The organism is Fenollaria sp. C0166D3 (assembly GCF_056590255.1).
Map to the genome: position 1 here is coordinate 57,672 of NZ_JBWPVU010000004.1, position 54,203 is coordinate 111,874.

General features: G+C 37.8%; 70 protein-coding genes and 1 pseudogene (1 of these 71 only partly in view). 8 read left to right on the forward strand and 63 right to left on the reverse strand.

The window, feature by feature from the left end; all coding sequences use genetic code 11:
- The 4 genes in view from AC1EJ0_RS03765 to AC1EJ0_RS03780 are tightly spaced (at most 1 nt apart) and all read right to left on the reverse strand, a layout consistent with a single transcriptional unit that may run on beyond the window.
- Positions 1-776, reverse strand: partial view of an ATP-binding protein gene (locus tag AC1EJ0_RS03765; RefSeq protein ID WP_480023352.1) — the start only. The gene continues 1,063 nt to the left of window position 1, outside the view; only the first 776 of its 1,839 coding nucleotides appear in the window; it begins with the start codon at positions 774-776; the stop codon falls past the left edge of the window.
- Positions 773-1,711 carry a DNA double-strand break repair nuclease NurA gene (locus AC1EJ0_RS03770; protein WP_480023351.1) on the reverse strand — a complete coding sequence of 313 codons (939 nt, stop codon included), beginning with the start codon at positions 1,709-1,711 and terminating at the stop codon, positions 773-775. The genes AC1EJ0_RS03765 and AC1EJ0_RS03770 overlap by 4 nt, the downstream gene beginning before the upstream one ends.
- Position 1,712: 1 nt before the next feature.
- The gene (gene rsmI / locus AC1EJ0_RS03775) at positions 1,713-2,549 is read right to left on the reverse strand and encodes a 16S rRNA (cytidine(1402)-2'-O)-methyltransferase (protein WP_480023350.1); all 837 of its coding nucleotides are present in this window, start codon (positions 2,547-2,549) and stop codon (positions 1,713-1,715) included.
- Positions 2,536-3,231 (reverse strand): tRNA1(Val) (adenine(37)-N6)-methyltransferase, encoded by a 696-nt coding sequence (locus AC1EJ0_RS03780; RefSeq protein WP_480023349.1) that lies wholly within the window; start codon positions 3,229-3,231, stop codon positions 2,536-2,538. The genes rsmI and AC1EJ0_RS03780 overlap by 14 nt, the downstream gene beginning before the upstream one ends.
- Before the next feature lie 79 nt (positions 3,232-3,310).
- Here AC1EJ0_RS03780 and AC1EJ0_RS03785 point away from each other — a divergent pair, with 79 nt between their 5' ends.
- Entirely contained in the window at positions 3,311-3,571 is a 261-nt protein-coding gene (locus AC1EJ0_RS03785) for a DUF1294 domain-containing protein (RefSeq protein WP_480023348.1), read from the forward strand.
- 63 nt (positions 3,572-3,634) lie between these two features.
- Positions 3,635-3,802 carry a 4Fe-4S binding protein gene (locus AC1EJ0_RS03790; protein ID WP_294794203.1) on the forward strand — a complete coding sequence of 56 codons (168 nt, stop codon included), beginning with the start codon at positions 3,635-3,637 and terminating at the stop codon, positions 3,800-3,802.
- 137 nt (positions 3,803-3,939) lie between these two features.
- On the opposite strand, the gene AC1EJ0_RS03795 is transcribed toward AC1EJ0_RS03790, so the two are convergent.
- From AC1EJ0_RS03795 to rpsJ, 38 genes are all read right to left on the reverse strand, one after another.
- Complete coding sequence (locus tag AC1EJ0_RS03795; protein ID WP_304016623.1) at positions 3,940-4,197, reverse strand: hypothetical protein; 258 nt, start codon at positions 4,195-4,197, stop codon at positions 3,940-3,942.
- Positions 4,198-4,314: 117 nt separating this feature from the next.
- On the reverse strand, positions 4,315-5,121 hold the full coding sequence (locus AC1EJ0_RS03800; RefSeq protein WP_480023347.1) for a hypothetical protein: 807 nt from the start codon (positions 5,119-5,121) through the stop codon (positions 4,315-4,317).
- A gap of 1 nt (position 5,122) precedes the next feature.
- Positions 5,123-6,457 (reverse strand): hypothetical protein, encoded by a 1,335-nt coding sequence (locus AC1EJ0_RS03805; RefSeq protein ID WP_480023346.1) that lies wholly within the window; start codon positions 6,455-6,457, stop codon positions 5,123-5,125.
- Positions 6,438-7,661, reverse strand: coding sequence for a glutamate-cysteine ligase family protein (locus tag AC1EJ0_RS03810; protein ID WP_480023345.1), 1,224 nt, complete (start codon positions 7,659-7,661; stop codon positions 6,438-6,440). Before AC1EJ0_RS03810 ends, AC1EJ0_RS03805 begins: the two co-directional genes overlap by 20 nt.
- The gene (locus AC1EJ0_RS03815) at positions 7,662-8,846 is read right to left on the reverse strand and encodes a cation diffusion facilitator family transporter (protein WP_480023344.1); all 1,185 of its coding nucleotides are present in this window, start codon (positions 8,844-8,846) and stop codon (positions 7,662-7,664) included.
- A 4-nt stretch (positions 8,847-8,850) separates the two neighbouring features.
- Positions 8,851-9,969: a class I SAM-dependent methyltransferase gene (locus AC1EJ0_RS03820; protein WP_480023343.1), complete on the reverse strand. Its 1,119-nt coding sequence runs from the start codon at positions 9,967-9,969 to the stop codon at positions 8,851-8,853.
- 334 nt (positions 9,970-10,303) lie between these two features.
- Positions 10,304-11,266 carry a hypothetical protein gene (locus AC1EJ0_RS03825; RefSeq protein WP_480023342.1) on the reverse strand — a complete coding sequence of 321 codons (963 nt, stop codon included), beginning with the start codon at positions 11,264-11,266 and terminating at the stop codon, positions 10,304-10,306.
- A gap of 9 nt (positions 11,267-11,275) precedes the next feature.
- Positions 11,276-11,791: a HutD family protein gene (locus AC1EJ0_RS03830; protein ID WP_480023341.1), complete on the reverse strand. Its 516-nt coding sequence runs from the start codon at positions 11,789-11,791 to the stop codon at positions 11,276-11,278.
- Positions 11,792-11,852: 61 nt separating this feature from the next.
- A complete protein-coding gene (gene rplQ / locus AC1EJ0_RS03835) occupies positions 11,853-12,194 on the reverse strand; it encodes a 50S ribosomal protein L17 (protein ID WP_058259868.1) in 342 nt (113 codons plus the stop codon).
- 10 nt (positions 12,195-12,204) lie between these two features.
- On the reverse strand, positions 12,205-13,158 hold the full coding sequence (locus AC1EJ0_RS03840) for a DNA-directed RNA polymerase subunit alpha (RefSeq protein ID WP_058259867.1): 954 nt from the start codon (positions 13,156-13,158) through the stop codon (positions 12,205-12,207).
- 38 nt (positions 13,159-13,196) lie between these two features.
- Positions 13,197-13,595, reverse strand: coding sequence for a 30S ribosomal protein S11 (gene rpsK / locus AC1EJ0_RS03845; protein ID WP_058259866.1), 399 nt, complete (start codon positions 13,593-13,595; stop codon positions 13,197-13,199).
- A gap of 14 nt (positions 13,596-13,609) precedes the next feature.
- Entirely contained in the window at positions 13,610-13,963 is a 354-nt protein-coding gene (gene rpsM / locus AC1EJ0_RS03850; protein WP_058259865.1) for a 30S ribosomal protein S13, read from the reverse strand.
- A gap of 16 nt (positions 13,964-13,979) precedes the next feature.
- Positions 13,980-14,093 (reverse strand): 50S ribosomal protein L36, encoded by a 114-nt coding sequence (gene rpmJ / locus AC1EJ0_RS03855; RefSeq protein ID WP_019214309.1) that lies wholly within the window; start codon positions 14,091-14,093, stop codon positions 13,980-13,982.
- Between the two features lie 11 nt (positions 14,094-14,104).
- The gene (gene infA, locus AC1EJ0_RS03860; protein WP_019214308.1) at positions 14,105-14,323 is read right to left on the reverse strand and encodes a translation initiation factor IF-1; all 219 of its coding nucleotides are present in this window, start codon (positions 14,321-14,323) and stop codon (positions 14,105-14,107) included.
- 9 nt (positions 14,324-14,332) lie between these two features.
- Positions 14,333-14,617, reverse strand: a complete 285-nt coding sequence (locus AC1EJ0_RS03865) for an RNA-binding protein (protein ID WP_480023340.1) — start codon at positions 14,615-14,617, stop codon at positions 14,333-14,335.
- Between the two features lie 8 nt (positions 14,618-14,625).
- Positions 14,626-15,273, reverse strand: a complete 648-nt coding sequence (locus tag AC1EJ0_RS03870) for an adenylate kinase (protein WP_058259863.1) — start codon at positions 15,271-15,273, stop codon at positions 14,626-14,628.
- A 10-nt stretch (positions 15,274-15,283) separates the two neighbouring features.
- A complete protein-coding gene (gene secY, locus AC1EJ0_RS03875; RefSeq protein WP_480023339.1) occupies positions 15,284-16,543 on the reverse strand; it encodes a preprotein translocase subunit SecY in 1,260 nt (419 codons plus the stop codon).
- Position 16,544: 1 nt separating this feature from the next.
- Positions 16,545-17,000 (reverse strand): 50S ribosomal protein L15, encoded by a 456-nt coding sequence (gene rplO / locus AC1EJ0_RS03880; protein WP_058259861.1) that lies wholly within the window; start codon positions 16,998-17,000, stop codon positions 16,545-16,547.
- Positions 17,001-17,016: 16 nt separating this feature from the next.
- Positions 17,017-17,193: a 50S ribosomal protein L30 gene (rpmD, locus tag AC1EJ0_RS03885; protein WP_019214303.1), complete on the reverse strand. Its 177-nt coding sequence runs from the start codon at positions 17,191-17,193 to the stop codon at positions 17,017-17,019.
- 11 nt (positions 17,194-17,204) lie between these two features.
- Complete coding sequence (gene rpsE, locus AC1EJ0_RS03890; protein ID WP_058259860.1) at positions 17,205-17,711, reverse strand: 30S ribosomal protein S5; 507 nt, start codon at positions 17,709-17,711, stop codon at positions 17,205-17,207.
- Between the two features lie 16 nt (positions 17,712-17,727).
- Positions 17,728-18,090: a 50S ribosomal protein L18 gene (rplR, locus tag AC1EJ0_RS03895; protein ID WP_058259859.1), complete on the reverse strand. Its 363-nt coding sequence runs from the start codon at positions 18,088-18,090 to the stop codon at positions 17,728-17,730.
- Between the two features lie 12 nt (positions 18,091-18,102).
- A complete protein-coding gene (rplF, locus tag AC1EJ0_RS03900) occupies positions 18,103-18,639 on the reverse strand; it encodes a 50S ribosomal protein L6 (protein ID WP_058259858.1) in 537 nt (178 codons plus the stop codon).
- A 21-nt stretch (positions 18,640-18,660) separates the two neighbouring features.
- Entirely contained in the window at positions 18,661-19,053 is a 393-nt protein-coding gene (gene rpsH, locus AC1EJ0_RS03905; protein WP_278315531.1) for a 30S ribosomal protein S8, read from the reverse strand.
- Positions 19,054-19,074: 21 nt separating this feature from the next.
- Positions 19,075-19,260 (reverse strand): type Z 30S ribosomal protein S14, encoded by a 186-nt coding sequence (locus AC1EJ0_RS03910; RefSeq protein WP_058259856.1) that lies wholly within the window; start codon positions 19,258-19,260, stop codon positions 19,075-19,077.
- Positions 19,261-19,273: 13 nt separating this feature from the next.
- Positions 19,274-19,816 carry a 50S ribosomal protein L5 gene (rplE, locus tag AC1EJ0_RS03915; RefSeq protein ID WP_480023338.1) on the reverse strand — a complete coding sequence of 181 codons (543 nt, stop codon included), beginning with the start codon at positions 19,814-19,816 and terminating at the stop codon, positions 19,274-19,276.
- Positions 19,817-19,830: 14 nt separating this feature from the next.
- On the reverse strand, positions 19,831-20,145 hold the full coding sequence (gene rplX, locus AC1EJ0_RS03920) for a 50S ribosomal protein L24 (protein WP_058259854.1): 315 nt from the start codon (positions 20,143-20,145) through the stop codon (positions 19,831-19,833).
- 17 nt (positions 20,146-20,162) lie between these two features.
- On the reverse strand, positions 20,163-20,531 hold the full coding sequence (gene rplN / locus AC1EJ0_RS03925; RefSeq protein WP_304016662.1) for a 50S ribosomal protein L14: 369 nt from the start codon (positions 20,529-20,531) through the stop codon (positions 20,163-20,165).
- Positions 20,532-20,559: 28 nt separating this feature from the next.
- Positions 20,560-20,814 (reverse strand): 30S ribosomal protein S17, encoded by a 255-nt coding sequence (gene rpsQ / locus AC1EJ0_RS03930; RefSeq protein ID WP_019214294.1) that lies wholly within the window; start codon positions 20,812-20,814, stop codon positions 20,560-20,562.
- 4 nt (positions 20,815-20,818) lie between these two features.
- The gene (gene rpmC / locus AC1EJ0_RS03935; protein WP_058259852.1) at positions 20,819-21,025 is read right to left on the reverse strand and encodes a 50S ribosomal protein L29; all 207 of its coding nucleotides are present in this window, start codon (positions 21,023-21,025) and stop codon (positions 20,819-20,821) included.
- Positions 21,015-21,446 carry a 50S ribosomal protein L16 gene (gene rplP / locus AC1EJ0_RS03940; protein WP_058259851.1) on the reverse strand — a complete coding sequence of 144 codons (432 nt, stop codon included), beginning with the start codon at positions 21,444-21,446 and terminating at the stop codon, positions 21,015-21,017. Before rplP ends, rpmC begins: the two co-directional genes overlap by 11 nt.
- A gap of 18 nt (positions 21,447-21,464) precedes the next feature.
- Positions 21,465-22,268: a 30S ribosomal protein S3 gene (gene rpsC, locus AC1EJ0_RS03945; RefSeq protein ID WP_480023337.1), complete on the reverse strand. Its 804-nt coding sequence runs from the start codon at positions 22,266-22,268 to the stop codon at positions 21,465-21,467.
- Positions 22,269-22,279: 11 nt separating this feature from the next.
- The gene (gene rplV / locus AC1EJ0_RS03950) at positions 22,280-22,615 is read right to left on the reverse strand and encodes a 50S ribosomal protein L22 (RefSeq protein ID WP_058259849.1); all 336 of its coding nucleotides are present in this window, start codon (positions 22,613-22,615) and stop codon (positions 22,280-22,282) included.
- 16 nt (positions 22,616-22,631) lie between these two features.
- A complete protein-coding gene (rpsS, locus tag AC1EJ0_RS03955) occupies positions 22,632-22,916 on the reverse strand; it encodes a 30S ribosomal protein S19 (RefSeq protein ID WP_304016671.1) in 285 nt (94 codons plus the stop codon).
- Positions 22,917-22,926: 10 nt separating this feature from the next.
- The gene (gene rplB, locus AC1EJ0_RS03960; protein WP_058259847.1) at positions 22,927-23,760 is read right to left on the reverse strand and encodes a 50S ribosomal protein L2; all 834 of its coding nucleotides are present in this window, start codon (positions 23,758-23,760) and stop codon (positions 22,927-22,929) included.
- Between the two features lie 18 nt (positions 23,761-23,778).
- A complete protein-coding gene (gene rplW / locus AC1EJ0_RS03965) occupies positions 23,779-24,075 on the reverse strand; it encodes a 50S ribosomal protein L23 (protein WP_058259846.1) in 297 nt (98 codons plus the stop codon).
- Positions 24,075-24,695, reverse strand: coding sequence for a 50S ribosomal protein L4 (rplD, locus tag AC1EJ0_RS03970; RefSeq protein ID WP_480023336.1), 621 nt, complete (start codon positions 24,693-24,695; stop codon positions 24,075-24,077). The genes rplW and rplD overlap by 1 nt, the downstream gene beginning before the upstream one ends.
- Before the next feature lie 18 nt (positions 24,696-24,713).
- A complete protein-coding gene (gene rplC / locus AC1EJ0_RS03975) occupies positions 24,714-25,340 on the reverse strand; it encodes a 50S ribosomal protein L3 (RefSeq protein WP_058259844.1) in 627 nt (208 codons plus the stop codon).
- Between the two features lie 49 nt (positions 25,341-25,389).
- On the reverse strand, positions 25,390-25,704 hold the full coding sequence (gene rpsJ / locus AC1EJ0_RS03980) for a 30S ribosomal protein S10 (RefSeq protein WP_019214284.1): 315 nt from the start codon (positions 25,702-25,704) through the stop codon (positions 25,390-25,392).
- 552 nt (positions 25,705-26,256) lie between these two features.
- Between rpsJ and AC1EJ0_RS03985 the strand changes: the two are divergent.
- The 3 genes and pseudogenes from AC1EJ0_RS03985 to AC1EJ0_RS03995 all read left to right on the forward strand — a co-directional run bounded on the left by AC1EJ0_RS03985 (position 26,257) and on the right by AC1EJ0_RS03995 (position 30,905).
- Positions 26,257-28,320 (forward strand): annotated as a pseudogene (locus AC1EJ0_RS03985) (NAD(P)H-dependent oxidoreductase subunit E).
- Between the two features lie 9 nt (positions 28,321-28,329).
- The gene (locus AC1EJ0_RS03990; protein ID WP_480023335.1) at positions 28,330-30,075 is read left to right on the forward strand and encodes an NADH-dependent [FeFe] hydrogenase, group A6; all 1,746 of its coding nucleotides are present in this window, start codon (positions 28,330-28,332) and stop codon (positions 30,073-30,075) included.
- 137 nt (positions 30,076-30,212) lie between these two features.
- Positions 30,213-30,905, forward strand: coding sequence for a hypothetical protein (locus AC1EJ0_RS03995; protein WP_480023334.1), 693 nt, complete (start codon positions 30,213-30,215; stop codon positions 30,903-30,905).
- Positions 30,906-30,999: 94 nt separating this feature from the next.
- On the opposite strand, the gene AC1EJ0_RS04000 is transcribed toward AC1EJ0_RS03995, so the two are convergent.
- From AC1EJ0_RS04000 to AC1EJ0_RS04060, 13 genes are all read right to left on the reverse strand, one after another.
- Entirely contained in the window at positions 31,000-31,368 is a 369-nt protein-coding gene (locus AC1EJ0_RS04000; protein ID WP_480023333.1) for a hypothetical protein, read from the reverse strand.
- A gap of 114 nt (positions 31,369-31,482) precedes the next feature.
- The gene (locus AC1EJ0_RS04005; protein WP_480023332.1) at positions 31,483-32,370 is read right to left on the reverse strand and encodes a stalk domain-containing protein; all 888 of its coding nucleotides are present in this window, start codon (positions 32,368-32,370) and stop codon (positions 31,483-31,485) included.
- 433 nt (positions 32,371-32,803) lie between these two features.
- On the reverse strand, positions 32,804-33,337 hold the full coding sequence (locus AC1EJ0_RS04010) for a DUF7010 family protein (protein WP_480023331.1): 534 nt from the start codon (positions 33,335-33,337) through the stop codon (positions 32,804-32,806).
- A 485-nt stretch (positions 33,338-33,822) separates the two neighbouring features.
- On the reverse strand, positions 33,823-34,047 hold the full coding sequence (rpsR, locus tag AC1EJ0_RS04015; RefSeq protein ID WP_480023330.1) for a 30S ribosomal protein S18: 225 nt from the start codon (positions 34,045-34,047) through the stop codon (positions 33,823-33,825).
- A 17-nt stretch (positions 34,048-34,064) separates the two neighbouring features.
- Positions 34,065-34,520 (reverse strand): single-stranded DNA-binding protein, encoded by a 456-nt coding sequence (locus AC1EJ0_RS04020; RefSeq protein WP_058259837.1) that lies wholly within the window; start codon positions 34,518-34,520, stop codon positions 34,065-34,067.
- Between the two features lie 11 nt (positions 34,521-34,531).
- Complete coding sequence (gene rpsF, locus AC1EJ0_RS04025) at positions 34,532-34,822, reverse strand: 30S ribosomal protein S6 (RefSeq protein ID WP_058259836.1); 291 nt, start codon at positions 34,820-34,822, stop codon at positions 34,532-34,534.
- 183 nt (positions 34,823-35,005) lie between these two features.
- Positions 35,006-35,515, reverse strand: a complete 510-nt coding sequence (gene nrdG / locus AC1EJ0_RS04030) for an anaerobic ribonucleoside-triphosphate reductase activating protein (RefSeq protein WP_480023329.1) — start codon at positions 35,513-35,515, stop codon at positions 35,006-35,008.
- Positions 35,515-37,635, reverse strand: a complete 2,121-nt coding sequence (gene nrdD, locus AC1EJ0_RS04035; RefSeq protein ID WP_480023328.1) for an anaerobic ribonucleoside-triphosphate reductase — start codon at positions 37,633-37,635, stop codon at positions 35,515-35,517. The genes nrdG and nrdD overlap by 1 nt, the downstream gene beginning before the upstream one ends.
- A 632-nt stretch (positions 37,636-38,267) precedes the next feature.
- On the reverse strand, positions 38,268-39,275 hold the full coding sequence (locus AC1EJ0_RS04040) for an LCP family protein (protein WP_480023327.1): 1,008 nt from the start codon (positions 39,273-39,275) through the stop codon (positions 38,268-38,270).
- Between the two features lie 173 nt (positions 39,276-39,448).
- Entirely contained in the window at positions 39,449-41,296 is a 1,848-nt protein-coding gene (locus tag AC1EJ0_RS04045) for an LTA synthase family protein (RefSeq protein WP_480023326.1), read from the reverse strand.
- A 117-nt stretch (positions 41,297-41,413) separates the two neighbouring features.
- Complete coding sequence (locus tag AC1EJ0_RS04050) at positions 41,414-41,938, reverse strand: NADPH-dependent FMN reductase (RefSeq protein ID WP_480023325.1); 525 nt, start codon at positions 41,936-41,938, stop codon at positions 41,414-41,416.
- Positions 41,939-41,974: 36 nt separating this feature from the next.
- Entirely contained in the window at positions 41,975-43,264 is a 1,290-nt protein-coding gene (locus tag AC1EJ0_RS04055) for a bifunctional folylpolyglutamate synthase/dihydrofolate synthase (RefSeq protein ID WP_480023324.1), read from the reverse strand.
- Entirely contained in the window at positions 43,261-43,932 is a 672-nt protein-coding gene (locus AC1EJ0_RS04060) for a response regulator transcription factor (protein WP_294983982.1), read from the reverse strand. The genes AC1EJ0_RS04055 and AC1EJ0_RS04060 overlap by 4 nt, the downstream gene beginning before the upstream one ends.
- 280 nt (positions 43,933-44,212) lie before the next feature.
- Here AC1EJ0_RS04060 and AC1EJ0_RS04065 point away from each other — a divergent pair, with 280 nt between their 5' ends.
- From AC1EJ0_RS04065 to AC1EJ0_RS04075, 3 genes are read left to right on the forward strand one after another with little or no spacing between them, the layout of a single operon-like run.
- Positions 44,213-45,412 carry a helical backbone metal receptor gene (locus AC1EJ0_RS04065; protein WP_480023323.1) on the forward strand — a complete coding sequence of 400 codons (1,200 nt, stop codon included), beginning with the start codon at positions 44,213-44,215 and terminating at the stop codon, positions 45,410-45,412.
- Positions 45,412-46,434 carry a FecCD family ABC transporter permease gene (locus AC1EJ0_RS04070; protein ID WP_480023322.1) on the forward strand — a complete coding sequence of 341 codons (1,023 nt, stop codon included), beginning with the start codon at positions 45,412-45,414 and terminating at the stop codon, positions 46,432-46,434. Before AC1EJ0_RS04065 ends, AC1EJ0_RS04070 begins: the two co-directional genes overlap by 1 nt.
- Positions 46,431-47,198, forward strand: a complete 768-nt coding sequence (locus AC1EJ0_RS04075; protein WP_480023321.1) for an ABC transporter ATP-binding protein — start codon at positions 46,431-46,433, stop codon at positions 47,196-47,198. Before AC1EJ0_RS04070 ends, AC1EJ0_RS04075 begins: the two co-directional genes overlap by 4 nt.
- A gap of 88 nt (positions 47,199-47,286) precedes the next feature.
- On the opposite strand, the gene AC1EJ0_RS04080 is transcribed toward AC1EJ0_RS04075, so the two are convergent.
- The 8 genes from AC1EJ0_RS04080 to AC1EJ0_RS04115 all read right to left on the reverse strand — a co-directional run bounded on the left by AC1EJ0_RS04080 (position 47,287) and on the right by AC1EJ0_RS04115 (position 54,021).
- Positions 47,287-47,889: a DUF3793 family protein gene (locus AC1EJ0_RS04080; protein WP_480023320.1), complete on the reverse strand. Its 603-nt coding sequence runs from the start codon at positions 47,887-47,889 to the stop codon at positions 47,287-47,289.
- An 88-nt stretch (positions 47,890-47,977) separates the two neighbouring features.
- On the reverse strand, positions 47,978-49,234 hold the full coding sequence (locus AC1EJ0_RS04085; protein ID WP_480023319.1) for an MFS transporter: 1,257 nt from the start codon (positions 49,232-49,234) through the stop codon (positions 47,978-47,980).
- 131 nt (positions 49,235-49,365) lie between these two features.
- Positions 49,366-49,836: a glutathione peroxidase gene (locus tag AC1EJ0_RS04090; RefSeq protein WP_480023318.1), complete on the reverse strand. Its 471-nt coding sequence runs from the start codon at positions 49,834-49,836 to the stop codon at positions 49,366-49,368.
- Between the two features lie 97 nt (positions 49,837-49,933).
- A complete protein-coding gene (locus AC1EJ0_RS04095; RefSeq protein ID WP_058259517.1) occupies positions 49,934-50,266 on the reverse strand; it encodes a carboxymuconolactone decarboxylase family protein in 333 nt (110 codons plus the stop codon).
- Positions 50,267-50,417: 151 nt separating this feature from the next.
- Positions 50,418-50,906 (reverse strand): OsmC family protein, encoded by a 489-nt coding sequence (locus tag AC1EJ0_RS04100; protein WP_480023317.1) that lies wholly within the window; start codon positions 50,904-50,906, stop codon positions 50,418-50,420.
- A complete protein-coding gene (locus AC1EJ0_RS04105; RefSeq protein ID WP_480023316.1) occupies positions 50,899-52,071 on the reverse strand; it encodes a hypothetical protein in 1,173 nt (390 codons plus the stop codon). Before AC1EJ0_RS04105 ends, AC1EJ0_RS04100 begins: the two co-directional genes overlap by 8 nt.
- Positions 52,064-52,888, reverse strand: a complete 825-nt coding sequence (locus AC1EJ0_RS04110; RefSeq protein ID WP_294983956.1) for a phosphate/phosphite/phosphonate ABC transporter substrate-binding protein — start codon at positions 52,886-52,888, stop codon at positions 52,064-52,066. The genes AC1EJ0_RS04105 and AC1EJ0_RS04110 overlap by 8 nt, the downstream gene beginning before the upstream one ends.
- Before the next feature lie 8 nt (positions 52,889-52,896).
- Entirely contained in the window at positions 52,897-54,021 is a 1,125-nt protein-coding gene (locus AC1EJ0_RS04115; protein ID WP_058259521.1) for an acyl-CoA dehydrogenase family protein, read from the reverse strand.
- Between the last annotated feature and the right edge of the window lie 182 nt (positions 54,022-54,203).

Here is a 54,203-nt window from a genome sequence, read left to right on the forward strand (position 1 = left end):
GTCATTGCGCCCGCTGCGTTTAATAAATTTTTTAATTCGCCTACGTTTAGGTCCTTAAAATCAACTCCGACATCCTTACCAAGCAAAAAGCTTTGATATAGACTGCTGTAATCAGCTGCTTCGTCATAAGTCTTTAGCTTAAAATCCATCTCGTAGTGAGGGTCTAAGACTATAGTCGGTATCCTCTTTTTCATTAGCTCTTCGATAATGACTCTTAGGGCAAAGGATTTACCCGAGCCAGAGCCGCCGAAGACACCTATGTGTGGGTACTGACTGAACTCGCTCACATTGAAGATGTAAGGAAGGTCCTTTTGATTTTTTCTCTCTCCATTTTCAAAAGTGTAGACGATGTTCTTCAGCTCTTCGTCCGCATTTTTGTAAAGGTCGTCTGTGTTCTTGATAACGCCAAGCACCAAGCCATCTTTAGGTGACGACTTGATGATGAGGCTCTTGATCTCATCAAACTCGGGCACTCTAACAGCCGAGCCCGCCATGATTGGGTACATCGCTTCCTCTAAAAGCCTTAGCTTAGCTAAGTAGACGACTTCGTTATTCACGTCGTAACCCAAGGCCAATAAAGAATCAATCACGCTTTGATCAACAAAATCATTTTCCTTTTCAAAAGGCATAAAGCGATTGAAGGTGTTCGCTTCAACAACTTCGCCAATATAATTTTTTACTTTATCTTCAATGAGCAAAAACTCATTTATTCTAAAATTTCTCTCATTCGAGGCCAAATAAACCTCGCTAGTGCCTGTTAAACCTAAGACCTTCATCTAAAATTCCTCACTTCGTTAAAATATCTATCGTAAACGTCCTTGTCAAGCTCCTTGACTAGAACCCTCTGTTTAAGTTCGTCCGTAATCTTGACCTTCTTGTCAACTATATCCAAGATTATGGGTATGCCTCTCGAATCCTTTGGTGTCAATTTGATTATGGTTTTGAGCACATCCTTCATAAAATCTTTTTGCTCAGTCGATATATCTACGCCGATGGCATAGGGCTTGGTCGATGTGCGTGCAAAGGCACTTGTTATGCCCTCTTCAGCCTTGTTGTTAATCTCGTCATTAATAAGCATCGCCTCTTTATAATCAAGCAGCGAGAAGAGTATCTCTCTATCGTAAGCCTTTAGACCTAGCTCTTTACCGAGTATTGATGTCTTTATTTCCTCTATGACCCCAGCTAAAATTATTCCGCGCTCGATGCAGATCTTTCTTAGCTCTTCAAAATCTTCCTTACAGCTGATGATGTAGCGGATAAAGCCGCCGTCCATAAATATCATCTTAGGCGTTTCTTTCTCTAAAGCCTCGATAACGACGCGTACCTCAAGCCTCGCCATCTCTTTTTTTACGTACATTTCTGACTCGAAAGAAAATTCGTCCTCCTCTTGCACTTGCCCTTGCATTGGCGAGTAAAGAGAGCTCTTTCTGTGCTCAAAGCCGCCCTTTGTCGATATCACAAGTGCATCTATCACGCTTATGTAGTGCGGATAAAGGTTTCCTATCCTATTTAGCGAGCCGTCCACAGCCCAGAGACCGCCTTCATCAGCGAGTTTTTCTAGGTCAATATCGTCATCTATCATGTACTGCTCTGCAAGGCCAGAATAAATCTCTTTCTTAAGACCCTCTCTGCCTCTCTTATCTATATCCATGGACTTTTCTTTTATTAAATTGTTGAGGTCCCTCATCTTTATGATTAAATCTTCGTACATCTTAGTCTTCCTTTATCTCAAGCAGCGCCTTATAGGCGTCATTCTTCTTAAAGCCAAGCTCCTTTAATTTATTAGTGGCGTCCTTCATGCTTAGGCCTTCGTCAATAAGTGCTCTTGCCGCTTCATTTATGTCAATGGCCTCGCCACCATCATCATCTTCAAGACCCGTAATAGTTATGACAAACTCGCCACGCGGCTCATTCTCAGTAAAGTGGGCTATAGCCTCGCTTATGTGCATATATAAATTCTCTTCAAAAACTTTTGTTAGCTCGCGGCTAATGAAAATCATTCTATCGCCATAAACCTCAAGCGCCGTATTTAAAAAAGCGATGAGCCTATGAGGCGCTTCGTAGTAAATAAGCGGCATGGAATATGATTTATAGCTTTGCATAAACTTTTTGCGCTTCGCATCCTTTTGTGGCGCAAAGCCAATGAAGGCGAAGTGACTAAGGTCAAGGCCGCTCGCCATAAGCGATGTGACAAAGGCTGTCGCTCCCGGTATGGCTGTAACAGTGTAGCCAGCATCTCTCGCAGCACGCGCCGCAATCACGCCCGGGTCAGAGATGCCAGGCGAGCCCGCATCCGAGACTATGGCAATGCTCTTGCCTTCACTCAAAAGTTCGAGTATGTATGATGACTTATCCGTCTCGTTAAATTTGTGATAAGCAAAGAGCGGCTTTTTTATCTCATAGTGCTTAAGTAAAACGCCTGTGTGCCTTGTGTCCTCGCAAGCAATGTAGTCAACAGACTTTAAGACGTTTAGCGCACGCAAAGTGATGTCCTCGTAGTTACCTATGGGTGTCGCGACTATATATAAAGTGCCTTTATTCATTTCCATAGTAAATCTCCTTTACTTCCTCTGTATAAGTGCCATCCGCTTTGTAAACGACTAGCTCATTCATATAATCAAAGCCCACTTTTTCAGACTTTTCTAGCTCTAAAAGTATCATATTAGCCTTTTTCTCTGCAAATGGTTTTACTGCTCTTAATCTTCTTAAGTTAATGCCATGATTTTTGAAGTTCAAAATGATGTCAACGAGCCTAGCTGGTCTATGAACCATGTAAATTTTGCTATATGGCTTAAGTAAATAGCTCGCGGCCCTTGCTATATCGTCTAAGTTTAGTAAGAGCTCCTGCCTTTTGTAATCGCCCGAAGCTATATTGTCCTTGGGATTTAAATAAGGCGGATTAACTGAAAGGCTATCAAAAGCATTTTTCTTGAAGTGCTTTTCTACTTCTCTTATATCCATCTCCATAGCTGTGACTCTTTCATCAAGCTTATTTATGCTTATGGACTTATTAAAAAGTTCTACCGCCTTATGATCAATATCGGCTCCGACAATACTCGCATCTTTATATAAATAGGCTAGCCTTAAAGCGACTATGCCATTGCCAGTGCAAAGGTCTATGTGATTCTTCTTAGCCTTTGTAAAGTCAGATAAAAGGACTGCGTCTATCCCAAATGAAAAATCGTCCTTGTCCTGATATATGTAAAAATTTGTGCCTGATACTTGATCCATATAAGCCTCCTTATAAGTATTATATCATTTATTCTGAGTAAAAACAAACAATTTTGGGTATATAATTAGCGGTGATAATATGCTTAAATATTTATTCTACGGCATAAACGTAATTTGCTTTTTGGCCTTTGCCATCGACAAGTTCAAGGCGGCCAGTGGCAATTACAAGCACAGAACGCCTGAGAAAGTGCTCTTGGGTCTCGCAGCAATTGGCGGCGCGCCACTAGGTGTGGTCTCTATGCTAATCTTCAGACATAAGACGCAAAAAATTAAGTTTCTGACTATGATGCCGACGCTAGCTGTGATTTGGCTATATCTTTACAAAAGCTATATAATGTGATACTAATCACTTGACAAATTAATATTTATAAATTATAATGAAAATACAAGGGAGGGATAATGAATGGCATACAAAATTTCAGCAGAATGTATAGCATGCGGACAATGTTTACCAGAATGTCCAGTTGACGCTATATCAGAAGGCGATATCTACATAATTGACGAAGACAAATGCATCGACTGCGGTCAATGCAACAGCGTTTGTCCAGTAGATGCTCCACAACCAAACTAGACATAAGAGCATTGGACTAAGGCTTCACACGTGTGAGGCCTTTTTATTTTGCCAAAATCGATTCATGTGTAAAACAAATCACGCTTCTATATAAAGTAAAAAGGCAAAACATCTAAGTTTTGCCTTGTAATTTATTATTATCTTCTATTTTCAATTTTAAAGGTATATGTCTTACCCTCTTCGACCTTAAGTACTCTAAGTTGTCTTTCTTTAAGTGGTATTACATATATATCCTTCGGGAATTTAATCATACTTGCTTCTACTTTTTTATCGTCAACTGATAAATATATCTTGGCCTTTATTGCCTTAGTAAAGTCAATAACCCCTTGACCAAGCTCTATGTATAAGCCGTTTGATGATTCCGACCTCATAACTTTTAATTCTAATTCTTTCATCTTGCACTTCCTTTCCAGTTTGTCTTCATTTAATATTATAACCTAAACTCGCTAAAAATACAAGCTTTTAAAAAAAATTTTTAGCCCTGTCAATGGGCAAGGCTAAAATATTTATTTCTACTTAGTAAAATCGTCTATAATGCTTTTTACAGCAATCTTAGTATCTTTGTGATATAAAAGACCATTGACGTGCGGCCAATTATCATTTGCTTCGTTCTTCTTTGCCTTTTCGTATTCTTCCTTATTTACTATGGCAATGGTGTTCTTTGGCTCATTAGGAACGTCTTCTAAAAATAGTGACTCATCCTTTGGATAGCCGGGTGCATTATCAAGGTCTAGTTCGAAGTCCTTTAAGCCTTCCTCTTCAGCTTTTTTGTATAAGTCCTTCATGATGTAGTCGTACCTTTCATTAATGCCAGGACCAGCAACTTTTTGAGCCAACTCTTTGTCTCCGTCAGCCATCTTGACAAGCGAATCAAAGTAGCCTTCGCCATCTTCTGCATTCATCCTTTCTTTAAGCTCGTAGTCATCGCCGTTCTTTTCATATATAAGCTTAAGCGGCATTAGCATACCAGCAGTATTTTCAAAAACCTGATCTTTGTAGATATATCCAAGCTCTGCGTAACTTACTAGTAGTGATAGCTTGTCCCCATCTTCTACTGCCTTGTATATGCTTACGTCTTGAACAATTAAGTCCCCTTCTATAAGACCCGATACGCCCTTAGTCCTCTTAACAAGTTCAGCATATTCAGCGTTTTTCTTATCTTCTTCGCTCATTTCTTCTTCGCCATTGTCACGGCTCTCAGTCTTTTCTTCTTGAGCAGCCTTTTCTTTTGGCTCTTCTGTTTTATTTTTATTGCATCCTGTAAGTAGCATGGCCACCGCCATTAGCATAGTCATTAGCAAAATTAATTTCTTTTTCATCTTAAGACTCCTTTGCCTTGATATTTACACCAAGATAATATTGGTGCAAGCTCGATATGATATTTCCAGTGCCATAGCGTGTGTAAAGGCCCTTGAATTTTTTATTGTATATAAATAGGCCGACTATGGACTTAAGCTTCTTCACAACTGGCTTACCGTCCTCGTCAAATAAAACGACGTCCCTCTTGTACGGCTCGATGTACTCTTGGTAGATGTAACCCGTATCAGCGTACTTCTTAAGTATGGCTGCGAAGTCCTTCTTCGAGTGGTCCTTGCCGACGAAAACGCCCTTCGATGCGTTATTATCAACCGGTTTAATGATGTACTTGTTCTTGTTATTTAGCACTTCGTCCGCAGTTTTTTTAGTCAGCATCGCTGTATATGGAATGTGTTTTTCAATAAATTCAAGCTCGTCCTTTGACAAGAAACGCTTTACGCGGTCCTCGAATAGCTTGATGAATATCCTCTTGTCATGCATAACTTGACTCTTGAATGAGCCTATCATCACGAATTCATCGTTTAAGTAGCCGTCGATAAAGTCTTGTATCTCGTCCCAATGCTCCACCGCTTCAAAAGTAACTAGCCTTCTATAGACAGCGTCTATCCTGAAGTCACCTGCATATACGTGGCCGTCCTTGCGCTTGATATCTCTCGCGTCGCAGATAATTGTCTTGATACCCTTTTTCTCGAAAGCTCTCTTAAAGCGCTCGAACTCTTCATGCGAAGCGCTCTCCATAATGTCGACGATGGCAAGGTTAAAATCTTCTTCACCAGTCGTTTGTGTATAAAGCTCCTTGAACTCATCTACCCACGAGTCAAATAATTCGTAGTATGAAAATTCATAGCCGTAGCGCTTTTCCATCTCCTTCATCGCTTCAAGCTCAAGCATGAATGGAGCGACCTCATTATCTTCGTTCATGGCAGAGGAGCCATCGGTATTTAGCTCACAGAATTTGAATTCATCGCGCGATTTATAAAATATGTCGTAGCGGCAAATTGGCACAAATGTCGACAGAAGCGGCTTGTGTATCAAGAGCCTCTTCATCTTGTCATCAAAATCAAAAGTATTTCTAAAAGATGATATGGCAACGTAAGCCTTAGTCACCTTGTCAGAGATCCTCATCATCATCTCAGAGATGTATTCAAAAGTCTCTTCGTCCTCTTCCGATACGAAGAATGGCTGGTAAATGGCAGGAACCGGCTCGCCTTTGTACTTTGCCGTCGAATTCGCCACCTTATCTAATAGTTTTTTATAATCTTCATAATATTTCTCAGGGTCTTCTTTTACTATGTCAATGTATCTTTTGCCAATGGTATTATAATCCATATTTTTCAAAATTTACCTCCCTTATCGATTTACCTGAATCTATCACTTCTTCTAGCGCGTTTAAGTAATGCGCTTCATCACCCAAAGATGCTTTTGCAAGTGAAATCAAATCTTTTGCTATATCTAAAAAGCTTCTGTCCTTTAATTTGCCTCTTATACCGCTCTCCTTAAATGAGTCAAGCGCCTTAAGAGCGTCGTCATAAGTGACATCCTTTATCATCTCATAGACCTTGTCCAAATTTTGGTAGCTTGTCGCCTTGATTAGAGCGACTAAGCCAAGTAAGTAGTCTATTTGAACTGAGTCCATCATCCTTATCTCGATATATTTCTTCGCACGCGTGTCCGGGAAGAACATGCTTAAAACGTGTTCAACGATGGTCTTGTCTGCCTCGTCTATTCCTTCTATGTCCTTAATCTTGGTACGTCCTGTGTAAATGTCCTCGCCGTCCTTATGAATGAAGATACAAGGCCTATTTACAATGTAGTCAGCATATGATGCGTAAGAAAAATCATCGTCAAAGGCCTCTTTGATTATGCTGCAGCGCTCCTTATCAGTATTCTTCCAGATAGTCATCCTTAAGCCGTTTTCCTTATATGCTTCGCCCTCAAAAATGTTTGCATTTTCGAAAATCGCGTAGAAAACTGGGCTGAGTGCATTATATACTCTCATCTTTCGTCTAAAATCCTCTTCGTCCTTGTAGTCAATCGAGGATTGAGAAGCAGCTGTGCCCTTCATCATATTGTGGCCCATAGTACCGGTCTCAGTGAAGTACTTATACATAAGATCGTAGCGCTCCTTAGGCAGTATCTTGATCTCGTCAATCTTGGTCTTCACATGGTAGCCCCTTTGTAAGATATGATAGCCTCTTTTTTCTACGACTTCATTTATCTCTTTCATGCGTCTAAAGTACTCGTCTTCAAGCTCTTTTATATGCCACGCCTTTTTTATAGATAGCTCAAATTGACTGCCCGGCTCTAGACTGATGGCTGTCTCGCCCTTTGTCGCGCCAAGCAAAACATCATCCACATAAACTGCTTCGTAGCCAATTTTGATTAAGTCCTCAAGTATGTCCTTAACGCCGCCTTCGTCCCAATAAGTGACTGCCTTATTATTATCATCCACAATAAAATTTTCTATCTCAAAGCCTATGGCGTAGTCCTTTTCAGCCTTTTCGCCACTTCGTATATAGTCAATAATCTTATCTCGTATCATTTACTCATCCCCTATATTCGTAAAGTTCGGTATTATTCTAAGTCTATAGTCATATTCACTCGAAACATCTCTTTCAAAACGCTCTTTCATCGCCTCAGCAAGCGCTTCCTTGTCCTTGCCGTGCATATCATTTAAAACAAGATCCAGTAGCAAAAGATCCTTGCCAGACTTGCTGCTAACCACCCTAAAATCATGTAGCGCAACAACATTGGCATCATCTTCAACAGCCCTTTCAATCTTTCTATAAATTTCAGTGCACTCGTCCTCTTCCATATATGGATCGACGTGTATAATTATGTTGATATTATATTTCTCCTCAAGAGTCCTCTCCCAGCTGTCAATAACATTGTGCGCTTCCTCAATCGTTAAGTGAGCTGGCATCTCGACATCAAGCGAGATATATACATTGTCAGGGCCATAGTTATGGGCGTGAAAATCGTGTACGTTTTTGATCAGTGGCTCCGCCTCAAGGTCCTTATAAATCTTCTCGATAAGCTCCTTGTCTGGCTCCTCACCAAGTATCGGGCCAATGGTTTCCTTTATCATCTCAATACCATTCTTAATAATCATAAGTGAAACGAGTACGCCGAAGTAACCGTCGATTTGAACGTCAGTAAATAAGGAGCTAATCATCGGCACTATGACAACCATAGTCGTAAAGACGTCACCAAGCGAGTCAATGCTAGTTGCTTTCATCGCCTTAGAGTCGATCATATTGCCAGCTTTTTTATTCAGTATGGTTATGAAAACTTTTACAAGTATTGATAGAATCATGATGATAAAGCTAAGTTTATCAAATTTAACAACATCCGGATGAAGTATCCTTAAAACTGATGACTTGATGAATTGCAGACCGATAATGATTACGATGATGGAGATAAGTAGGCCTGATATGTACTCAATCCTCCCGTGTCCGTATGGGTGCTCCCTGTCCGCAGGCTTCTCAGAAAGCTTAAAGCCAAGGAGAGTCACCACCGACGATATCGTGTCGAAGATATTATTTACCGCGTCCGCCATGATGGCGATGGAGTGAACGAAGAGGCCAATTATGACCTTAGCTACGCTCAGTAAGATGTTAAATATGATACCTGTGATTGAAACGAAGTAGCCTGTCTTTTTTCTAAATAGCGGATCACGTGTGTTTTTGTTTGGTCTATTTATAAAATAAATTAATTTCTCTATCATTTCTTTAACCTTCTATGAAAATATTTTCTAAGCCGAATATTTGCTTGATTTTATTGTATTCTTCCTCTGCATGTGGATTTGCCTTGTCTTTAAAGGCTCTTATCATAAGATTTTTTGGCGTATGATCCATATCTATGAACTCAATAATTTCTGATTTGTATCCATTCTTTTCTAAGTAAAGACTTCTAAGTGAGTCAGTGACAATGGCTGCAACCCTCTCCTTGAGTATGCCGTGCTTAAGAACGCCATTTAAATCATCAGAATGGATTTTCGGGAAGAGCTCCTTTTGGCAGCACGGAACAGATAGTATAAGCGATGCGTTTAATTCGACCGCCTTCTTTAGAGCGATGTCAGTCGCTATATCACAGGCGTGTAGCGTAAGCATGATGTCGATGTCGTCACTTTTGTCATAGTCCTTAATGTCCTTGCACACGAAATTTATCTCCTCATAATGAAGAGCATCCTTAATCCTATTTAAATCATTAACAACGTCTTCCTTTAAGTCAAGATCCTCGATGTAAAAGTCCACCTTTCTAATATTTTTAAGGTAATAATAAACCGCAAAAGTGAGATATGCCTTGCCGCAGCCAAAGTCCAAGATGCGTATCTTTTTCGACGTATCAATCTTGTCAAGCGCCTTGTCAAAAATCTCAAGGTACTTGTTTATCTGCCTAAACTTGTCGAAGTATCTATTGTAGACCTTGCCGTCCTCGCTCATCACTCCAAGGTAGATAAGGAAGTCGACCTTGTCACCCTCGTTAATTATGTAGTTTTTCTTATTGTCATGGCTAAGCGCCTTCGCCGATTTTTCAGTTTTCGTGCTTATGGCCTTGATCTTGCCTTTATTGTTAAAAACTTGATAAGACTCAGAGTCAAAAGTTATAAAGAGCTGCTTGTACTCATTCATTAAGGCTAATAGTTTCGCCTTCGCCTCGCCCATGGCAATGTTCTTGTGAAAAGCCTTCTTGTCAATGAACTTTTCAATTTGTAAATGCGCCTCGCCCTTCATGACTATGGTCTTGATCTTCACCTTGGACCCGTCCTTGTTAATAGGACCCGAGAAAGAGCCACGAAGCGCCTTATTATTCTTTATAGCATCATCAATAATAGATTCAAAATTCATAAAATCACCTATGTATAATTACCCATTGCAAGAAATATTAAAACAATATAATACGCTAAATTATGTAAGCAAAGGCTAATTAGCTAGGTCTAAGCGCCGCAGATGATGTATGACGGGCGAATGATGTATGACGCGCGAATGGTATATGACGAGCGAATGATATACGCCGCGTGATTGATTTATGACGCGCGAATGGTATATGACGATGGTATATGACGGGCGAATGATGTGCAACGATTGATATGTATAGAAAAAGCATGTGAGATATAATCCCACATGCTTTTTATCTAGATTGAATTTTATTTATTCGTTCTATCCGAATTGAACGCAAAAATTATTTTACTAGATCTGATATACGTACTACTCTATATGCGCCTCTCAAATAATTACCTAAGTACATTGCCTTATCTGCTTCTGGTGATATAATCACTGCGCTATCGACTAGGCTCTTGCACTCATCATCATTAAGCATTGCTTTTGAGTCGTCATAGTTAAGTGCTGCGATGATTGTGTTATCTAACGATATTTCGTCGCCATTACCATTAACATATTTAGCGCCTTCTTTAGCTACGCCTACTGGAATAACTTTTAGCTTGTTGCCGAAGTAATTAATTTCGTATGTTTTGCCCAGCTCGTATCTGTCTTTTTGATTGTAGCCTAAGATTACGTTTCTTGTTTCGTTGGCTGCTATGGACCAATCTTTAAGCTTTAGGTCGTCTCCTGTTTCTAGCTCAAGGCCAAGGAACTTATAAAGGTCTCTGTTGGCATAGAAAATTGGATCTTTGCCATCTTCTGTGCTTAATATGCCTGTAAGAACTTTTTCGCCTTTATTTCTTGCTGTATCGTATGGATTTTCAGGTGTTGCTTCGGCTAGTTTTCTGTCCATCTTGATGATGTTATCTAGCAGCGAGATGTAGTTTGCCTTGTTTGGCTCTTCTGCTTCATTTAGTTCGATGTCTAGCTTGTATGGATCGTTTGGGTATAGTTCATCGTACTTTGCTTTATTAGCTTCATCTGCTGTGTCTAGTAATGCGTAAGCGTTTTCATACTTGCCTTCTAGTGCTTCTGCTTTTTTAATTTCTACGCTTAGTGCGTCTTGTGGAAGTTCAGCTGTTTCTGTAGCTTCGCTTTCTGTTTCTTCTGTATTTTCTGTTTTTGTTTCTTCTGTATTTTCTGTTTTATCTGTAACTTCTGTTGTTTCTTTTGTTTCTTTGTTTTCTTCTTTATTGCATGCGAATAATGTCATTGTTAGCATTAAAACTAGTGCTAACGCTAGTATTTGTTTATATTTTTTCATATTTCTCTCCTATTTGTGTATGATTATGTGAATAAATCGTCCGGTAAGATTTATCTCTTCCCCATCTGTCTCGTATAATGAGTATTTATCCACATCTATGTCATTGATTTTAGCTTTTTCGAGTGAGAATATATATTCCCCTCTATTTGTATTCAATTTTTCATTCTCTTTTATGGATATATCTGCTTTTTTATCTTTTTTAATGATGACGTTGAAGTCGCGTGATGGCTCTTTGCTTAGGGAGATGACTTTTTCGTCTCCCATAAATTCAAAGGCTTCGTCATCTCTTATGATGATGCTCTTGCCATCTATCAAGAGTGTGATGTCTCCTTCGAGTTTCATTAGATAGCGCCTATAGCCTGTAAAGTCTGAAAATTCTGAGCGCTCTAGGTCTATGGTCGCGGATGATATCCTTAGGTCGAAGTTTCTCTCTTGTAGGGTGGCATCTATCGGCTCTATGCAAAGCTGCTCTGTTTTGCCGCCTTTCCAAGTGGAAACGATTCTTTTACTATTTAAATCTTTCATATTTCTCCAAATTTATGCGGTAAAAAAGTGGACTATTTAAGCCCACTTTATATACATCTAATTATATTAATCTTAATAATGCGATTTCGGCGCCATCACCAATTCTTGGTTCAAGTTTATAAATTCTTGTGTAGCCGCCTTGTCTATCTGCGTACTTAGGCGCGATTTCTGTAAATAACTTCTTTGTTACTTCCTTGTCATAGATGTAGCTTTGTGCTTGTCTGATTGCGTGCATGTCGCCTCTCTTAGCAAGAGTGATCATCTTGTCAACCATTCTTTTAGTTTCTTTTGCACGTGTAACTGTAGTTTTTATTTCTCCCTCTTTTATAAGTGATGTTACCAAGTTACGAAGCATAGCATTTCTATGGTCAGTTCTACGGCCTAATTTTCTGTATTGTGCCATAAGCTTCCTCCTATTCTTCTTCCTTTAAAAATAAGTTGAGTTCTGCAAGCTTATTCTTTACCTCTTCAAGTGATTTCTTTCCAAGGTTTCTTACTTTCATCATTTCTGAATCTGTCTTGTTAACAAGCTCTTGAACTGTATTTATATTAGCTCTCTTCAAGCAGTTGTAGCTTCTAACTGAAAGATCAAGTTCTTCTACTTGCATATCAAGTGCTTTGTCTTTCTTCTTGTTAGGAACGTCGATCATAACTTCAACATCTTCGATACCGTCGGATAATTCCATTAGTAGTCCCATGTGTTCTGTGATGATCTTTGCTGCATAACTTACAGCTTCTACTGCTTTTATAGTTCCGTTAGTCCATACTTCGAGTGTTAATTTATCAAAGTCTGTTATTTGTCCAACTCTTGTATTGTCTATCGATATATTAACTTTCTTTACTGGGGAGAAGGATGCGTCTATAGGTATAATGCCTATCTCTGCTTCTGTTTCGTCGCCAGTTCTGTATATATCTGTTAGTTCATAGCCTCTGCCTCTTACAAGGTCCATTTCAATACTTAATTTTCCATCTTCATTTATAGTTGCTATGTGATGATCTGGATTTATTACTTCAACTTCAGGTGATGCGATTATGTCTTTAGCTGTTACTTCTTTCGGTCCTTTTTGATCGATAAGTAGTTTTTGCGGCTCATCTCCTGTGTATTTTAAAACTAAGCTCTTAATATTTAATATTATTTCGCTTACGTCTTCTAATACTCCATCTATGGTAGAAAATTCGTGTAAAACGTTTTCTATCTTGATTTTGTTTACAGCTGCACCTGGTAATAGGGAAAGAAGTACTCTTCTTAATGAGTTACCAAGTGTTTCTCCGTAGCCTCTTTCAAGAGGTTCTATAATCATCTTTACATAAGTTCCGTCACTTGTAGCACTTTGTACTTGCACATGTGGCTTTTCTATTTCAATCACAATTAACCCCTCCTTAGACTAAAAAAGTATATACAAAATTATACTCTTCTTCTCTTAGGTGGTCTGCAACCGTTATGAGGTATAGGCGTAACATCTTTGATCATGTTAACTTCAAGTCCTGTTGCTTGCAGACTTCTTATAGCTGCTTCTCTACCAGCTCCTGGTCCTTTTACATAAACTTCTACAGTTTTTAGACCGTGTTCCATCGCTTTTTTAGCTGCTGTTTCAGCTGCTTCTTGTGCTGCGAATGGAGTTGACTTTCTAGAACCTCTAAAGCCTAATTGTCCAGCACTAGCCCATGATAAAACATTTCCTTGCATATCGGAAATAGTTACCATTGTGTTGTTGAATGATGAAGAAATGTGAGCTTGGCCTTTTTCGATGTTCTTTTTAACTCTTCTTTTAGTTTTAGTTTTACTACCTTTATTTGCTGCCATTTACTTCTACCTCCTTACTTTTTAGCTGTCTTAGGGCCTTTTCTAGTCCTAGCGTTTGTCTTTGTTCTTTGTCCTCTTACTGGAAGATTTCTTTTATGTCTAATTCCTCTGTATGAGTTTATTTCACGAAGTCTCTTTATATTTAGAGCAACATCACGTCTTAGGTCACCTTCAACCTTAATGTGATCAATCTTGTCTCTTATTTCGTTTACTTCTGCTTCTGTAAGATCCTTAACTCTTGTGTTTGGATCTATACCACATTCACTTAATATTTTTTGTGAAGTTGAAAGACCAATACCATAGATATATGTTAATGATATTTCAACTCTTTTATCTCTAGGGATATCAACACCTGCAATTCTTGCCATTAAGCTACACCTCCTATTATCCTTGTACTTGTTTATGTTTTGGATTTTCGCAAATTACCATAACTTTTCCGTGTCTTTTGATAATTTTGCATTTATCACAAATTTTTTTAACTGATGGTCTTACCTTCATTTTATCTCTCCTTACTTCTTACGCCAAGTTATACGACCTCTCTCCAAGTCATATGGAGAAAGCTCGACATTTACTGTATCTCCGGGTAAAATCCTTATATAGTTCATTCTTAATTTGCCAGAGATATGACATGTAATTATATGTTCATTTTGAAGTTTTACCTTGAATATAGCGTTTGGTAGTGCGTCGACTACTACTCCTTCAAGCTCTATAATGTCTTTTTTAGCCATTTTGTCCTCCTAATGTTCTTCTATCAAGAAAGGTTCTAGATACTTTCTTATTTGACTGTTTGTTAATTTTGAATTTTCTTCTACTTTCTTTTGAAAGTCTTCAACTATTGTATGATATACGATTAAGTGCTTGATCTTCTTAAGCTTAGGCTTTTCAAGCTTCCTTAGTTTGCCGTCGACTAAAAGCACGTGCTCATTGTCAACTACTTCGTATACTAAAAACAGTCTCATCATATCTCTTCCGGATTTAGATTTAACCAGTTGTCCTACTACAATATCTTTTGTAGATTCCATCGTTACACCTATCTACCCAATTTTGATTTTATCGATTCAAAAGTCTCATCAATAGAAAGAGTTCCATCGATATTCAATATTATGCCTTCAGCTGTATAAAAGTCTACTAAAGGCTTTGTTTCTTTGTCGTAAACATCGATTCTGTTCTTAACAGTTTCTTCGTTGTCGTCCTTTCTAGTAATAAGAGCTTCGCCATCATAATCACATATGCCTTCTTCCTTTGGTGGATTGTTAGCTATGTGATAGCTTCTTTGGCACTTAGGGCACACTCTTCTTCCAGTGATTCTATCGATTAAGAATTTAGAAGGTACTTCTATGTTGATAACTGCGTCTAGTGGCATATCAAGCTTAGTAAGCATGTCTTTAAGTGCTTCAGCTTGGCTTATATTTCTTGGGTAACCGTCTAGTAAGAAGCCGTTTTCCTTAAGGTCATCTTTAGATAATCTATCCATGACCATGTCGTTTACAAGTGAGTCTGGAACTAAAAGTCCTTTGTCCATATACTCTGTTGCCTTCTTACCTAGTTCTGTACCGCCTTTAATATTTTCTCTGAACATATCTCCTGTAGAAATATGTTTTACATTATAATGTTCAACTATCTTATCACTTTGAGTTCCTTTACCAGCTCCTGGAGGTCCTAAAATTAATAATCTCATCATTAACCTCCTAGCTTAAGAAACCTTTGTAGTGTCTCATCATCATTTGAGCTTCGATTTGCTTGATTGTTTCAATAACAACACCTACTACGATGATAATACCTGTACCTGTAAAGTGTGTTTGCATCTTTAATAATGATCCAAGTATTATTGGTAGTGTTGCTAGTAATGCAAGTGATATAGCTCCAACAAGACCGATTCTTCTAACGATCTTAGCTAAGTAGTCGCTAGTTGGTCTACCTGGTCTGATACCAGGGATGAATCCACCGTTTTGTTGTAAATTCTTTGAGTATTCAATTGGGTTGAATTGAATTTCGTTATAGAAGAATGTGAAGAATATAATTAGTAAGATGTTTAATATAGCAAATGCTACTGAATTATATCCTAAATATGTTTCCATAAACTTACCAAATGAACCTCCTGTAATCATTCCGATTGTTTGGAAAGCTCCAAGGAATGATGTTGAGAAGATAACTGGCATAACGCCTGCCATGTTTACTTTGATAGGGATGTGTGTTGATTGTCCGCCATACATCTTTCTACCAACTACTCTTTTGGCATATTGAACGCCAATTCTTCTTTCGCCTTCTTGTATTAATACAACGAAAGCAACTATAGCTATCATAGCGATAACCATAACTATAACGTTGATTATGTTATATTGTCCAGCTTTAGTTAATTTAAAGTATTGTCCTACTGTATCAGGAAGTCTTGCGATGATTCCTAGGAAGATGATAAGGGATATACCGTTACCAACGCCTTTTTCAGTGATTTGATCACCTAGGAATACTAAGAATTGTGTACCAGCTACTAAGCAAAGTACCATAAGTAATTTTGCCCAAGTTCCGCCAGTGATTGTTCCTCTTAATAGTCCAAATACTGTACCGATACCTTGAACTACAGCTAATACTATAGTTAAGTATCTTGTATATCTGTTAATTTTCTTTCTACCTGTTTCGCCTTCCTTAGCTAGTTCTTCTAGCTTTGGTATAGCTACTGTTAAAAGTTGTATGATGATGGATGCGTTGATGTAAGGATAGATGTTTGACGCAAATATACTTAATCTGGATAGCGCTCCACCGGCCATCATATCTAGAAAGCCTAAAAGGCTTGAGTTGTTTGCTGTAAAGAAGCTTTGTAGGGCTTCTCTGTTTACAAATGGAAGTGGAATAAAGTTTCCAAGTCTATAAATGAATAGCATAGCAAGTGTGAAAAGTATCTTTGATCTAATCTCTTTAACTGCCCATGCGTTCTTTAGAGTCTTAAACATTTTATTTCACCTCTACCTTTCCGCCCTTTGCCTCAACCTTTTCTTTAGCACTTTCACTTATTCTTTCAACGTTAAGATTGATTTTCTTTTCTAATTCTCCGTTACCTAAAACCTTAACACCATTGGCTGTTGCTAAGCTTTTCTTAACTAAGCCTCTTTCGATAAGTTTTTGTGTATCTACAGTCTCACCATCATCAAAGACATTTAAGCTGGAGATGTTAACTATTGCATACTCTTTTCTGAATATATTTGTAAAGCCCCTCTTAGGTAATCTTCTGAACAATGGCATTTGACCGCCTTCAAAGCCTGGTCTTACTCCGCCGCCTGATCTAGACTTTTGTCCTTTTTGACCACGACCAGAAGTTTTGCCTAGGCCCGATCCAATACCTCTACCTCTACGAGCAGCTTTTTTACCGATCTTTCCGCCTTCTTGAGCTTGTAAATTATTTAGCTTCATCTTTACACCTCCTTAATTAGTCTACGATTTCAAGCATGTAGTCTACTTTGTGTATCATCCCTCTAATTTGTGGGGTATCATTCTTTTCTACTACTTGTCCTATCTTTCTAAGACCTATAGCTTTAACTACCTTTATATGATCAGAAGGTTTACCTATAAAACTTCTTTTAAGTTTAATTTTAATTGTGTTCATACTTAAACCTCCTATCCTAATATTTCTTCTACAGATTTTCCTCTTGCTTTAGCAACATCTTCGGCTTTCTTTAAATTTGTAAGTCCGTTGATTGTAGCGTTTACAATGTTACGAGGATTGTTTGATCCAAGACGTTTAGCAGAGATATTTTCAATACCTGCAAGTTCGCATACGGCACGGATAGCTGCTGATGCCTTAACACCTGATCCCTTAGGAGCTGGCTTTAAGAATACTTTACCTGCGCCATAAATGCCTTTTATTTCGTGTGGGATTGTTGTATCAACTATAGGAACTTCAACTAGGTGCTTCTTAGCGTCTTGAACTGCCTTTCTGATTGCTTCAGGTACTTCAAGTGCTTTACTCATACCAACACCAACGTGTCCTTGTCTGTCTCCAACAACAACTAAGGCCGAGAATCTAAAGTTTCTACCACCCTTTACTACTTTTGCAACTCTGTTTATAGAAACAACTTGTTCTTCAAGATCAAGAGTTGCTGCATCAATAATTAAGTGTTCCATCAATTCCCCTCCTTCGTTAAAATTTAAGACCTGCTGATCTAGCTGCTTCAGCTAGTTCTTTAATCCTACCATGGTAGATGTAACCTGCTCTGTCAAATACTACTTCTTCTATGCCTTTTTCCTTAGCAAGTTCAGCAATCTTTGTTCCAACTGCTTTAGCTGCTTCAATGTTTGATGTTCTTTCTAAGTTTAAAGACTTATCAAGTGTTGAGCTTTGTGCAAGTGTTACACCGTTAACGTCATCTATAAGTTGTGCGTATATATGTTTATCACTTCTAAATACACATAGTCTTGGTCTTTCTTGAGTACCGGAAATCTTAGATCTGATTCTTAAGTGTCTTTTTTGACGACTTACTTTTTTTGCTTCTTTGTTTATCATCTAATTCTCCTCCTACTTACCAGTCTTACCAACTTTACGTCTTACATACTCATCAGTGTATCTGATACCTTTTCCTTTGTATGGCTCAGGCATTCTGAATGTTCTGATGTATGCAGCGTATTGTCCTACTTTTTGTTTGTCTAAACCTTTAACAATGATCTTGTCTTGTTCAGGCACTTCAACTGTGATTCCTTCTGGATCTTCTAGTTCAAGTGGATGTGAAAAACCAAGTGTTAAAGCTAATTTATTTCCATTCTTTTGTGCTCTATAACCTGTACCTATAATAGTAAGTTCTTTTGAGAAACCTTCTGTTACACCTATAACCATATTATGGATTAGTGATCTAGTTAGGCCGTGTAGAGCTTTAATTTTCTTTTCATCGTTAGGACGTTCTACGTTTAAGATGCCATCTTCAACTTTGATTGTAAGATCTTTTGAGATGTTTTCTTTTAGTTCGCCCTTTGGTCCTTTTACAGTAACTACTCCGTCATTAACTTTAATTTCTACGCCTTGAGGTACTGTAATAGGTTTAAGACCTATTCTTGACATTATTACTCCTCCTAGCTAATTTTACCATACATAGCAGATTACTTCTCCGCCCACTTTATCTTGTCTAGCTTTTTTGTCTGTCATAAGACCGTGGGATGTAGAAAGTATTGCTATACCTAATCCACCTAATACTTTAGGCACTTCGTTTGAATTTACATATATTCTAAGTCCGGGTTTAGAAATTCTCTTTATACCGGAAATTACTCTTTCTTTGTTTGGAAGGTATTTTAGTTCAACTCTTATTATGCCTTGCTTGTTGTCTTCAACGACTTCAAAGCCTTTTATATATCCTTCATCTAAAAGTATTTGAGCGATTTCTTGTTTAATTCTTGACTTCGGAATATCTACTGAATCGTGTTTTTGTGAGTTAGCATTTCTGATTCTTGTAAGCATATCCGCGATTGGATCCGTCATCATATTACATCACTCCTCCTTCTACCAGCTTGCTTTTCTAACGCCAGGAATTTCTCCCTTATATGCTAATTTTCTGAAGCATATACGACAAATTCCATATTTTCTAAGGTAACCGTGAGGTCTTCCGCAAATCTTGCATCTATTGTACTCTCTTACCTTATATTTTTGTTTACCTTGTTGCTTAGCAACCATTGATTTTTTAGCCATCTACTTCCTCCTTTTACTTTCTAAAAGGCATACCAAGAAGCTCTAAGAATTCTTTTGCTTCTTTATCAGTATTTGCTGTAGTAACAATTATTATATCCATACCTCTGATTTCATCTACTTCATCGTATACGATTTCAGGGAAGATTAATTGTTCTTTAATACCTAATGCATAGTTTCCTCTACCGTCGAATGAAGTGCTACTAACACCTCTAAAGTCTCTTACTCTTGGAAGAGCGATGTTCATTAACTTGTCTAAGAAGTAGTACATCTTGTCTCTTCTAAGTGTTACTTTACATCCAATCTTCATGCCTTCTCTTAGCTTAAAGTTAGCTATAGATTTTTTAGCGTGAGTTACAACTGGTTTTTGTCCAGTTATTAATTCTAACTCTCTTAAGGCATTTTCAAGAACTTTTGGATTTTCTTTCGCATTTCCTAAACCGATGTTTATAACAACTTTGTCTAGCTTAGGAACTTGCATTATATTATCATATCCTAATTTTTCCATCATTTGAGGCACAATTTCTTCTTTGTACCTTGTTTCCAGTCTGGAAGCCATCCGTTCTACCTCCCTTATTTGTCTAATGTTTCTCCGTCGGCTTTCATGTATCTAACTTTCTTGCCGTCTTCCAAAACCTTATAGCCTACTCTTGTACCTTTTTTAAGTGATTCGTTGTATACCATCACATTAGAAACATGTATTGCTCCTTCTGCTTTAATGATACCACCTGGTTCTTGAGGTCCACGAGCTTTTTGGTGTCTAGTTTGAATGTTTATTCCTTCAACTACGACACGGTCTTTCTTAGGTAATGTCTTTAGAACTTTACCTGTTTTTCCTTTATCTTTACCGGCAATTACAATTACCTTGTCGCCTACTTTAACGTGCATAATTTAACCTCCCTTCATTAAAGAACTTCTGGAGCTAGTGATATGATCTTCATATAACCACCAGTTCTTAGTTCTCTAGTTACAGGTCCAAATATACGAGTACCTACAGGATTTTTATCTTCTTTTACGATAACTGCTGCGTTATCATCAAATCTTATATATGATCCGTCTTGTCTTCTTATTGGTTGAGTTGTTCTTACTATAACAGCTTTAACAACTTCTCCTTTTTTAACAACGCCTCCTGGTGTTGCATTCTTTACAGTGCAAACCACGATGTCGCCCACTCCGGCATACTTTCTTTTACTGCCACCTAAGACTTTAATTACTAGTACCTCTCTGGCTCCGGAGTTATCAGCTACTCTCATTCTTGATTCAGCTTGTATCAATTTATTAACCTCCCTTCCTATAAAAGGACTATTTTGCTTTTTCTATAATTTCAACGAGTCTCCATCTTTTTGTCTTAGATAGTGGTCTTGTTTCCATAATCTTTACAAAATCGCCAACTCTTGCTTCGTTGTTTTCGTCGTGAGCCTTAAATTTAGTAGTTCTGTTTACTCTCTTCTTATATATAGGATGACTAACTTTTGTTTCAACTGCAACAGTTATTGTCTTTTCCATCTTATCAGAAACTACTGTACCTGTTCTAACTTTTCTAAGATTTCTTTCCATTGATTTAAGCCTCCTTTACTTGAGAAAGTTCTCTTTCTCTGACAATTGTTTTCACTCTAGCAATGTCTTTTCTAACTTGAGAAATTGTCTTTGGGTTTTCTAATTGTCCGGTAGCTAATTGGAATCTTAGGTTAAAAAGTTCTTTTTTAAGTTCTTTTTCTTTTTGATTTAATTCTTCAGTTGTTAAATCACGTATTTCTTTAACCTTCATTAGCTTCACCACCTTCTTCACGAACTACAAATTTAGTTTTTATAGGAAGTTTCATTGCTGCAAGTCTGATTGCTTCTCTTGCTACGTCTTCAGAAACTCCACCCATTTCGAATAATACTCTTCCTGGTTTTACTACTGCAACCCAATACTCAGGAGCACCTTTACCGGAACCCATACGTACTTCTGCAGGTTTCTTTGTTACTGGTTTGTCTGGAAATACTTTGATCCAAACATTTCCACCTCTTTTTATATATCTTGTCATCGCACGACGAGCAGCTTCTATTTGGTTTGCTGTCATCCATGTTGGTTCTAGTGCTTGAAGGCCGTATTCGCCGTAAGTAACTGTGTTACCTGAGTATGCTTTACCCTTCATTCTGCCTCTATGAACTCTACGATGCTTTACTCTTTTAGGCATTAACATAGTATGTTTTCCTCCTTACTAATCTTCTTTATTAGCGTCTTGTGCTTCTGGCTTAAAGCCTTTTCTGTTGTTATTGTTTCTTCTGTCTTTGAAGCCTGTATTTTGGTTGTTATTTCTTCTTCTCTTCTTGAAGTCTTTCTTTCTGTCGTCTTGACTTCTCTTTTTAAAGTTTTTCTTTCTTTCGTCAGTTACTTCTGGAAGTACTTCTCCTTTGTATAACCAAACCTTTACACCGATCTTGCCATATGTTGTGTTTGCTTCCGCAAAACCGTAGTCGATGTCTGCTCTAAGTGTTTGTAGAGGGATAGTTCCTTCTGAATAACCTTCGCTTCTAGCCATGTCGGCTCCACCAAGTCTTCCGGAAACTTGAGTTTTGATACCCTTAGCTCCTTCTTTCATTGTTCTTTGGATAGCGCCCTTCATTGCTCTTCTGAATGTAATTCTTCTTTCTAGTTGGAAAGCAATGTTTTCTGCAACTAGTTGAGCATCTAGATCTGGTTTTCTTACTTCTTCAACGTTTACTAAAACTGTCTTAGTAGTAAGTTTTTCGATTTTCTTTTTAAGTGCTTCTATACCTTCTCCGCCTCTACCGATTACGATACCTGGCTTTGCTGTGTATATAGTGACTTTTATTTTCTTTCTTGTTCTTTCAATCTTTAATTTTGAAACTCCTGCTTGGTAAAGCTCTTTTTTCAAAAATTCTCTTATCTTGTAGTCTTCAACTAAATTGTCAGAGAAACTTTTCTTGTCGGCATACCAATTTGAGCTCCAATCTTTAATAATTCCGACTCTTAGTCCATGTGGATTTACTTTTTGGCCCATTTCTTACCTCCTTATTTCTCGTCTGATACTACAACTGATAAGTGTGCAGTTCTCTTTAGTATTGGATAAGCTGAACCGTGAGCCTTTGGTCTATATCTTTTCATTCTTGGTCCATCAGTTGCTTGTGCATCCTTAACATATAGTTTGTCTCTATCTAAATCAAAATTGTTTGTAGCGTTTGCTATTGCAGATTCAAGTACTGCTAATAGTTCTCTTGCACCTTTCTTTGGTGTAAACTTTAAAATAGAAAGAGCTTCATCTATATCTTTTCCCCTAATTTCGTTACATATAAAATGTACTTTTCTAGGAGATATTCTAATATATTTAGCTATTGCTTTTGCTTCCATTTATATCCTCCTTCTATTATTTTACAGTTGCTTTCTTGTCGCCTTTGTCAACGTGGCCTCTGAAAGTTCTTGTTAAAACGAACTCTCCAAGTTTGTGTCCTACCATATCTTCTGTTATATATACAGGAACGTGTTTTCTACCGTCATATACTGCGATTGTGTGTCCTATGAATTCAGGGAAGATTGTTGAACGTCTTGACCATGTTTTAATAACTTTTTTATCGTTGGCTTCGTTCATAGCTTCAACTTTTTTCATTAAGTGTTCGTCTACGAAAGGTCCTTTTTTAATCGATCTTGCCATTTAAACCCTCCTACTTGTCGTTTCTTCTTCTGATTATATACTTATCAGAATGTTTCTTTTTCTTTCTAGTCTTAAGTCCTAGAGCAGGTTTACCCCAAGGTGTCATTGGTGACGGTCTACCTATTGGTGCTCTACCTTCACCACCACCATGTGGATGGTCTACTGGGTTCATCGCTGAACCTCTTACGTGAGGGCGTCTTCCTGTTAATCTCTTCTTACCAGCTTTACCCATGTTAACTAGTTCGTGGTCAAGGTTACCTACTTGGCCTATAGTTGCCATACAATCAAGTAAAACTACTCTCATTTCGCCTGATGGTAATCTTAATTGTGCGTAGTTACCTTCTTTACCCATAAGTTGTGCGTATGAACCAGCACTTCTTGCTAGTTGTCCACCTTTTTCAGGTTTCATTTCAATGTTGTGGATTAGTGTACCTACTGGGATGTCTCTTAACTTAAGTGCGTTACCTACTTTGATGTCGACATGTTCGCCAGCTTCGATCTTATCTCCAACCTTTAATCCTACTGGATGAAGGATGTATCTTTTTTCGCCGTCTTCGTATTGAATTAGTGCGATGTTTGCTGTTCTGTTTGGATCGTACTCGATGTGAGCCACTGTTCCAACAACGCCTATTTTATTTCTCTTAAAGTCGATAATTCTGTATATCTTCTTAGCTCCCCCGCCTCTGTGACGAGATGTGATTCTACCAGTGTTGTTTCTACCTGAGTTTTTCTTAATGCTTTCTACAAGTGACTTTTCTGGTTTATCTCTTGTGATAAGCTCAAAAGCAGGTGATGCCATCATTCTTCTGGACGGAGTAGTTGGTTTATATGTTTTTATAGCCATTAAATTTCCCTCCTATCACTAATTTGCCATGCCTTCAAAGAATTCAATTCTCTTTGAATCTTCCTTAAGTGTAACAATGGCCTTTTTCCAGTTAGGTCTTCTTCCTTCGTGAGCGCCTTGTCTTTTTAACTTACCTTGCATGTTCATTGTGTTTACTTTTTCAACCTTTACATCAAAAACGTTTTCAACTGCCTTTTTGATTTCAGATTTGTTTACTCTTCTGTCTACTTTGAAAGTGTACTTACCTTCTTCCATATCTCTCATAGATCTTTCTGTTACTATGGGTTTTATGATTATATCATGTGGATTAAGCATTATTTGAACACCTCCTCAATAGTTTCTAAAGAAGCTTTTGTAATTATCATGCTGTCATGTCTTACTATGTCATATACGTTTATGTTTCTTGCTTCACTAATCATTGTGAATGGTATATTTCTAAAAGCTCTTTGTGTATCTTTATCGTTATCTTTAGTAACTATATATGCTTTCTTTGCGTTAAGATTTTGTAGTGCTGCAAAAGCGTATTTTGTCTTAACTTCTTGTAATTTTATATCATCTACTATAATAAGCTCATTATCACGAACTTTGTTTGAAAGAGCTACCTTTAAAGCTTGTCTCTTTAACTTCTTAGGAAGTTTGTAGCCATAGCTTCTTGGCTTTGGTGCAAATACAACTCCGCCGCCTTTCCATTGAGGGCTTCTTGTACTTCCTTGTCTTGCTCTACCTGTACCTTTTTGTTTCCAAGGTTTTCTTCCACCGCCTCTAACTTCAGCTCTTGTTAAAGTGCTTTGAGTTCCTTGACGTTTGTTCGCTAAATGATTAACTACTACTTGGTAAATAAGATGAGGGTTGTCTTCTTGATTAAAGATGTCATCATTTAATTCAATTGTCTCAAGTTCTTTACCTTCCATGTTTAAAACTTTATAACTTGGCATTTTAATCCTCCTTTAGCGCTATTTCTTGATTGCTTTTCTAACAGTAATTAAACCTTTCTTTGGTCCTGGTACAGCACCTTTGATTAGGATAATTCCGTTTTCTTTATCTACTCTTACTACTTTTAGGTTTTGAACAGTTGTTCTTTCATTACCCATGCGGCCCATCATTCTATGGCCCTTAAATACTTTTCCTGGCCATGTTGCAGCACCCATACCACCTGGCATTCTGTGGAATTTTGAACCATGTGATTCTCTACCTCTACCGAAGCCGTGTCTCTTTATAACACCTTGAGTACCTTTACCTTTTGATGTTCCGATAACATCTACAAATTCGATGCCATCCATGATTTCAACAGTGATTTCATCACCTAAGTTGTATTTTTCTACATCGTCTACTTTAAACTCTCTAAGGTATCTTTTGTAGCTAGCATTAGCTTTTTTGAATTGACCCTTACGAGGTTTGTTTACATTCTTTTCATTGATTTCTCCAAAACCAACTACTATAGCGTTGTAACCGTCTGTTTCAACAGTTTTCTTTTGAACAACTACCATAGGTCCGGCTTGAAGAACAGTAACTGGAACTAAGTCTCCTGATTCTTCGAAAACTTGTGTCATTCCAATTTTCTTTGCTAAAATTCCGTTCATTAACTGCACCTCCATAATTTACAGCGGATTTTAAATAAAATCTTATAGATTATAGTTTTATTTCTATATCTACACCTGCAGGCACATTCATCTTCATAAGTGCGTCTACAGTTTTGTCGTTTGGTTCAAGGATATCGATTAATCTCTTGTGAGTTCTTTGTTCGAATTGTTCTCTTGAATCTTTGTTAACGTGAACTGATCTTAAAATAGTTACGATTTGTTTTTCTGTAGGTAGTGGAACTGGTCCTGATACCTTGCATCCTGTCTTTTTAGCAGCTTCAACAATTCTTTGAGCTGATTGATCTAAAAGTGTGTGATCGTAAGCTTTAAGTCTGATTCTGATTTTTTGTTTTTTGCTTGACATTTAATTACCTCCATGTAATATTTTTTTACTTCTTAGAGAGTCAACTCTTACACACGCAGCCGTGCGTTTTCTCTAAGCGTAAATAAAATATGCCAATCAATCGCCTACTTCTTTTTTGAGTAGACTTGCATGAAACTAAGGAAATTACCACATCACGCAACAAAAAACATGATGCGCAACCTTTCTTAGTCATAGCCATTTGATTTAAGCACTCATCTATTATACATAATTAGCTCCGCTATGTCAAGGCTTTTTTAAAAATATTTTTACTTTTTTTAATTTTTTTCTCTTCCTTTATATATATAGCAGTATATTTTTTGCCATGTTTATGGCACAGCTAATATAAATAAATCATCCTATTATATATGCGCGTAATTTGTCAAAGACAAATATCGATTCGCGCGTAAATCGATTTCGCTACTTAATAAAGAAGAAAAACTATAATAAATTTTTTAAGCTAAGGCCCTTAAGTATAAATATTTACTAATTGACAAAGGGGCCTTTATATAATAAAATAGACTTGTGAGGATAAAAATACAAAGGAGGTAAATTATGGCTTTTTGTTTTAACAAAGATCGTGCGAAATTCGACGAGTTCTTACAATTTGTAGAAGAAAAGAAGAATGACAAAGGGGCTGTCATGCCTGTTCTTCAAGAAGCACAAAGACTCTTTGGATACATACCTGAAGAGATTGTAGACTTTATGGCTCTTAAATTAAATAAGCCAAGCAGCGAAATTTACGGCGTTGCATCGTTCTACAGTCAATTCACTTTTAAACCTAGAGGAAAGCACTCTATATGCATCTGTCTAGGTACTGCTTGCTACGTTAAGGGAGCTGACAAGCTTTTGGATGATTTCTTAAAGGAATTAAATGTGGCTAAGGGCGAAGCAACTGCGGACGGACTTTTCTCTATAGTTGAGACTAGATGTGTTGGTGAATGCGCTTTGGCACCTGTAGTAACTGTTGGTGAGGACGTCTACGACCATGTCAAAGAAAGTCAAGTCACTGAAATTATTAATAAATATAAGGAGTAGCATATGAATAAGGAAAATCTATTAGAAATTCAAAAGAAAACTAAAGATCTTCTTCTTGACAGACTTAAAAAGGACGGCTCTTTTAATATTGACGGTGACAAAATTACTAAAAAGGGTGAGTTTTTCGAAAAGCAAAAACGTATCGTTCTAAAGAACTGTGACATAATCGACTCATCGTCCTTAGATGAATACATAGCTTTAGGCGGATACTTCTCTTTAGAGAAGGCGCTTAATATGAAAAGAGAAGATGTAATTAAAGAAGTAAAAGCTTCTGGCCTTAGGGGCCGTGGTGGCGCGGGTTTCCCTACTGGAAGAAAGTGGGAAGCTGCTTTTAATCAGCCAGAAGGCATTAAATATGTAATTTGTAACGCAGACGAAGGCGACCCAGGCGCTTACATGGACAGATCCGTATTGGAAAAGGATCCACACAGTGTTTTAGAGGGCATGGCCATCTGCGCTTATGCTATTGGCGCGCAAAAGGGCTTCATCTACGTTAGAGCTGAGTATCCAAAGGCTGTTGAGAGCCTAAAGATTGCCATTAAAAAGGCAAATGAAAACAATTTATTAGGTGACAATATTTTAGGAACTGACTTTTCCTTCCAAATCGAGCTTCGTCTAGGTGCGGGCGCTTTTGTCTGCGGTGAAGGTACTGCTCTGATGGAGTCTATCGAAGGAAAGCGTGGTATGCCAAGAAATAAAGAGTACAGAACTACTGAACGTGGCCTATGGGGTAAACCAACTGTTATCAACAACGTTGAAACATTCGCTAACATCGCTCAAATCATTGAGCGTGGCGCAGACTGGTTCACATCCATCGGTACTGAAGACTCGCCAGGAACAAAGGTTTTCTCACTTGTTGGTAAGGTTAAAAACTCTGGCCTAGTTGAAGTACCTATGGGTACGACAATCAGGGACATAGTTTTTGCAATAGGCGGCGGCATTCAAGATGACAAAAAGGCCAAAGCTGTTCAAACAGGCGGACCATCAGGCGGCTGTATACCTGAAAGACTTTTTGATACAAAGGTTGACTTTGCGTCCCTTAAGGCCATCGGCTCAATCATGGGCTCCGGCGGTATGGTTGTCATGGACGAAGACGACTGCATGGTAGACGTTTCAAGATTCTTCCTAGAATTTTCCGTTGACGAATCATGCGGTAAGTGTACGCCTTGTAGAATTGGTAACAAAAGGCTTTTAGAGCTACTTGAAAAAATCACTTCAGGAAATGGTAGTGAAGAAGACATAGATAAACTAGAAGATCTATCCATCATCGTGAGCAAAGCATCACTTTGCGGACTTGGTCAATCGTCTCCAAACCCGATACTATCAACATTGACATATTTTAGAGACGAGTACATGGCGCACGTTGGTGAAAACAAGACTTGTCCAGCTAAGAAGTGCAAAAACCTACTTAACTACCACATCACAGATAAATGTATAGGCTGCACAAAATGTGCTAGAAACTGCCCTGTTAACTGCATCGAAGGTAAGGTTAAGGAAAAACACGTGATTGACACGGCTAAGTGTATCAAGTGCGGCAATTGCATGAACGTCTGCCCAGTTAAGGCAGTAGTATTGGTTTAGGAGGTACTTATGGCTAAGATGATAAATTTAAAAATTAACGGCGTTGATGTTTCTGTTGCAGAGAGAACTTCAATACTTGACGCTGCTAAAACCATTGGCGTAAAGATACCTACACTTTGCCACATGGACTTACACGATATAAAATTTGTAAATAAACTTGCTTCATGCAGGGTTTGTATGGTTGAAGACTTTAAAAGCAGCAAGCTACTTCCAGCCTGCGCGACACCTGTCAAAGAAGGCATGGACATAAAGACTGAGTCGCCTCTTGCCATAAACGCGAGAAGAACTATAGTTGAACTGCTTTTATCTGACCATCCAAATAGCTGCCTTACTTGTGCTAAGAACTTAAACTGTCAATTACAAAAGCTAGCACAAGACCTAGGCATTAGAGATATACCTTATCAAGGCGAAAGAAGACATATACCTATAGATGACAGAAGCCTTTCAATGATTAGAGAGCCTGAAAAGTGCATACTTTGCAGAAGATGCGAGACAATGTGTAACGAAGTGCAAACAGTTGGCGCACTTGCTGAGGTTGGCCGTGGTTTTGACTGCCACGTCGGTTCGACATTTAACAGAAGCATGTTCGAGACAACATGTACCTTCTGCGGTCAATGCGTTACAGTCTGCCCTACAGGCGCACTTCACGGCATGAACTATATAAGAGAAGTGTGGAAAGCACTTTCAGATCCAAAGAAATACGTTGTTGTTCAAACAGCTCCAGCAGTTAGAGTTGCTTTAGGCGAGCTATTTGGCATGGAGCCAGGAACTATAGTTACTGGTAAGATGGTTAGTGCACTTAGGAAACTTGGCTTTGACAAAGTTTTCGACACAAACTTCGCAGCCGACCTAACTATAGTTGAAGAAGCACACGAATTTGTTGAAAGACTTACAAAAGGTGGCAAGATGCCGATACTTACAAGCTGCTGCCCTGGTTGGGTAAACTTCATGGAGCAACAGTTCTCAGATATGATAGACATACCGTCTTCATGCAAGAGCCCTCACGAAATGTTCGGAGCCGTTGCAAAGACTTATCTTGCTGAAAAGCTTAATGTAGATCCTAAGGATATGGTAGTCGTATCAATCATGCCTTGCCTTGCGAAAAAGTATGAATCAGCAAGAGACGAGCTTAAAAACAAGGGCCACAGCGATGTTGATATAGTAATTACAACAAGAGAACTGGGCGCTATGATTAAAGAAGCGGGACTAAGTTTTAAAGACCTTAAAGATGAAGAATTCGACGACCCGATGGGCGAATCAACAGGCGCAGGCGCTATCTTTGGAGCAACAGGCGGTGTTATCGAAGCAACATGCAGAACAGCTTACGAAACAATCACAGGTAAAGAGCTTGAAGAGATTGAGTTCACTGCACTTAGAGGCCTTAACGGCATCAAAGAAGCAAGCATAGATATAGACGGAAGAAAAGTTAGAATCGCCGTTGCCAATGGCCTTGGCAATACAAGAAAACTTCTAAACATGGTTAAGTCAGGCGAAAAAGAATACGACGCTATAGAAGTTATGGCTTGCCCAGGCGGATGCATAGGTGGAGGCGGTCAACCGTTCCACAACGGCAAGATCTCAACACTTAAGAAGAGAGCCGAAGCCATCTACAATATAGATGAGCATAAAACAATTAGAAAATCACACGCCAATCCAAAGATCAAACAATTGTATGATGAATACCTTGGCGAAGTTGGCGGCGAATTAGCACACGAACTTTTACACACACATTACGAAGCCGATCCAAAGATGTAATTAGATAAAAATGCCCTCTTCACTATGTAGTGAAGAGGGTTTTTCAATGCCATTAGACTAATAAATCGCTTGTAAAAGATAAGCTAATATGCTAAAATCTATTTATAATAATATAAATTTCTAAAAGGAGTGACATTATGAATAAAAAAGCATTTATAAAGATTGCAATCAGTCTTGTTTTAATAATGACTTTATCAGCGTGCTCAGTAATGCCAAAAGTAGATATTAATGAATTAAGCAAAGAAGCAGCTGAAAATAATAAGCCCGATGATGAAGCGAATAAAGTGCAAAACAACGACATAGAAAAACTTAAAAAAATATACTCAGATATATTAAGCACAATGAACTACAAAAAGTTTTATCCAGAAGATGAATATGCTGATGATGAAGTTGCTAGTCATTGCAGCTACACATACTCACTAGTCAAAGTAAATAATATAGACTACCCACTATTGCTAGTTGCTCAAGATTACGACTATGGTACATCCGATATCAAATTTTATTATGCAAATAAAGACTTCACAAAAGAAATCGCATCAGAGAAGACCATAGGCGTTGGCATAGCAGAAGTAGGCGGCTTTAGAGGCAGCCTGAGCTCAAAAGAGGACGGAAGTTCATTAATCTACTCATACTTTTTCTCAGGAACAGGTGAAGCATACATTGAAGATGTAAATATTGACACAGATGGAAATACGCTAAACGTGCTTAATAAAACTTCATGGGAGGGCAATTTTGATGATATGCCTGAAGTAAAATCAATTAATATAGACTTTTTAGACATTTCCGATCAAAGCGAATTAGATAATCTAGATTTTTATTTGAAGAATTAAAATATTCTTATGTAAAAGTTAAATATACAACACAAATCCCCCTGCTAAGCAGAGGGATTTAAAATTATATAAGCTAGATATTAAGTAAAAATATTTAGAAAAATGCTTTTATTAAATTTATTGGTGACTTAATCACTTGCTCAAAGTAATAAGATGCAATCCCCATAATATCCAAAGCATGCGTAACGCCTATAAGCAATAAGAAGTATGGTAGATTGATTACTACAGGCAAGATAATGTTTATCCATGTAAAAGTATTCTTTTGTATAAATATTAGTCCCACTAACGCAAATAATAAGCTCAGAAATACACCATTAAGAAAGATATTAGCTGCTTTTACATCATTACCCATAAGTCTAAAAATTACATACGCTAGCAAAACTGCAGCATATATGCCTAAAACAGTGTAATTATATATCTTACTTATTTTGCTTTTTGACTTTGTTTTATTAAGTTCCGTCATTTTGACCCACCTACCCTAATAAACTTACTAATATTATAATACTAAAAAATCATTTTTGCAAATTGTGTAGACGTGAAAAAAAGCTCCAAATTAATGGAGCTTAATTGAATATTGCTATCCTACTATAAATATTGGCATATACAGATTTTCATCATTTACATCCATTTCCTTGATATAAGTTTCTGATGAATATATTTGGAAGTAGATTTTGCCATTTGTTCTGTCATATAAAACATCATAAGGTCCTATTGTGTATCTATAAAACTTAGATACTTCTCCAATGTAGATCATTCTATTGATATCTTTTTCTATTAATTTTATGTCATCGTCAAATCTATTTGGCTCGTCCTTAGCTTTTTCCTTCATTACTTTTTCAAAATTCTTTAGGCCTTCAAGACATTTTTCTTTAACTAGCTTCATGGCCTCATCCGAGCTAATATTGTCCTTGTACTCGTGCTTTTCATCAATAATAACATTTCTTAAGCTTCTTTCAATAGTCTTATCTTGTGTTATAGGCATTTGTGTTTCATAGAATTTTTCGAAGTCCTTGCCAAGCCTTTCAGTCACTAGAGCGCTTTCAGCAAGATTCTTTTCTACAAAATCTGGACTTACATAAGTAGTATTCTTGATAAGCTTAGACATTTCACTTTTAGCTATAGTAATGTCAATGCTCTTATCAGCTTTTTTAAGCGTAACCTTTTTCTCAGCGCCATTCCAGCCAAGTTCGTAGCCAAGCTTTTCAGCAATAAGCCTTAGAGGTAGCATGGCCTTGCCCGCATCCATAATGACTTCGGCTTCAGGAACTACTTCACCGTTTATAAATAAAACAGTGCCATTCTTAACAGGATAAGTTTTATCAGCAATCAATATAGAGGCATCTTCAGGACCTACATCAGCCGTAAAACCTACTATCTCACCTTCAAGAAGCTTTGCCATAGAAATGTTCATAGTCATAGACAAAACTAGTACAAACACTAAAATAAATGATAAAAACTTTTTCATAATAACCCTCCTTTTATCACTTTTTATTACTTTACTTATATATATTATATACCCAAGCAAGTTTAATTAAAAGGAATTCACTGATTTTTAACATATTTGTAAGAAAGATAGTAAAAAAAGCTCCCACCTAAGTGAAAGCTTTTAAAGTTTTTTAATTTATATTTTCTAAGAAAGCACAAAATTTATAGTGATTTTTTGAAGAAAGAAGAACCCCACCCTTCCACGATGCCGTTTTAGACGAAGTGCATCAAAAAGCGACTGAACCTATATCAATCGCTAGCTGTCTTATATATTTAATTGTTTTAAGTGGTACTTCTTATCCTTACCATTTTAAACTCCTAATTTTGAGTATAAAAAAAGACGATAGAGTTTAATTATCTATCATCTCTTTCATTTCTATTTAATTATTTAGCTCGACAAACTGGGATTTGTTTTAGTTATCTCCCATTTTCTTTAATTCCATATGTAATACACAAGCAAATACTATCTCAATAATACATGCCGCAACAGCAACCGTTGTGCCGTTAAATGCACATCCTAAAATCAAAGAAATCATCGGAATGGAAATTGCAGCAACTGTATATCCCTTTGATTGATACAACCATGAATAGGGAAATAAATGTGCTCCAAACACCATAGCGTATACCATAATCATCTTTTCCGGAACCGCACTAAACACCCACATAACGATTAATAAATAAACCATTTGATTTAAGGTGAAAATGAAGCCTAATTGTCCAAGTGGATTTTGTTTTGAAAAGATATCCACCTTTATAAGTTTACCAATGAGCCAAGACAGCGGTAATAATGGGCATGAACAGCAAAACACCAATAAATTTTTCATATTCATATTGATATCTAAAATTGACACAAGTACTATCAGAAGCCATATAATCACCGATGCCATGATAAATGGTAATCCTTTTTTCTGCTGAATTGCAATTTCTTTTCTTAATTTATCAATCATTTTCGTCTCCACAACTTCTAATTTATCTAGTTATATTATATCACATAGTCCCTCGCCTGTCTAGACTCTTGCAGTAAATACTACAATCTTGTTATCACTTTTTACTAATATATATATTGTATGCCCATGCAATTATAAATAAAAGGAATTTCTTGATTCTTAATAAATTTGTAATAAAGCGTTAAAAAAGCTCTCACTAAAGTGAAAGCCTTTAATAATATTTATTCAATAAATACCAAAAATTTCTTTATTTTGCTATACAGCAATTTTAGCACAAAAGTGCGCAAAAAATTTCGCCTGATTTTTTAGATTAAAGAAGAACCCCACCCTTCCACGATGCTTCGCATCGGGCGGGTACCCGGGAACCTTGGTGCTTCGCACTACGCTGGATTATGCGAAGTGCATTTAAAAAAGACTTTCACTTCTATGAAAGTCTTTAAAAATTTATTTATTTCGCTATACCGCAATTTTAGCACGTAAACGTACTAATCTTGAGTGTAAGGAAGTAACGCCACTTGTCTTGCTCTCTTAATAGCTTTTGTGATTTCTCTTTGGTGTTTAGCGCAAGTGCCTGTTATTCTTCTTGGTAAGATTTTACCCTTTTCTGTGATGTATTTTCTTAGTTTTGCTACATCTTTATAGTCGATGTGTTCATTCTTTTCTTGGCAGAAAGCACATACTTTTTTTCTAGGTCTGAATCTTCTTTGCATTATATTCCCTCCTTTAATTAAAATGGAATATCCCTATTGCTTCCAGGAGCAAAGCCGTCGTCAATGTTTGAAAAATCTTCGTCTGAATTGAAGTAATCTTCATGTGATTGATTTGGAGCTTGTGATGTGATGTTCTTTCTTTCTAGGAACTCTACGGATGAAGCTATGACTTCTGTTACGTACCTTTTTGTACCGTCTTTAGCTTCATATGTTCTAGATTGAATACGACCTGTTACTCCAACCATGTTGCCCTTTGAAACATAATTACTGATATTCTCTGCAGTTCTTCCCCAAGCTACGATGGAAATAAAGTCTGCTGTTGGCATGCCCTTTGCTTCCATTTCTTCTCTTTTTTCTCTAGATAGGCCCTTATCAACAGCTATAGTAAATGTGATAACTGCTTGATTTGTGTTAGGTGTGTATCTAAGCTCAGGATCTCTTGTTAATCTTCCGATTAAACTACATACGTTCATCTCTTCACCTCTTATTTATCTTCGTCTGTTACTATCATGTGACGTAGTAAAACGTCAGTGATTCTTGCTACTCTAGTAAGTTCTAGAATAGTGTCTTCTTCTGCTTCAAAGTTCATTAAGAAGTAGTAGCCTTCTGTTTTAAATTTGATTTGGTATGCTAATTTTCTTAGGCCCCAATCATCAGTGTTAGTTACTTTACCTTCTTCAGCTTCGATTATTGATTTTACCCTATCAAGGAATTTATTTCTAGCTTCCTCACTTGTTTCAGGATAAAAAACATACATTGCTTCATATTTTTTCATCTTTCCACCTCCTTTTGGACTTATGGCTCTTTAATAAATAAAGAGCAAGGTTACCTTGTAAGTATACAATAAATTCCCCTCTTTGTCAAGAATTTTTTATAAAAATAAATTTCTATCTATCTATTCTATGTTAATGGATTTGCCACCTTGTAAAATTAGGCGTAAAAAAAGAAGACTGAATAATCAATCTTCTTTCATATATTTATCCATGAGTAAAATTTTACCTATCTCAAGCGTCCTCTTCATATCGATGATCCTTTGATTAGAGGAGCCTCTGAACTTTAGCTTCAAGTCCTTTAAGTCTTCTACAAAGCGTCCGTCAACCAAAACATCTATGTTCTTCAAGACGTCCATAGCCCCGTCTTTTTGAACTAGCTCTTCAAATGTGTAGCCGGAGTAGACCCAAATGTCTTTCTCAGACCTCTCTCTCACGTTTTTGATAAGATCATTAAGTCCATCAAGATTATCGAAGGGCTCTCCTCCTAAAACCGATAGGCCGCGAATATTGTCATCGTTTAAACAGTCCATAAGCTCAGCAAAGGCCTTTCCATCAAAGACTTTGCCAAAGTTAAAGTTTTGGTACTCTTTATTGAAACAGTTTTTGCAATTCAAGGTGCAGCCCGTTAAGAATATAGTCGTTCTAACGCCTGGGCCGTTCGCTATGTCATATTTCCTAATTTGCGCGTAATTCATTATATGTGAAGTACCCTTTGCTTTATCTCCTTAGTTTTTCCTTCATTCCAGAAGTTTTCGCCAAGGTAGCCGCATGTCCTTCTTGTAACATTCATCTTAGCTTGGTCTTTGTTATGACATTGTGGGCATTCCCATTCGTTATGATCATTGATAATGATTTCACCGTCATAGCCGCAAACGTGGCAATAGTCGGATTTTGTATTGAATTCTGCATATTGAATATTGTCATAAATGTAATCAACTATAGTTTCAAGCGCTTCTAAGTTATGGCCCATGTTAGGTATTTCAGCGTAACTGATGCATCCGCCCTTTGAAAGTGCTTGGAATTGAGCTTCAAACTTGAACTTGTCAAATACAGATATATGCTCCCTAACATCAACATGGAAAGAGTTTGTGTAATAACCCTTGTCAGTAACGTTTTTGATCTCGCCAAATCTTTCAAGGTCCTTCTTTGCAAATCTATAGCAAAGGCTTTCAGCAGGAGTGCCATAAAGCGCATAGCCAAGGCCATCTTCCTTCTTCCAAGCTTGTAATTTTTCATTCATTTTTCTCATTACTTTAAGAGCAAAATCAGTTGCGTGCTCATCAGTATGAGGAGTGTGGCGAACTAGGTAAGTCGCTTCATATAGACCGATGTAGCCTAAAGTTACTGTGGCATAACCATTCTCAAGAAGTGGTCTGATTGGCTCGTGCTCGTTAAGTCTAGCGATAGCGCCGTGTCTCCAGTGAATTGGAGATGAATCGCTTGTAACGTTCTTTAAGATATCGTATCTAAGTAGACAAGCCTTTCTGCATAGGTCAAGTCTCTTGTCAAGAATTTCGAAGAATTTCTCTTCGTCGCCGCCGCTAACGATAGCTATTTGCGGTAAGTTTAGAGAAACAACTCCCATGTTGAATCTACCGTCAAACTTGTAGTTGCCGTCCTTATCCTTCCATGGCGATAGAAAGGCTCTGCAGCCCATAGGCGCAAAAACATTTCCTTCGTAATTTTCTCTCATCTTTTTAGCAGAGATATAGTCAGGGTACATCCTCTTAGCAGTACATTTGATAGCAGTTTGAGTTAAGTAGTAGTACTTCGAGTCCTTGTGAACGTTATTTTCATCAAGAACATAAACAAGCTTTGGAAAAGCTGGAGTCACATAAACACCGCATTCGTTCTTGATACCTTGAATTCTTTGCTTTAAGATCTCTTCGATGATCATCGCAAGCTCATCCGCGTACTCAAAATCATCTTCCATGTGCATGAATAGAGTAACGAAAGGCGCTTGACCATTCGAAGTCATAAGTGTATTTATTTGATATTGTATAGTTTGTATGCCGCTTTCAAGATCCCTTTGAGTAAGTTTTCTTGCTAATTCGTCTTGCTTTGCCTCGTCATCAAACATTTCCTTAGCAAGCTTCAAATTCTTTTCGTAGCTGCGTCTTAAGTACTTCGCAAGACATTTTATGTCAATGGATTGGCCACCATATTGGTTTGATGCGATTTGTGCAATGATTTGAGTCATGACATTGCAGGCAACTTGGAACGATCTTGGGCTTTCAATCAATTTACCATTAACCACAGTGCCGTTGTCAAGCATGTCTTTCATATTAACTAGGCAGCAGTTAAACATAGGTTGAATGATGTAGTCCATATCATGCAAATGGATGGAGCCTTCGTCGTGCGCTTGAAGAAGGTCATCGTCAATCATTAGCCTTCTAGCAATGTCCTTAGATACTTCACCAGCAATCAAATCTCTTTGAGTAGATGCGATGTGAGCGTTTTTATTAGAGTTTTCCTTCATTAAGTCGCTGTTTTTTCTGTCAAGAAGACCGATAATGCTCTCGTCAGTAGTATTAATCTTTCTTTTGAAAGCTTGAACAGCCTTGTAGTTTTCATAGCTTCTGGCAGTAGCCGGATTTTTGTTCTCGATAAGCTTGTAGTAAACCTTGTCTTCGATATCATAAATCGAAAGAGGTCTTTCAGCTACAACAGCTTCCCTCTTGATCTCGTCAGCTATCTTTTCAGCAAGACCTTCTTCATATACCCCTGTTGAAGAATTCATCGCCTTTTTAATAGCTACAACAATTTTAGATTCGTCAAATGGCACTTTTTCGCCGCTTCTCTTGAATATATACATCTCATACCTCCACAATATTTTGATTGCTTCTCCTCTTTGCAAATATTATTATACTACATATAGTGGCGATTAGCAATAGGAAATTATAAATAAATTGTTAAGATTTCTTCATATATTTTCGTAAGTTAAATAACTGTATCATTATGCGATATGGATAAAAAAGCGTAATTGACTGACGAAGCAAGCGTAATGTATATGTCATGCCTAAGCATTGCACATCGAAAATTGTTTTCCTTCACTTGCTGGTCTACATAAATTGTTAATTTCTAAGCTTACTCACCTGTGGTCTCATATTCGTTCGCTTCGCTCAGCTAGATGAGCCCACGGGCGGCTCGTTGCGCAAAGAAATTAATGCAATTTATTCCGAATGCTGCGCTCGTGAAAATCAATTTTCTCACTACTAGTTTAATATCCCACTTGAATGAAAAATCATATACAAGCATAAAAAAAGAAGGCAATTGCCTTCTTTAAAATATACATTTTAATAAACATAGAGTCTGCACAAACAAATTTTGCAGAGCGATTTGATGAGATTGGCGTTGTACAGAATTTTTTGGAGTGAGGTGTGCTAAACGCACTCCGCAGCGACAAAATAATTCGAAACTAGCCAAGATCGCAAATCGAATGCGAAATTATTTGAAGCGATAATCTCCAAACCAAGGATACACCTTCTCCTCAATCTCCTTCTTCGGTATTACCAATGCGCTTAGTCCGTGTACGCTGCCTGGTTTACCTATTAGTGAAGCTGTTTCCATCTTATCTGCGTGAACTCTACCTATACCAACTTGTAGTATGGATGTAGCGATGGTGCCTCCTGGGATGTTTGTCTTAACGTTTTTATTGATTGTGTTCCAAATTGATCCAATCTTCAATATATTTTCGGGTCTCAATACTTTTTTAGCAAGTTCCTTCATAAAATCTTGTTGTGTCCTTTGTCTACCATAGTCAGCAACTCCGTAATTGGAATCAGTATAACCTTTTCTAAATCTAAGTAGACCTATAACATTATCCTTAGTAATTGTTTGCTTACCTTTTTTAATATTGATGTGCAGTTCGTTTCCTTTTGTTGTGTCGTGGTAGTTCATATCGATTGGCACGTCAAATTCTACGCCGCCAACTATGTCCACTAGGTCTTCTACTGCCTTGTAGTCAACTCTTACGTAGTAGCGCACATCAAGCTTTAGCCAGTCTCTAACAGTCTTTAGAGATAGCGCTGGTCCGCCATATGAGTGGGCGTGTGTAAGTTTGTCATCTGCACCTTTAATCTTTACTATACTATCACGAGGAAGGCTTAGCATCTTGATTGAGCCGTCGTCAAAGTTTACTTTGCAAAGCATCATTGTGTCTGATCTTTGTCCCCTCATCTCTTTTTGACCGGCATCTCTCTTATCTATACCCATGAGCAAGAAACAAAGCTCATTACCGTGCTCTTCCTTCAAAACCTTTTGGTCGTCTGGGAATATCGGGTTTAGCTCCTCTTCCGTTTCTTCCTCTTCTTGAGCCTCTTCCTCAACTTGATTTTCTTCTATATTATCATTACCTTTTAATTCGCCGTTATTGATCCTCTTTTGCGCCCTGTAAAACACAAAGCCAAAGGCTAGAAACGCGACTATAAAAGATATTACAAATTTCTTTTTCATAATCAAACTCCTTTTACTTCTCATATTATAATACAAGGCGCGATATTTTTCAATAGAGTTCATAAATTTGTTACTATTTTGTTAATTCCTTTTTATCTTTGAGAATGGCTTCGCTGCCACTCTAATTAATTTTACACGTTTTATTCACTCTCTTTAAGGCAATATGCCTATGATCATCTAGTACTTTTATCTTCTTCGGAAGTTTTTTCTACTAAATCCAAAAGTTTGTTCGTAGTGGCAAGACCATATCCATAGTTTGTGGTGATGACTGCTCTCTTAGAAAGCTCTTTCGCCTCAGCTATAGGGAGGTCCTTACGAGTTTTGCGGTCGATGTAGCGGCCGTGGTCAAAAATTCTGTCTCTCGGATAGACAAAAAGCGTATCGTCTGTGATGAAGCTGCCTTTGTCAAGATGGGTTAGCGGAAAAACGATGTTGTCCTTGCTTGCTTCGTCATCAAGTAGGTCGACGCCCATGTTAGGGTACTTTGTCTTGTCCCAATCAAGTAAATTAATAAGTGTCGCGTATAAATCTAGCTGGCTGCCTATATTGTGCCTTTGCGCGTTTTCTTTGTAGCCGGGAACTCTGATTACTAGCGGTATGTTCATCATTTCATCGTAGTCAAGCTCCTTGCCGAGCCATTTCTTAATCGATTCTTGTCGCTCGGCATTTTTAACTGTCATCGCATGATGGTCACCATAAATCACTATGACCGTGTCGTCTAAAAGACCTAGCTCATCCAAATCTTTGAAGAAGCTCTCTATGGCTTCGTCGGTGTATCTCGCGCACTTAGCGTATCTATATACATAATCATCTTCATCGCCAGGTAAGGGCTTAATGCTTGCTAGCTCTTCTGGCAAGATGAATGGCGTATGCGTTGTAAGCGTAATCATGAAGGAAAAGAACTTATCGCCATTTTGCGCAGCGTCCTTATACTTCGCCATGGACTGCTTGAAAAATGATTTATCAGATAGACCCATGTTGATGATTTCGTCTTGAGTAAATTCCTCGCCAAGCATGATGTCATCCACGCCAAGATCTTCATAAAAATGCCTTCTGTCGTAGAACTTACCAGTGTTGCCATGAAAGGCCATGGTCCTGTAGCCGTGGTCCTTTGCCGATGTGAAGAGACCGTAGTTGTCGCAGCCCTCATAAAGCTTGTAGGCCTGCCCCTTAAGTGAAGGATAAAGGCCGTTAAGCGAGACAAACTCCGCATCCGATGTATTGCCCATGCCCAAAAGTTCGAAGTAGTTATCAAAGTAGATGCTGCCCTCGTCCTTGATGAGTCTGTTCATAAATGGAGTGATCTCCTCTCCGTTGTACTCTTTGTTCACAAAGGTATTTTGAAGGCTTTCGCACTGAATTACAATGATGTTTTTGCCCTTCGCAAGCCCAGTGAAATCGTTCGAAGTAAATTTTCTCTCTCTAAACTCTCTTCGGGCGTCCATCTCCATGCTCTCGTCACGCATAGCTCTTTCGTCTACAATTCTCTTTAGCTTACTCATGGCAATGGTCGAGTAAAGCTCTGTACCAAAGATGCTTCCATAAAGGTATTGCGGCGCGATTATTAATAGCGCGGCTAAACCTATGCCAATGGCTGAGCGCTTCACGCTGCCCTTCTTTTTTTCGCTCGTCATGACTAAGACAATATTTATTAGTGAGAGTAGTATAATCACGATTAAAAATACGCTGATATTCTCGCGAATAACTGGTCCCGTGCCCTTAAGCTCTTTCGTTTGGCCGAATCTTGAGAAAAGATCAAAGTTTGCAAATTCTGCATAAAAAACGCTTGCGGCTATCTTGGCAAAGCCTGCTACGGCTATGACGGCTGCTCTATATACCCTTGAAGTAAAGGCAAATAAAACTGCTAGCTCTATCGCCGATGTTAGTATGATTGCAAGTGTCAATAAAATAAGCCTTGGTCTTTGATCCAAAGCTAGTTTGTAAATAAAATTTTTATAATAGAATAATATATTGATTATAAATATTATGCCTGTTATTATGCCCGCTCTTATCTTTTTCAAAGCCTTCGCCCTCTTCCTCTTTTCATTATATCACATTTTACATGATTATAATAATATTTTTACTAAGGCTCTGACATAAAAATAGAGCCGCTTCTCGCGGCCCATATCGATAAAAAACTATTTTTCTATAAATTTCTTGAACTTATCAGCGAAGTCCTTGATTCTTTCTTTATTATCGGCTATGAATTTACCTTCTTCATCTGCAAATGGAATGCTTATTGTGTTCATCGCATCAATATTTGCTCTTAGTTGATGAAGTACTGCTATAAGTTCTTTTTGCGCAAGTCTTGTTCCGTCAAGTCCTTGTGTTACGCCAACCACAGCAAAGTTCTTGCCGCCGATTAGGTACTTTTCTTCATCATTTGGTCTTGATAACCAGTCAATCATGTTCTTGACAGTGCCTGGAACTGAGTAGTTGTACTCAGGTGAAGCAATGATGACGCCTTCTGCTTCTCTAATATCTTCTCTAATCTTCTTGATCCAAGCTTCTTCAGGATGTTCAAGATCCCCATTAAACATTTTAAAGTCATTTGGATAATATTCTACGATATCGTAATCAGCAAATTCCTTTTCTATTTCCTTTGCTAATAGTTTATTCAGTGAGCCCTCTCTTTGTGAGCCAATTAAAAATACTAATTTCATTTCATCACTCCCTCTTAAACTATATACCCAAAAATCTTAATTATAATGCTTAAGTCCCAAAATTAAGTCTCTAAACACGCTCGCAAGGTAAAGTGAGCCTGCAACAACTATGACAGCATCGTCTGTATATAGCTCAAGCGCCTTCTTGTAGGCTTCTTTGTTGTCTTTTATAAAGTAGATGCCTCTCCTTTCGCCGATGGCCTCAGCCAGCTTTTCAAACTCAAAGTCCCTGCCCTTGTAGACAAGGCTAGTCACGATAAAGTCCGCATCAAGCCCATCGAAAGTCTCGAAAACCTTTTTATAATCCTTATCCTTTAAAAACGATGTAATCATGATGACTTTTCTATCAAGGCTAAGCAAATATTTCTTTAATTCAGCAGCACTCGCCTCGTTGTGTGCCCCGTCGATGATGATGTATGGATCTTCCTTAACAGTCTCTATGCGGCATGGCCACTTAACTTCGCTTAAGCCTCTTTTAATGGCGTCTTCACTTATATCGAGTCTAAATCTATTTGCAAGGTCCTTTGCTACCCAAACTGCCATAGCTGCGTTTTTCGCTTGAAATTCGCCCGCTAGACTTATGCTATAGTCCTTTCCATCGTAAGTAAAGTCAGTTTCCGTATCAGTTTTACCTATGCTTATGGACTTACCATTCAAAACTTTTACCTTGGCATCGACCTTATCTGCTTCGTCTTTAATTACATTTATAACATTCTCCCCTTGAGGGTAGACGTAAACCGTGTCAAATGGCATAATGATGCCAGCTTTGTTAAAGGCAATCTCCTCTAAAGTGTCGCCAAGTACATTTTGATGGTCATAGTCAACTTTCATAATGACATCAGCCGCCTTTTGTGTAAAGCAGTTTGTCGAGTCATAAAGGCCGCCAACGCCCACTTCGAAGATGGCGAAATCAACGCCTTCGTCGGCAAAGTACATAAGAGCGATGAGAGTCACTATCTCGAAATAAATGCAATTGATCTCAAGCTCATTGATCTTATCGACTATGGTTTTTAAGTAGTGATAAAAGCGTTCAGGCGGAATGAAGTCACCGTTTATACGTATCCTGTCGTTCATCCCTTCAATCGAAGGCCCAACGAAGAGGCCAGTCTTAAGATTTGCCTGTCTTAAAATATTGTCAAGGATAATGCAAAACGAGCCCTTGCCAACAGTTCCAGCGACGTGAATCACATTTAGATTCGATATGTCAAGCTCAAATATTTCTATGAGCCTCTTCATATTCTCATTGCTAGTCATATCGCGCTTGTGCTTAGTCACGCCGTAAAGGCTCTCAAGTATCTCGCTTGATTTTTCAAAATAATTTATCATTTCAATATATAACCTATGGACCAAACAGTTTTTATGTACTTATGGTCCGGGTCAATCTCCTTTAGCTTATTTCTGAGGTTTGATATGTGTACGTTGATCGTGTTGTCCGAGTAGATGTCGTCTTCCCAAACGGATCTGTATAGATTTTCCTTAGTGAAGACTTTTTTCGGATTTTCGATTAAAAGCCTAAGTAATTTATACTCCATCCGTGTTAAATTTAAGGGCACTTCTTTAAAGCTGATAACGTTGTTGTCGTTATCAAGGTAGAAGTCCTCAAAGCGCACAGCCTTCTCACCAAGCCTATTGTAAGCGTTGGAGCGTCTTAGCTGCGCTCTAACACGGCTGATAAGCTCGTCAGTATCAAAGGGCTTCATGATGAAGTCGTCGCAGCCGAGGTCAAGGCAGCCAAGTCTAGTTGCCTTGTCAATCTTAGCAGATAGAACTATGATAGGCATCTTCATATCTCTGGACCTCGCGTAATTAATCACGTCCTCACCCATTAATTTAGGCATCATAAGGTCAAGAAGCATTAGATCCACCTCGTTATTCTTTAGGTAATCAACCGCTTCAGCCCCGTCAAACACTTGCTTCGTCTCAAAACCGCGCTCACTTAAGAGCTCCTTGATTAAATTGTTTATGTCTTTATCGTCTTCAACTATTAATATCATAAGAACACCTCAAGATAATTATATAATGAATTGGGGATAATAGCAAGAAAAAAAGTAAACGTCTCACTTTTATTCTATTTTAAAAGCTTTACTGACTTGACAATTATCAAAATCTATTGTAAAATATTTTTTGGAGAGGCGATATTAATATTAGTTTGTTAAGAGTAGCAGTACTCTTTATTTTGCATGCTAATCATAGGGGATTAATTTTTAATTAATCCTTTTTTTTATCGCTTAAAGCATACGATATGTATGTAAATTTTTTATAGGAGGCTTTATTATGAAGAAAAGATTTTTATCTCTTCTATTTGTCGTTTTAATGTTATTTAATGTTTGCTATGCAGCACCTGTATCATTGAACGCAAAAGATTTAGTAAAGGAAAGCTCAAGAACATATATTGAGTTTTCATCATTAAAAGACTACGGTCTTAAAACTGAAATGAAGGACGGCGCCTACGTTGTAAGTGATGGCAAGGCAAGCTTGGTCTTCAAGAAAAACACTAATGAGTTCACTGTCAATGGAACAAAATTTGCCATGGACACAAAGACTAAAATTAAAGGAAATGAATTTTTAATTCCATTAAGAACTTTATTCGAAACTTTAAACTACAATGTTGTATATGATCAAAAGACAAAGGGCTTAAAGCTTGAAAAGAACAAAGAAAATACTCTTCCAGTCAAAGAAGATACTTACACTGTTACAAAAACTCATAAAAAAGTGGCATCTCTTGCCCCAAGCGTTACAGAAATTATCTTTGACTTAGGCGCAGGGGATATGCTTGTAACAAGAACAGACTCCTGCAATTACCCTGCAGCAGCTGCCAAAATTACTTCAGTTGGAACAATGCTTGAACCATCGATTGAAAAAGTTATCGCTCAAAAACCAACAGTAGTTATCGCTCAAACACATTTCAAAGAAGACGTATTAAATCAACTTAAAAAGGCTGGCATGGAAATAATTGCATTCAATACACCAAACTCAATGGAAGAAACTTATGCATCAATCAAAACTATAGCAACTATAGTTGATAAAAACTATGAAGGAAGAGCCCTTATCTCAACTATGAAGGGTAAATTAGCTCAAGTTTCTCTTAAGACAAAGAATCTTAATAAGCCAAGCGCATACATCGTTGTAAGCACTGGCGAAAGCGGAGAATTTACTCACGGCAAAACTTCATTTATGAATGAAATCTTAAATATCTGCGGCTATACTAATGCTGGCGCAGATGCAGATGGCTTTAAATATACTCTTGAAAAGCTTATAAAGAAGAATCCAACATATTTATTAACTCCAGCTTGGGCAATGGAAACTATAAAAACAGGAGCTGCCTACAAAGGTTTAAGCGCTGTTAAAGATGGAAAAGTTATTGAAATAAATAATGATATCTTCTCAAGAGCATCAAACAGAGTCGTTACAGAAGGCTTAAAGGAACTACTAAAGATAGCTCATCCAGAAGTAATTAAAGACTTAGAATTTTAATGAAGAAAAATCTATTTTTATCTTTATCTTGCGTAGTGCTCCTTGCACTTATGGTCTATGCAGTAACTTTAGGCTCGGTATATATAGAGCCTGAACTAATACTTAGATCAATACTAGAATGGATAAAATATGGGATGGATGGGGTCACATGTGATGACTCCATCCGTTTTATTATCTTTGAAGTGAGACTACCAAGAATAATACTCGCTGTACTTACAGGCAGCCTTCTGTCAATGGCAGGAGCAGTCTATCAAGCAATATTTCAAAATCCCATGGCAGATCCATATGTAATAGGTATATCATCAGGTGCGGCCTTTGGTGCGACCATCGCCATCATATTCTTGCCGCCAATGATGCTTCTTGGTAATTCCATAGTTAGTTTAGCAGCCTTTCTTAGTGCGATATTAACAAGCATACTAGTATACTTCATCTCAAAAACAAAGAGAGGAGTAGATACATTCTCGCTATTGCTAACAGGAGTAGTAATAAGTACAGTGCTTTCTAGCTTTATCTCGTTAATGATGCTTGCCCACCAAGACGAAGCGATGAAGATTATGACTTGGACTATGGGAAGCTTCAATGCAAAGAGCTGGAACCATGTATTAACAATACTCGTGCCAACAGTCATAGGGATATTCTTCACAATATATCACGGCAAAGACCTCAACGTCCTTGTTATGGGCGAAGAAGAAGCGATGACTATGGGTCTAGACACAAAGAGATTAAAAAGAAACATGCTGCTTATTTGCGCGCTTCTGACATCCATCGCCGTATCGGTCAGCGGTATCATAGGCTTCGTTGGCCTTATAGTGCCGCACTTCATAAGACTGATCTTCGGAAGCGAGCATAAATTTCTACTAAAAGCGTCTTTCGTTTTTGGCGCTATATTTATGCTATTATCAGATACAATTGCGCGCTCACTTTTAGGCGGCTTTGAAATACCAGTCGGCATCATTACCTCGCTCATAGGCGGACCGCTATTCTTAATACTACTAGTGCGCTATAGGAGAAATTTAAAATGAAGATATTAGAATTAAAAAATTTATCCTTCTCCTATAGAGAGAAAAAAGTTTTAGACAATATAAGCTTTAGCATTGATTATGGTGAAAAAGTTATAATCATAGGACCAAATGGCTGTGGAAAGACAACACTGCTTAGAATAATTTCAGGCTACCTAAAAGCTGATGCGGGTGAAATTTTGCTCGAAGGGAAAAAGCTAGACGAATATAAGGCAAAGGAAAAAGCAAAAATACTTGCCATGATGCATCAAGAAAATAAATCGTCTTTCGATTTTAAAGTCGAGGAAATAGTTGAGATGGGCCGCTACCCTTATGTGCCGTGGAACGCAAAGCTAAGTAAAGATGATAAAGTAATCGTCGATAGATCAATAAAACTGATGAACTTAGATGAGCTTAGAGAAAAATCCATACTAAAGATATCTGGCGGAGAAAAGGCCCGTGTCATGGCAGCGAAAACATTTGCGCAAGAGCCGCGCCTTATGCTCATGGACGAGCCGGTCAGCGCTATGGATATAAGACAAGAATTTCATCTTATGAATATAGTGAAGAAAAGCGATATAAGCTACGCAATAGTACTTCACGACCTAAACCTAGCTGGCGCCTTTGCAGATAAAATCGTACTTATGAAGGAAGGACGAATAATCTCAGTCGGCTCAGCTAAAGAAGTATTGACAGAAGAAAACATAAAAAAAGTCTACGAAGTTGATTCAGAAATTATAATCAGAAACGATAGACCTTATGTCTTGCCACTTAATGGCGATTATTAATATGAATAAAATACAAATCTCATGAGATAAGCTCATGAGATTTTTTATTTGCAAGAAAAAAGTGAGTAGATCTCTACCCACATACATATCACGCTGCATTTATTAAGCTGTGCAAAGCCTCTCCGCCTTGATATACCTCACGCATAAGCCTCTCAATCGTATAGCCCTCCATAAGCTTAGTCTTGACGAAAGTCCTTAGGCCATCATAGAAATCAAAGGTGCGCTTAGTGCTCTCAGGCCTTGCGTAAACCTTCCAGTAGCGGCAATAGACATAATTTTGTCCCTCGTTCTCGATAAAGCCAATAACATCGTCAATGGGAAAGCCAAGGAAGACGCCAATCTCATGCGGGAACTCAAAGTGCCTTAGCTTAGCCTTAAGAGTCAATAGGCACGCATCGAGCTCAATTGTCTCGTAGCCGTAGTCCTTTAAAAAGGCTTTTATCCTAGGCTTTTGAATGTACCTAGAGAGCCTCTCTTCATTGTAGATTAGTAGAAGCATACTTGATTCACACTCACAAAGCTTTTCAATCGCAATGCCATAAACCTTAAAGATGCCCTTGTACTTCTCTAGAAGCTCCTCGTCATAAGATAGCTTCGCCTTTGATAGAGATATTAAATTCGATAGTTTAGTCCCCATAAGAACAGGGGCACAGTGATTTGCCAAGATGTACTCAAACTTCACTTCGCACATGGCACTCTCCCTTTCAGATAAATTAGTTAGGCGTGTCTAACTCCTTGATGATATATTAGCACATGCTAACTGATTTGTCAAGACCATTTTATTCTCTCGATAGATATAAAATAAGTGGATATGTCATAAAAACAGCTAAACTGCCAACTAAAATACATATATGAGCCTGAAATGTATTTGCTAAAAATCCGTAGAACATATTGCCAAGAGGTATCGATGATAAAACAAGCATCCTAAGCACTGATAAAATCCTACTTCTGTACTCATCCTTGACATTCTTTTGAAAGAAAACCTGTGTCGCTATATTAAGAGGCATAACTGAGCTAATTATTAAGCAGTCAAATATAGTTATTAAGATAACGCTAATAATCACATTATTTTCCAAATCCAAACTGCCGTAATAAACAGCAACTCCCATTAAAAAGATGCATGTGGCTATAGATAAAGAAGCATACTTCAATAATTTTAAAGGCTTAAATTTTTTAACTAGAGGAAGTATGATAAATGGCAAAGTTATGCTCACTAAAGAAGTTATCGTTCTATAGGCGCCATAAACATATTCATCAAGCTTAAAGACTTCTAAAAAAACATAAGTTATAATTACTGAGCAAACCGCATCAAAAGAAAAATTTATTAAAGGAGCTACAACGACAAAAACTTTAGCGAATTTATTTTTGCTTAGCTCAACTAGACCTTCTTTAAAATCTGTAAAATAGCTTTTAAAAGAATTTTTCCCTTCGTGATTGCCCTTGACCTCAAAAGGCGTTTTTATAAAGAAATTTAAAATAAATGTTAGAATCATTAAAATACAAACTAAAATAAAAGATCCACTCAAAGCAAAGTGCTTATAAATAAATGCCGCAAGCATAGGTGTAGTCACATAGACAATTCCATCATCCACCTTTGAAAAAGCGACAGCTTCCTCCATTAGATCTTGATCAATAATCTCAGCAAGTATTGAATTTTCCGCCGCATTATAAAAAACCTCAATCATCTCAAGAAGAATTACAAGAGCGTAAACCGCAATAAGAGAAATGTTTTTGTAAAAAATTGCAAATATCGCATATATTAGCATAAGAAGTGCCTGAGCAAAGTTTAAAACCTTCATTATATCTATACGTCTTAGTCTGTCGCCTAAAACGCCAGCTATGGGTGTCAATAGTATCCTCGGAATTATGATTATAGAAAGTATAGAGGCATAAATCAAGGGCGAGCCAGTCATATCCAAGATGTATAAAGCCAGGGCAAATTGCAAAATATTTGACGAGCCCATCGACAAAGCACTCGCGAAAAAATAGCTTAAATAACTTTTGTTTTTAAGTAAGTTTTTCATAGAAAGCTTCATTAATAAGCCTCCTTTCTTTAAAAACATTAATATTGATTACATGTTAGCATAAGCTAACTAATATGTCAAGAGTTTTATGCGATAAAATAGCACCCATAATTATATGAGTGCTAAAATTAAAATATTTAATACTACAATAGTTTTTCTACTTCTTTTTCTAATGCCTTTGGTGTTTTTTGTGAAGCAAATCTATCGACAACGTTTCCTTCTCTATCTATCAAGAATTTTGTAAAATTCCATTTGATTTCGTCGCCTAAGATGCCGCCCTTTTCTTTTTTCAAAAATTTGTATAATGGATCAGCGTCATCACCATTGACATCAATCTTTGACATCATGGGAAAGGTCACGCTAAATGTAGAAGTGCAGAAATTTTTTATCTCTTCATTGCCGCCTGGCTCCTGCGATCCAAATTGGTTACATGGAAAGCCTAAGATGACAAAACCTTGGTCCTTATATTTTTCGTAGAGTTCTTCAAGGCCTTCGTATTGCTTAGTAAAACCGCACTTGCTCGCTGTGTTAACTATAAGTACCACTTTGCCCTTGTACTCTGACATGGATACATCTTCACCTGATATGCTCTTAACTTTATAATCGTAAAACATTTTTACCTCCTAATATATAAGTAATCGTCATCTATATTATATATACCCATTGGCATGAAAAAAGTCTTATGGGCTTGCCACAAGACTTTTAAAATTTTTAATCGAGATCGTCAAACATTTTTAGGGCCTTCGCTCCATACGCAGTTCCTGGACCACCATTCATCAAAATACAAGTTTTGATAACGTCGATGAGTTGTTCTCTTGTGCCGCCTGCTTTTTTGAAGCTTGTTATGTGGGCTAGCATACATGGGATGCACTTGATAGTGATCGAGATGCCTAGGGCAACCATTTCTTTTTCGATAAGTGTTGCAGCGCTTTCTTTTGTGTAAACTGCGTGTAAATCACCGAATGCTTTCATGATTTCTGGTGATGAATTGATTAGCTCCTTGCTTAATTCTCCGTTTAATTCTCTTTCTTTTTTGTAATCCATAATATTACCTCCCTTTATATTTTTTTGAAATATCTTCCAATTATATATTACCCATTAAGCTCCTCCATTGCCATTGAATATAATTATAGTTTTGCCGTAAATTATAAGATAAAAAAATAGTAGGGAGCATCTGCCCCTACTATTTTGATTTCTATAGTTCGTATATAAATTCTATCTCTATCTTAAATCCCTTTTTCACTCCGCTATAAACCATATCCATCTCCAAAGCATCTCTCATAAACTTATCTGCTTCTTCTCTTGTAATATCGTCTATATAATAATAAACTTTGATCTTTATCTTTTCTATGCGCGGCGCATCGTCGACGCCGACCACTTTTAGCGTACGAAGTGGGTTTGTGGTCTTTACTTCTGCCTTTGCTTCTATCTCATCTAGCGAAAGCTTCTTGATTTTGGCTTCTCTAATGATTGTGAGCATCATCGACTCCAAAATTCCTGCCAAAAATATCTCCACCGACGATAATTCTTTTTTCTCGTTATCGTATGGAAGCTCTTGGTCTGTCGATATAAAGGCCATGTCACCGTAGCTGTTAACGGTTTTGATGTCGTTCGATGTCGCTCTCATCGTAAAATCAAAGCGGCCCATCTCTTCAGTGCTATTGAAATTACCGTAGCTACTCATGTTTTTCCTTCAATTCTTTAACTGCTGTCTCAAGCTCTGCTAATTTTTTGTCAATTATTTCAAGTGTTGATACAGGCCTATTAGCAAAAGTAGCGAAGCCACAATCCGGATTTAAGAATAATCTTTCCTTGTCGATGTAGCCAAGCGCTTCTTCGGCTCTCTTGACCATATCCTCATGAGCTTCAATCTCATCAGTTCTTGGATTTATAACGCCAAGACCTAGAATGTATTTTTCCCTAATTTTGTCTGAAGCGAATAAACTCTTTAGCTCGCCCGCTCTCTTTGTTGAAAACTCAAGGAATAGCGCGTCTGTATCGATGTCTTCAAATAATTTGATTAGCGGTGTATATGGTCCTTCTAGTAAAATGCTCTCGTCCTTGGACCAGTTGCCACGGCAGACGTGAAGCGCGCGCATCGACTTAGTCCTGTCGATATGGCTCATGCATGACTTAATTAGGTGAGTTGCAAATTTTAGCTCCTCTGTCGGATCCTTCTTTTCAGAAAGTGCTGCACACATGAAAGTACGCGGCTTTCCTTCGGTAAATACTACTTCAGTTAAAACTGGTTCGTCAAATTGAATTATGTCGACGCCTATCTTTTGAAGCTCTTCTATCTCTTCCTTATAGATTTTGATAACGTCTTCACCAAGCTCTTCCTTAGAGCCGTAAGCCTTGCTAGATAAGTTATATAGCCACATTGAACGAGTTACTAGATAGGGTCCTGGCAAAGTGATTTTGACCTTATGATCAGTTCTTGCCTTAAGTCTCTTTAGCTCGTCACAAACGATGTTAGTCTTGCGAGAGACTTTTCCTGTACATATAGCGTTCTTTATGCTTATGGCTGGAACGTCAAGTATAGAAAGTATTTGCTCAAAGGCTTTTTTATCGTCGATGTATTCAAGCATCTCAGACATGGACATCATTTTAACGCCATTTAACTTTGTCGATATAAATGAAACGTAGTTATCTCTTGATAATTCGCCTGATGTAACGTAGCTGATGCCGTGCTTTTCTTGCATGCGAACAACGGCTTCTTCCTCAGCATCTATTAACTTAATAAAATCCTCTTCACTTAGAGAGCCCTTAGATCTCTTTCTAAGGGCCCTTAATATATCTTCATTTCTTGGCATGCTTCCTATAAGTGAAGTGGAGAATGCCCTAGTCACGGTACTTGCCGAAAAAGTCTAAATACTTATCGGCGTTAGTAATTTGTTCGAAACCACTAGTTCTGCCTTCAACCCATTCTGTAAGGCCTTCAAGGTCCATGATCTTCTTGTGTTCTGGATCGTTGTAATCCATTTGAAGAAGAATTTTAGCCCAAGCTTTGAAGTCTTCTGATGGGAAGCCTACGCGAGCTGAGAATATACAGTGATCGAAGTGAGGTGTTTCACCTAAAACTTCTAATTGGTTTGCATCGATAGTGCCGTCCTTTGACCAAGCGTTGAAGTTTAGGTCGATAGTGAAAGCGCAGTCTACATCTCCCGCTTCAAGTGCTTTCACAGCGTCAAGTTCACCGCCAACGTGGTCTCCGTTAAGGCCAACGCCCTTGTCGAATCTAACTTCTTCATAATCTTTGCCATATTCTAAGCCTTTAGTCTTTAAATAATAGATAGGGATAAGTCTTGCTTGAGGGCTATCAAATGCGCCGAAGCCTATCTTTTTACCCTTAAGATCTTCAAAAGACTTAATGCCTGAGTCTTTTTTAACTAGGCAGATAGTCTTTCTGTCTCTATCTGTGTCTCTCATAGGACCATTTTCACTTTTGCCTTGAGTCCTAATTTGAGTTTGTAACCAAGCCAATGGTGAGTTCCAAGCGATGTCTATGTCGCCGTTAACAACAGCATCTACTTGTAAGTCATAGTCCTTGAAGTAAACGCCTTCAACTTCCATGCCTCTTTCTTCAAAAAATTTGTGGATCATGTCCCAAATGATACTAACCTTTGGATCATAAAGAACTGCTCCAACTTTTATCTTATCAGTCATCTTTCCTCCTATGGTATTGGTTGATCTGTGATCAATTTACCAAGCCAAATTGTAAGCACGTCTACTGATGGTGCCATGATTTGACTTGCATATGCGTCTCTCATATATTTTTCTATAGGGTTTTGTTTGTTATAGCCCTTACCGCCAGCAACTCTCATTGCATCGATAGATGTTTCGATAGCTGCTTCACTTGCGTTAACTCTAGCTGCGATGATGTCAACAACTGCATCAGCGTCGCCTCTTTCAGCCTTTTCAGCTGCAAGCTTTGTAAATGCTTCTGCTGCGTGAGTTCTGTTGTAAATCTTAGCTAAGTGTATTTGAACTGTTTCAATATTTGATAGAGATTGTCCTGTAGGATATTTTCTCTTCATAGCATGTTCGTTAGCTGCTGTAGAGATGGCTTTGCCTAGACCAGAGTAAACACTTGCTAGACCTAAGATGAAGTATGGTGCAACAACTGAGAATACTTGTGCTTGACCGCTACCCCATTCGCCAATTCTGTACATATCTTCAAGTTCAACGTCCTTAAGAACCATTGGGCAAGATGCATTGCTTCTCATACCCATACCGTTCCAAGCTTGCATTTCGAAATGAACGCCTTCTTTGTCTATAGGAACTACCCAGTTATCGATTTCTCCTTCTTTCTTAGAAGGTACTAATACTAAGTAGTAGCTAGCGTATTCAGCTGAAGTAACCATTGACTTAGAGCCGTTTAATACGCAAGAACCATCTTTGTGTTCAATGCCCATTTCTGGGATGTAGAAGTGAGTACCTGTACCAAATTCACTATATGCAAGTGCACATAATTTTCTTTCTTCAAGAATTTCTTTAACAATCTTGTTTTTAAGCTCATCATTACCATTAGCTAAGATACACATAAGTGCTACGTTATGCATCATGTAGCATAGACCAACAGATGCGCAGCTTTCAGCTAGAGCCATACAGATTTGTGAGTGGTCCTTAATAGTACCGCCTTCACCGCCCATTTCCTTAGGTATCATCACCTTAAAGAAACCTTCTTCGCCTAGTTTGTCGAAAATTTCCTTTGGAAATTTTGCTTCTTCGTCTAATTGTTTTGCAACGGGATCAATGTATTTTTTAGCAAATTCCCTTGCTCTTTCAAATGAATTCATAATAAACCCTCCCTTTCGTGTTTATATCGATATCGCTATCGTCTTAAGTATATCACAACGATTACTTCATTACAAATAAGATTTTTCAATAGTTTCAGGCTTTTATATTGAAATTTTCTATATAAATTTTCTTCTGATATAATAAAAAATATTTAACTTGTTTGTGAAAAATAGTGTTGCTT

Excerpts from the sequence above, each read along its gene's own strand:
- rpsK (WP_058259866.1), bottom strand. The coding sequence starts at position 13,595 with ATGGCAGCAAATAAAGGTAGTAAAACTAAAACTAAAAGAAGAGTTAAA.
- rpmJ (WP_019214309.1), bottom strand. The coding sequence starts at position 14,093 with ATGAAGGTAAGACCATCAGTTAAAAAAATTTGTGATAAATGCAAAATT.
- AC1EJ0_RS03825 (WP_480023342.1), bottom strand. The coding sequence starts at position 11,266 with ATGAAAAAATATAAACAAATACTAGCGTTAGCACTAGTTTTAATGCTA.
- AC1EJ0_RS03990 (WP_480023335.1), top strand. The coding sequence starts at position 28,330 with ATGGCTAAGATGATAAATTTAAAAATTAACGGCGTTGATGTTTCTGTT.
- secY (WP_480023339.1), bottom strand. The coding sequence starts at position 16,543 with ATGTTTAAGACTCTAAAGAACGCATGGGCAGTTAAAGAGATTAGATCA.
- AC1EJ0_RS04000 (WP_480023333.1), bottom strand. The coding sequence starts at position 31,368 with ATGACGGAACTTAATAAAACAAAGTCAAAAAGCAAAATAAGTAAGATA.
- rpsJ (WP_019214284.1), bottom strand. The coding sequence starts at position 25,704 with ATGTCAAGCAAAAAACAAAAAATCAGAATCAGACTTAAAGCTTACGAT.
- AC1EJ0_RS03800 (WP_480023347.1), bottom strand. The coding sequence starts at position 5,121 with ATGAAAAAGAAATTAATTTTGCTAATGACTATGCTAATGGCGGTGGCC.
- rplW (WP_058259846.1), bottom strand. The coding sequence starts at position 24,075 with ATGCTTAATCCACATGATATAATCATAAAACCCATAGTAACAGAAAGA.
- rplV (WP_058259849.1), bottom strand. The coding sequence starts at position 22,615 with ATGGAAGCAAAAGCAATAGCTAAATATATTAGAATATCTCCTAGAAAA.
- rpsS (WP_304016671.1), bottom strand. The coding sequence starts at position 22,916 with ATGGCAAGATCGATTAAAAAAGGACCTTTCGTAGACGAACACTTAATG.
- rpsF (WP_058259836.1), bottom strand. The coding sequence starts at position 34,822 with ATGAAAAAATATGAAGCAATGTATGTTTTTTATCCTGAAACAAGTGAG.
- nrdD (WP_480023328.1), bottom strand. The coding sequence starts at position 37,635 with ATGTATATATTCAAGAGAAGCGGCGAAAAAGTGCCATTTGACGAATCT.
- rplR (WP_058259859.1), bottom strand. The coding sequence starts at position 18,090 with ATGATAAACAAAGAAGCAAAAAAAGTAAGTCGTCAAAAAAGACACTTA.
- AC1EJ0_RS03830 (WP_480023341.1), bottom strand. The coding sequence starts at position 11,791 with ATGAAAGATTTAAATAGTAAAAGAATCGTTTCCACTTGGAAAGGCGGC.
- rpmD (WP_019214303.1), bottom strand. The coding sequence starts at position 17,193 with ATGAACACAATTAAAATTAAACTTAAAAGAAGTTTTATAGGTAAACCT.
- infA (WP_019214308.1), bottom strand. The coding sequence starts at position 14,323 with ATGGCTAAAAAAGACATTATAGAGCTTGAAGGAGTAGTAGTCGACGCA.
- AC1EJ0_RS03995 (WP_480023334.1), top strand. The coding sequence starts at position 30,213 with ATGAATAAAAAAGCATTTATAAAGATTGCAATCAGTCTTGTTTTAATA.
- AC1EJ0_RS04075 (WP_480023321.1), top strand. The coding sequence starts at position 46,431 with ATGAAGATATTAGAATTAAAAAATTTATCCTTCTCCTATAGAGAGAAA.
- rpsR (WP_480023330.1), bottom strand. The coding sequence starts at position 34,047 with ATGCAAAGAAGATTCAGACCTAGAAAAAAAGTATGTGCTTTCTGCCAA.
- rplB (WP_058259847.1), bottom strand. The coding sequence starts at position 23,760 with ATGGCTATAAAAACATATAAACCAACTACTCCGTCCAGAAGAATGATG.
- AC1EJ0_RS03785 (WP_480023348.1), top strand. The coding sequence starts at position 3,311 with ATGCTTAAATATTTATTCTACGGCATAAACGTAATTTGCTTTTTGGCC.
- nrdG (WP_480023329.1), bottom strand. The coding sequence starts at position 35,515 with ATGAATTACGCGCAAATTAGGAAATATGACATAGCGAACGGCCCAGGC.
- AC1EJ0_RS04020 (WP_058259837.1), bottom strand. The coding sequence starts at position 34,520 with ATGAACGTATGTAGTTTAATCGGAAGATTAACAAGAGATCCTGAGCTT.
- rpsH (WP_278315531.1), bottom strand. The coding sequence starts at position 19,053 with ATGACGGATCCAATCGCGGATATGCTTACAAGAATCAGAAATGCTAAC.
- AC1EJ0_RS04115 (WP_058259521.1), bottom strand. The coding sequence starts at position 54,021 with ATGAATTCATTTGAAAGAGCAAGGGAATTTGCTAAAAAATACATTGAT.
- rpsM (WP_058259865.1), bottom strand. The coding sequence starts at position 13,963 with ATGGCAAGAATTGCAGGTGTTGATATCCCTAGAGATAAAAGAGTTGAA.
- rplP (WP_058259851.1), bottom strand. The coding sequence starts at position 21,446 with ATGTTAATGCCTAAAAGAGTAAAGCATCGTAGAGTTCATAGAGGCAGA.
- AC1EJ0_RS03870 (WP_058259863.1), bottom strand. The coding sequence starts at position 15,273 with ATGAGATTATTAATTTTAGGACCTCCAGGAGCTGGTAAAGGAACTCAA.
- AC1EJ0_RS03790 (WP_294794203.1), top strand. The coding sequence starts at position 3,635 with ATGGCATACAAAATTTCAGCAGAATGTATAGCATGCGGACAATGTTTA.
- AC1EJ0_RS04110 (WP_294983956.1), bottom strand. The coding sequence starts at position 52,888 with ATGACTGATAAGATAAAAGTTGGAGCAGTTCTTTATGATCCAAAGGTT.
- rpsQ (WP_019214294.1), bottom strand. The coding sequence starts at position 20,814 with ATGGAAAGAAATCTTAGAAAAGTTAGAACAGGTACAGTAGTTTCTGAT.
- AC1EJ0_RS03795 (WP_304016623.1), bottom strand. The coding sequence starts at position 4,197 with ATGAAAGAATTAGAATTAAAAGTTATGAGGTCGGAATCATCAAACGGC.
- rpmC (WP_058259852.1), bottom strand. The coding sequence starts at position 21,025 with ATGAAGGTTAAAGAAATACGTGATTTAACAACTGAAGAATTAAATCAA.
- rplQ (WP_058259868.1), bottom strand. The coding sequence starts at position 12,194 with ATGGCACAATACAGAAAATTAGGCCGTAGAACTGACCATAGAAATGCT.
- AC1EJ0_RS04095 (WP_058259517.1), bottom strand. The coding sequence starts at position 50,266 with ATGGATTACAAAAAAGAAAGAGAATTAAACGGAGAATTAAGCAAGGAG.
- AC1EJ0_RS04085 (WP_480023319.1), bottom strand. The coding sequence starts at position 49,234 with ATGAAGCTTTCTATGAAAAACTTACTTAAAAACAAAAGTTATTTAAGC.
- rpsC (WP_480023337.1), bottom strand. The coding sequence starts at position 22,268 with ATGGGCCAAAAAGTAAATCCACATGGACTAAGAGTCGGAATTATTAAA.
- AC1EJ0_RS03810 (WP_480023345.1), bottom strand. The coding sequence starts at position 7,661 with ATGATACGAGATAAGATTATTGACTATATACGAAGTGGCGAAAAGGCT.
- AC1EJ0_RS03780 (WP_480023349.1), bottom strand. The coding sequence starts at position 3,231 with ATGGATCAAGTATCAGGCACAAATTTTTACATATATCAGGACAAGGAC.
- AC1EJ0_RS04065 (WP_480023323.1), top strand. The coding sequence starts at position 44,213 with ATGAAGAAAAGATTTTTATCTCTTCTATTTGTCGTTTTAATGTTATTT.
- AC1EJ0_RS04055 (WP_480023324.1), bottom strand. The coding sequence starts at position 43,264 with ATGATAAATTATTTTGAAAAATCAAGCGAGATACTTGAGAGCCTTTAC.
- rpsE (WP_058259860.1), bottom strand. The coding sequence starts at position 17,711 with ATGGAACACTTAATTATTGATGCAGCAACTCTTGATCTTGAAGAACAA.
- AC1EJ0_RS03865 (WP_480023340.1), bottom strand. The coding sequence starts at position 14,617 with ATGGAATCTACAAAAGATATTGTAGTAGGACAACTGGTTAAATCTAAA.
- rsmI (WP_480023350.1), bottom strand. The coding sequence starts at position 2,549 with ATGGAAATGAATAAAGGCACTTTATATATAGTCGCGACACCCATAGGT.
- AC1EJ0_RS04010 (WP_480023331.1), bottom strand. The coding sequence starts at position 33,337 with ATGATTGATAAATTAAGAAAAGAAATTGCAATTCAGCAGAAAAAAGGA.
- AC1EJ0_RS03770 (WP_480023351.1), bottom strand. The coding sequence starts at position 1,711 with ATGTACGAAGATTTAATCATAAAGATGAGGGACCTCAACAATTTAATA.
- AC1EJ0_RS03910 (WP_058259856.1), bottom strand. The coding sequence starts at position 19,260 with ATGGCTAAAAAATCAATGGTTGCTAAGCAACAAGGTAAACAAAAATAT.
- rplX (WP_058259854.1), bottom strand. The coding sequence starts at position 20,145 with ATGCACGTTAAAGTAGGCGACAAGGTAATTGTAATTGCCGGTAAAGAT.
- rplC (WP_058259844.1), bottom strand. The coding sequence starts at position 25,340 with ATGAACGGAATTTTAGCAAAGAAAATTGGAATGACACAAGTTTTCGAA.
- AC1EJ0_RS04070 (WP_480023322.1), top strand. The coding sequence starts at position 45,412 with ATGAAGAAAAATCTATTTTTATCTTTATCTTGCGTAGTGCTCCTTGCA.
- AC1EJ0_RS03815 (WP_480023344.1), bottom strand. The coding sequence starts at position 8,846 with ATGATAGAGAAATTAATTTATTTTATAAATAGACCAAACAAAAACACA.
- AC1EJ0_RS04080 (WP_480023320.1), bottom strand. The coding sequence starts at position 47,889 with ATGTGCGAAGTGAAGTTTGAGTACATCTTGGCAAATCACTGTGCCCCT.
- rplD (WP_480023336.1), bottom strand. The coding sequence starts at position 24,695 with ATGCCAAGTTATAAAGTTTTAAACATGGAAGGTAAAGAACTTGAGACA.
- AC1EJ0_RS04005 (WP_480023332.1), bottom strand. The coding sequence starts at position 32,370 with ATGAAAAAGTTTTTATCATTTATTTTAGTGTTTGTACTAGTTTTGTCT.
- AC1EJ0_RS04050 (WP_480023325.1), bottom strand. The coding sequence starts at position 41,938 with ATGAAATTAGTATTTTTAATTGGCTCACAAAGAGAGGGCTCACTGAAT.
- AC1EJ0_RS04040 (WP_480023327.1), bottom strand. The coding sequence starts at position 39,275 with ATGAAAAAGAAATTTGTAATATCTTTTATAGTCGCGTTTCTAGCCTTT.
- AC1EJ0_RS04090 (WP_480023318.1), bottom strand. The coding sequence starts at position 49,836 with ATGTTTTACGATTATAAAGTTAAGAGCATATCAGGTGAAGATGTATCC.
- rplF (WP_058259858.1), bottom strand. The coding sequence starts at position 18,639 with ATGTCAAGAATAGGTCTTAAACCTATTACAGTACCTCAAGGCGTAGAA.
- rplE (WP_480023338.1), bottom strand. The coding sequence starts at position 19,816 with ATGGCTTCCAGACTGGAAACAAGGTACAAAGAAGAAATTGTGCCTCAA.
- AC1EJ0_RS03820 (WP_480023343.1), bottom strand. The coding sequence starts at position 9,969 with ATGAATTTTGAATCTATTATTGATGATGCTATAAAGAATAATAAGGCG.
- AC1EJ0_RS04100 (WP_480023317.1), bottom strand. The coding sequence starts at position 50,906 with ATGAGTAGCTACGGTAATTTCAATAGCACTGAAGAGATGGGCCGCTTT.
- AC1EJ0_RS04060 (WP_294983982.1), bottom strand. The coding sequence starts at position 43,932 with ATGATATTAATAGTTGAAGACGATAAAGACATAAACAATTTAATCAAG.
- rplO (WP_058259861.1), bottom strand. The coding sequence starts at position 17,000 with ATGAAGCTAAATAATTTACAAGCTCAAGAAGGCGGAAAGATCGGTAAA.